We start from the raw sequence: 55,348 nt of genomic DNA on the forward strand, positions 1-55,348 counted from the left end.
CCGGGCCGGCCCCGGCCCGGGGCCCCGGCCCGCGCCCCCGCCGACCCGGGCGGGCGGGGGGCCCGGGCCCCCCCCCCCCCCCCCGGGGGGGCCCGGGGGGGGGGGGGGCCCCGCGCCCCCCCCGCCCCCCCTTCCCGGTCGTCCCCTCCCGTGCCCTCCCCGCGGAATCGCCTCCCCCCTGTACCCGCTCCTGTACCCGCTCGGTGACGGACCCGTCGGGGCGGGCACGGCAAGGGGGCCTCGCGCACACCCCGCTCGCGAGCGGGGTTCGAGAACGGCCGTGTGCGGCCGACCACGGGGGACAAGGGGAAGTCGACGCCCCGCTGCCCGTCCCCACGCTGTACGCGGACGACGGCCGGCTCGTCACCCACTGGACCACCGCCCCGGGGCTCGCCCTGGACTCCGTCATGCCGAAGCGACGGTCCTCCGGGGTGCGGCCGGCACCGCCACGGCGCACGCTGGGAACGAGACGCGGCCGGTTCCGGAGCGACGGCGGGCCCTCGGACGACCGTGTCCGGTCCCCCGCCCTCCGGCGCCGGCCCCTTCCAGCACCCGAACCGGAGACAGACCATGAAAGACCTCACCTTCGAGCAGAAGCGCTCCGTGTCGCGCGCCGAAGCCGCGGAACAGCTCATGCGACTCGCGACGGCCCTGCGGGACGGCGGGGAGGTCGAGTGGAACGTCGGCCACGGCACGCTGAGCCTGCGCGTCCCCGACGAGCTCCACAGCGAGATCGAGGTCGAGATCGGGGACGGCAGGATCGAGCTGGAGATCGAACTGGAGTGGTCGACCGCACGCCTCCGACCGGCACCGCCGAAACCCCCGGCGGGAGCGGAGGAGAAGGAGGAGAGCGAGAGGAAGCCGAGGAAGGCGGGGCAGCGCAAGAGCGCCCCCGCCAAGCCCAAGCGCACCGGCACCGGCACGAGCACCGGCACCCGCAGGGCCACCTCCGCGAAGCGTTCCGCCGCGGCGCCCTGACCCGGCACGCGGGTGCGCGCACGATCCTGCGGTGATGCAATGGGAGGCGACGCGCCGCCCGGCCGGAGGGGCGGGGGCCGTCGCACGTCCGGGGTGGGCAGTCACCTGACGAGGAGTCGCCATGAACGCCGATGACACGTCCGCCGCCATCTCCGCCGACGCGTCCGAGATGGGACCCGTCGACTACCTGGTCCTGGAGTTCCCCGGCAACCGGATGACCGGGGAGGGCCTGTCCCCTCTGCTCGACCTGGTCGACCGGCACGTCATCCGCGTCCTCGACCTGTCCTTCGTACGCAAGGACACGGACGGTTCCGTCACCGCGCTGGAGATCGCCGACCTCGACGGCGACGGAGCGCTCGACCTCGCCGTCTTCGACGGCGCGTCCTCCGGGCTGCTGGACGAGGACGACCTGCGGGAGGCCGCGACCGTCCTCGAACCGGGCAGCTCGGCGGGCGTCATCGTGTACGAGAACCTCTGGGCCGCGCCACTGGCCGCGGCGCTGCGCCGCGGCGGTGCCCGCATGGTCGCCGGCGGCAGGATCCCCGCCGAGGACCTCCTGGCGTCCCTGGACGCCGCCGAGGCCGAAGCGGGTCCCCTCTCCTGAGGGTCCTCCCCATCCGAGGGTCCTCCCCGCCCGACGACAAGGACTTCCGCCATGCCCGGACTTCTGCGCGGCGTCGCCCGCACCGCGGTCATCTCCGGTACGGCCACCGCCGTGTCCAACCGCGTCTCCCGCCGCCAGGCCGGCCGCTGGGCACAACAGGACGAGCAGCGGTACGCGCCGCCCCCGCAGGCGTACGAGACGGCACAGCCGCACGAGACGACGCAGCCCTACCGGGCGGCGCAGCCTCCGGCCGCGGTGCCGATGGAGGCCAAGATCTCCCAGCTCGAACAGCTCGGCCGGCTCAGGGACCAAGGGGTCCTCACCGCGGAGGAGTTCGAAGCGCAGAAGGGCCGCATCCTCGCGTCCTGAACCGCACGCCCCGCCCGGGGACACGAACCGTGCGGGATCCCCAGTAGACCCGGAGGAGGCCGGATGCCGGGCCATGCCGACGGCTCCGCCCGCCACGGCGCGCGGGAACGGCGCCGGCGCGCCACGCCGTTCCGGCACCCTTCGCACGTCGTGCGCAGGGACCTGTCCCAGTTGCTGTGCGCGGTCGCCGGCCTGGGCCTCGGACTGCTGGCGCCCCTGATTACGGCGGGCCCCCAGGTGGACGCGGGCCGGATGGTCGGCATGCTGTTCACCCTGGGCTTCGGTGTCATCAGCCTGGTGAGCATCATCTACTCGGTGCTCTTCCTGGTCGTGCAGTTCTCCGCGAGCACGTTCACCCCGCGCCTCGGCCTGTTCCGCCACGAACCGGTCGTGTGGCGGACGTTCGCCTTCACCATCGGCCTCTTCGTCTTCTGCATCACCTCGGGCCTCGCCATCGGCTCCCGGAAGAGCGTCTCCGTCCTCGTCCCGTGCGCGGCCGTACTCCTCACCCTGGTCGCGCTCGCCCTGATGCGCACCCTGCAGATGAGGGCGTTCGACTCGATCCAGCTCGGCCCCTCGCTCACCGCGATCGCCGCCCGCGCCCACCGCCTGCACGACGTCCTGTACGTCCGCCCGTACGCACCGGCCGGAGCGGACGCCGGACCGCCGCCCCCGGAAGCCGGTGCCGACGCGGGCGCCGAGGTGCGCTGGGCGGGGCCGCCGGCCGTGCTGCAGCGCGTCGACGTGTCCGCCCTCCTGGGCACCGCCCGGGAGCACGACCTCTCGGTCGCCCTCCGCGTCGCCCCCGGTGCCACCTTGCTGGAGGGCACGGTGGTCGCCCGGGTGACCGGGGGCGACACGAGGGCGGGGGTTCTCCTCGGAGCCCTGTCGACGGGGGTGGAGCGCACCTTCGACCAGGACCCCGAGCTGCCGTTCCGGCTCCTCGCCGACATCGCCCTGCGCGCGCTGTCACCGGCGGTGAACGATCCGGCCACGGCGGTGGAGGCCCTGGACCGCCTGGAGGACCTGCTGGTCCGCCTCGCGGGCCGGGACCTGTCCGTCGGCAGGTTCCACGACTCCGCCGGACGGCTGCGGGTGAGCGTTCCGGTCCCGGACTGGGACCGCTACGTCCGGACCGCCGTCGACGACGTGCTCTTCGCCGCCACCGGCTCCCCGATGGCGCTGCGCAGGACGCGCGACCTCCTGCGCGCGCTGGCGGAGCGGGCCCCGGAGGAACGGCGCGCCGTCGTGCTCGACCGCCTCCGGTGGGTCGAGCGGACCGGCGGCGAGGCGTACCCGCTGGTCTGGGCGGACGGCGCCGGGGCGGGACCGGACGGGCCCTCGGGGGCGGGCACGCGTGGCACTCCCGGGTGAGGGGGCCGAGAATGGGAGGGCCGGCCGGGATCTTCCCGGCGCCGCTCCCGGAGCACGGCAGGGACCCAGGTGATGACGCATGTGTCGATGGCTCGCGTACTCGGGCACGCCCGTACTGCTCGACACCATCCTGTACAAGCCCGCGCACTCCCTGATCGACCAGAGCCTGCACTCCAAGCTCGGCGTGGAGACCACCAACGGCGACGGGTTCGGCGTCGGCTGGTACACGGACGGCGTCGACTCCCCGGCGCTCTTCCGGGAGATCGGCCCCGCCTGGAGCAACCGCAACCTGCGGGAGCTGGCGGACCACGTCCGCTCGCCGCTGTTCTTCGCCCACATCCGGGCGTCGACCGGGACGGCGGTGCAGCAGTCGAACTGCCACCCCTTCCGGCACGGCCGCTGGATGTTCATGCACAACGGCGCCATCGCGGAGTTCCACCTCGTGCGCCGCGCACTCACCCTGCTCGTCGACCCGGAGCTGTACGCGGGCATCGAGGGGACAACGGACTCCGAGGTGATGTTCCACCTGGCCCTCACCTTCGGCCTCGACCGGGACCCGCCCGCCGCCGTCGCCCGGATGGCGGGGGTGGTGGAGCGCGTCGGCCGCGAGCACGGCGTGGAGTTCCCCCTCCAGATGACGCTCGCCATCACCGACGGCGAACGCCTCTGGGCCTTCCGCTACTCCAGCGAGCGGGCCTCCCGGTCCCTGTTCTACAGCAGCCGGGTGGACGCGCTGCGCCGGCTGCATCCCGACATGGCGTTCCTGCGGGAGGCCTCGGAGGAGACCCGCCTCGTCGTCTCCGAGCCCCTCGGCGACCTGCCCGGCGCCTGGAACGAGGTGCCGGAGGGCAGCTACGGCGTCGTCCAGCCGGGCGGCGACCAACTGCACCCCTTCGCCCCCGCGGCGGTCTGACCCGGCCGTCCCGACCGGCCCGCCTCCGTCACGGACGGGGCGGACCCCGCCGGTTCAGCGGACGAGGCTCCTGGTCGGCACGGATGGTCTTGGTCGTGACCCCGTCCACCAGGAGCTTCGTCGTTCACCTCGCGCAGGGTTCCCCGACCGGGCGATCGTCCGCTCCATGGACCTCATGGGCCCGTCCCTGCGCGAGGGAAGAAAGGACGAAGCCGGTGTAACCGTCGCGCGCCACCGCGTCGCACTCCTCCCGGTACCGGTCGAGCCCGCCCGTGTAGGCGAGGAACACGCGTGGTTTGCCCGGGACGTTCGCTCCGGTGTACCAGGAGTCCACCGCCGGGTAGAGCGTACGGGCGGCGATCTCCGCCACGCGTGTCCCCCAGTCGGCCTCGGCGGACGGGGTGACGTCGATCTCGGTGAGGTCGTTCCCGAGCAGGTGGTCGATGCAGCCGGCGATCCACTCGACCTGCTGTTCGAGGGAGACCGTGATGTTGGTGAGCACGGAGGGGCTGAGCGGTCCGAGGACGGTGAAGAGGTTGGGAAAGCCGGCCGAGACGAGCCCGAGGTGGTTTCGGGGGCCTTCGGCCCACCGCTCCCGGAGCGTCACGCCTCCCTTGCCCACGATGTCGATGGCGAGCTGGGAGCCGGTGAGGGCGTCGAAGCCGGTGGCGAGGACGATCGCGTCGAGGTCGTGCTCCCCGTCGGAGGTCCGGATGCCCCGGGGGGTGATGCGCTCGATCGGGGTCGCGCGCAGGTCCACGAGCGACACGTGCGGCAGGTTGTACGCCTCGTAGTAACCGGTCCCCAGGCAGGGGCGCTTGGTCGCGAACGGGAACGTACGCGGGGAGAGCAGTTCCGCCGTCGCGGGGTCGGTCACGAGGGACCGGATCTTGGAACGCACGAACTCCGCGACGGTCTCGTTGGCCTTCTCGTCGGTGAGGACGTCGGTGTAGGTGCGCAGCAGTCCGTTGAGGAAGCCCTCGTCCCAGGCCGCCTCGTAGGCGGCGGTACGCTCCGTCTCGCCGACCTCCAGCGCCGAGCGGGTCGGGGGCGTGAAGACGGTCCCGCCCCGTGAGCGCCGTTGGGCCTGCCGGAACTCGGGGTAACGGGCTTTGAGCGCCGAGCGTTCCGTGGCCCGCAGCGGACGGTTGCGGGCCGGCAGGACGTAGGCCGGGGTCCGCTGGAAGACGGTCAGGGAGGCGGCCTCGGCGGCGATGACGGGAACGGCCTGGACGCCCGAGCATCCGGTGCCGATCACGGCGACCCGCTTCCCGGCGAAGGAGACGTCCTCGTGCGGCCACCGCGCGGTGTGGTGGACGGCGCCGGTGAAGCTGTCGGCACCGGGTAGGGCGGGGTCCTTGGGAACCGACATGCAGCCGGTCGTCAGGATCACGAAGCGGGCGGTGACGACCCGTCCGGTGTCCGTGCACAGCCGCCAGCGGTGATCGTGCCCGTCGTACACGGCTCGTGTGACGCGCGTGCGCAGGACGACGTCCTCGCGCAGGTCGAACCGGTCGGCGACGTGGTGGACGTACCGCAGGATCTCCGGCTGGGCGGCGTACCGCTCGCTCCACTCCCACTCCTGGTCGAGTTCCGGGGAGAAGGAGTAGGAGTACGACATGCTCTCGATGTCGCAGCGGGCCCCGGGGTAGCGGTTCCAGTACCACGTTCCGCCGATGTCGTCGCCGGCCTCGAAGGCCACCGTCGTCAGGCCGAGTTCCCGCAGCCGGTGGAGCTGGTAGAGGCCGGAGAGCCCGGCCCCCACGACCACGGCGTCGACCTGGTCGTCGGCGGGCGGGTGGCCGACGGATCTCGTCGGGGCGCTTGTCGGAGAACTCGTCGGACGGCTCATCTGCGGGCTCCTGTTCTGCCGGATCACGGACGGAGGACGGTGGGGAGCGGGGGGTGTCGTGGTGGATGCCGGGTCGTCCTCCCGCGTACGTGGCCGCCCGGCCGCCCGTCAGGTGGGGCGGCTGCCGCTCATCGCCACGGCCGGGATGACCGCGAGGGCGAGGGCTCCGGCCGCCGTCGCCAGGAGCGGGTATCCGACGCCGCCCATCACCAGTCCCGAGGCCATGCCGCCGGTCGCGCCCGCCACGGACGTCCCCACGTCCGCGAGGCCCTGCACCGCGGCCCGGTTCTCGGGGGGCGCGGCGTCCGTGAGCAGGGCGGTGCCGCCGAGCAGGGCCAGGTTCCAGCCGACTCCGAGCAGGACCAGCGCGCAGGCCAGAAGCGGGGTGGAGGCCGGTGGGGAGAGGCCCGCGAGCAGACCCGAGCCCAGCAGGACGGCTCCGGCCGCGGTGGCGACCCGCCGCCCGCCGATCCGGTCCGCGAGCAGGCCGCTCAGGGGTGACGGCAGGAACATCGCGCCCACGTGCAGGGCGATGACCAGACCCACTGCCCGCGTCGTGTGGCCGTGGTCCGCCATGTGGACGGGCGTCATGGTCATCACGGCGATCATCACGAGCTGCGCGGTGATCATCACGGTGGCGCCGGTGATGACGCCGGGGGCGGGACGCCCCGTACGGTGGGCGCCGGCACGAGTGGGTCCTGGTTCCCGGGGCGGGGCCGGGGGCAGCGGGTCCGGGCGCAGCCAGACCACCAGTACGAGCGCGGCGGCCACGTACGCGACCGCCGCCAGCAGGAAGGGCCCCGTCAGCCGCGGCAGGCCCCAGGTGTCGGCGAGGTCTCCGGTGGGACCGATCAGATTCGGACCCACGACCGCTCCCAGGGTCATGGCGAACAGGACGGTTCCGGCGGCCCGGCCGCGTCGTTCGGGCGGGGCGAGGTCGGCGCCCGTGTAGCGCGCCAGAAGTCCGGTGACCGTACCCGCCCCGTACACGAAGAGGGCGGCCAGGAGCAGGACCGGCCAGCGCGCCGCGGCTCCGGCGACCACGCCCGCGCTGCCCAGTGCGGCGATCCCGTTGCCGAGCGCCAGCCCGGGACGGCGCCCGAAGCGCTGGCTGACGCGCCCGAGGAGCGCTGCCCCGAAGGCCGCGCCGACGGTGTACAGCGCGGCCGGGAGTCCGGCCAGGCCGGTCGAGCCGAGCAGGTCCCGGGCGAGCAGCGCGCCGACCGTGATGCCGGCCGCCATGCCCGCGCCGCCGAGCGTCTGCGCGATGCCGAGCACCGTCAGGGCGCGGCGCTGTTCCCGGGAGAAACCCGCCGCCGTGGCCAGGGAGGCCGTTCGGGTCACGTGTGGTCCCGTACGGGGACCGCCGGCCCGTCGGGCGTCTCCGCCCCGTCGGCCAGGCCTGCCATCTCCGCCAGTGACATGTGCAGTTCGTCGTGGAGGAACCGCACGATCGTCCAGTGCGGCAGGGCGTCGGCGTCGAAGGGGCCGAACTCGGCCGTGTAGAGGGGGATCCAGCGCAGGGCCTCCTCGGCGGCGGTCTCCCGTCCGGGTGCTTCCTGGTAGGCGTCGTAGGAGATGCTCCGGTGGTGGATGAAGTGGCCGCCAGGCAGGCGCCGTTCGCACAGGTCGCGGTACTCGCGCGTCTGCAGGATGAGGTAGTGCCATATCTCGTCGACGTCCTGCTCGACGGGGAGGAAGAGGCCGCCGAGCCGGTCGGGGTGGCGGGAGACGAGGTAGAGGTAGCGCAGGCACTCGCGGACCCGGTGTCGCACGACCGTCGCGGACGGGGCCTCCGGCTCGGCCGTGAAGTGACGCACCACCTCCTCGTGCAGGGTCGGGCCGAGCAGTTCTTCGGCGGTGGGCGCCCCGTCGGCGGCGTGGTCCGAGGGGGCATGGGCGGCGGGCGTGGACATGGGGCTCCTTCGGGGGTCGCCGTCGGGCGCGCCGGGCCGCCGCGTGCGCGGGGACGGCCCGTACGAGCGGCCTCGCGCGCACGGGGGACGACGGGCGGTGGGCTTGGTCAGGAAGGGTCGTGCGCGGCCAGCCAGGCGTACTTGCCGGAGCGGCCGACGGGGAGGGCGGTGCGGTGCTCCACCTGACAGGCCCGCCCGGTCAGGGCGCCGACGGAGGCGGCCAGTTCGGCCGTCTCGCCGGCTGTGAGCGGCGCTTCGTCGAAGGTCGTGTACGCCAGGCGGCACCGGTCTTCGCCGATCAGGTGCAGCCGGTGCAGGAAGACACGGGCGCAGACCTCGGCGATGCGGGCGTCCAGGTCGGCCTGGGAGACGGGCCCCCCGGGCGTGTGCAGCAGCTCCTTCTCCCGCCCGCAGAAGGAGACGATCCTCTCCGGATCGGCACTCCCGTCGCGTGTGCGGACGCAGTCGCCGGACCGGTAGCGGACCAGTGGCATGTAGGGGTTCCGGACGCTGGTGACGATGAGGCTGTGGATGCCGCTGCCCGGTTCCACGGGGATCAGCTCCACGCTCATGTCCCGTAGATAGGGCCGGTAGCGGCCTTCCGCGTCGCTGTAGAAGAGGTAGCCGAGTTCGGTGCTGCCGAAGAGGTCGACCACCGGGCAGTCGAAATGGGCGCGCAGGTGGGCGCGGACGTTCGACGGCGTGTACTCGTAGGCGTGGACGATGCCCGCGGGACGGGGAAAGTCGCTCCACAGGCCCCACGCGGAGACTTTGCGGACCAGGTGCGCCAGGTGGTAGCCGGAACAGTCCAGCAGATAGGCGCCGTCGGGGTGGGCGGTGGCCGCCCCACGGATCTCGGCGAGCATGCGCTCGACCTCGTCGCGGTCCCAGTCGGACGGGTCGAGGCGGCGGTTCAGGTACAAGGTGCGGTCGTCGAGCCAGCGTTCACCGGGGGTGGTGCCGGGCTTGCGGGCGTTCACCCGGGCCACGTGCTCGGTGGCGAGGACGGTGGTCAGCGAGACCCGTCGGGCGCCTTCGTGCCACGAGGCACCGAGATCCGGGTGCTCGCTCCACAAGCGGTAGTACGAGCGGAGCAGGAAGTAGGGCGGCCGGATGAGCTGCATGCGGGCGTGGTTGGTGCCGGTGGAGAGCACGAACTCGGCCTCTCCCGCCTCCAGCGCGCGGGCCAGCTCGGGAGTCATCCAGTTGTCGGGGAAACCGCGGGCTATCTCCGGCTTCTCCAGGATCGGGAAGTGGCCGCGCTCGACGGAGGCGCGGTAGATCGGGATGTCGCGCACCTTGTCCAGGACATCGGCGCTCGGCAGGCGCTTCACGGGGGCTCTCCGGGGCGGATCGTCGGCGGGCGGAGCGGGCGAGAGCTGTCGACGCGGCGACGGCCGCGCCGACAGCGTGGGTCATCGGTGGGTCAGGAGATGCAACCGCTCTTGGGGGCGGCGCTGATGCAGCCGCTCTTGGTGGTGGTGCTGATACACCCGTCCTTGGCGGCTCGGGCGGAGTTGGCGGCGACCCACTTGCGCCACACGGACTCCTCCGCCATGCGCTTGATGAGCTGATCCATGGTGAGACCTCCTGGAAATGAAGGAAGGGGCTGAATGTCCGTCAGGAGACGGTTTCGGGACGGCCGTCCATCGCCATCGAACGTAAAGAGATGGTCAATGAAACGTCAAGGGTCGGCTTGTCGAATGACCTGAACCGCACGCCTCGCGCGACATCGAGCCGAGCGCGGCCCGCGAACGCGACAGGGGTCGCGCACGCGTGGACGACTCTCACACGTGCGGCGGTGGTGGCACCGGCGAAGCGGCCGGTGAGGGCGTGGCCGACGAGACGGGGCGGTCGACGGGGCAACTCCGGCCCGCGGACGCGGATCCGGCCAAACAGCCCCCACTTTCCGGGCTCTTTCCCGGATGACGCGCGTAGTTGACCCCCCGCGCGACTTTACTTACCTATGGTGTTCTTGACCAAAAGTTGAAGATCTCTTGGTTTGGCCCACGGACGTGAACCTGTCGGAAGGGAAGAGCGTGCCGCGAGCCACGGCTTCCCTCACGCACGCTCACGCCTCCGGCCATCCCGCCAACGGCAACCGGGCCGGGACCACCCCTCCCCGGGCCGCGCTCCAGATGTTCCGCTGCCGACCCAGTGGGACGCCCCCCACATCTCTGTCACGCACACCCGACGCGCCGTCGCGGCGCGCCAGGAGGAATCACCACACCATGCAGCCCCTCATCGACAACGCGCGTACTTTCGGCCGGCGCCCCGAGGAGTTCGCGGGCCTCGCCGCGGGCCAGTCCCCCGAGGTCCTGTTCGTCACCTGCTCCGACTCCCGGGTCGTACCGGCCCTGATCACGGGCGCCCGGCCCGGCGAGCTGTTCGAGCTGCGCACCGCCGGCAACATCGTTCCCCCGTACGCCTCCGCCACCCCCACCGGTGAGGCGGCGACGATCGAGTACGCCGTGGAAGTCCTCGGCGTCAAGGACATCGTGGTGTGCGGCCACTCCCACTGCGGCGCGGTCGGTGCCGTGGTGCGCGGTGACGACCTGAACTCGGTTCCCGCCGTACGGGACTGGCTCGCGCACGCCGCGAAAGAACCCGAGTGCTCCGACCCCGCCGACCCGACGGTCGCCGAGGCCGTGCAGAACCACGTCCTGACGCAGCTCCTGCGGCTGCGTTCCTACCCCTGCGTCGAGCAGCGCCTGCGGGCCGGTGAACTCCGCCTGCACGGCTGGTACTACGAGGTCCACACCGGACTCGTACGCGAACACCACGCGGACACCGACACGTTCGAGACCCTCTGAGGGACAGGTGATCACCGTGCTGTCGAAGTTCCCTCACTTACGTCAGGACTTCCTCGCCTCCGTCGTCGTCTTCCTCGTCGCGGTGCCCCTGTGCGTGGGGGTGGCGGTCGCCTCCGGCGTCCCGGCCGAACTGGGGCTCGTCACCGGCATCGTCGGCGGCCTCGTCACCGGCCTCATGCGCGGCAGCAGTCTCCAGGTGTCAGGACCGGCCGCCGGCCTGACCGTGATCGTCTTCGAGGCGGTCAGCGAGTTCGGGGTGGGCACGCTCGGCGTGATCGTGCTGATCGCCGGCCTGCTCCAGCTCGCCATGGGGTTCTTCCGGATCGGCCGCTGGTTCAGGGCGATATCCGTCTCCGTCGTCGAGGGCATGCTCTGCGGCATCGGCCTGGTGATCATCGCCGGGCAGATCTACGCCGCGGCGGGTCTGAAGGCTCCGGAGACCGGCGTGGGAAAGATCACGGGCCTGCCCCGCGCGTTCGCCGACGCGTTCGGGAGCACCGAGGCCCTGGCTTCCCTCGCGATCGGCGCGGGCACCATCGCCGTCATCGTGCTGTGGAGGAGACTGCCGGAGCGGGTGCAGTCCGTTCCCGGGGCCCTCGCCGCGGTGGTGCTGGCGACGGCCGCCGCTCTCGGCCTCGGACTGCCGGTCGCCACCGTCGAGGTGGAGGGCCTGCTCGGTGTCGTCCAGCCGCCCGGCGCCGAGGCCTTCGGCGAACTGGCCAGTCCCGCCATCTGGGGCACGATCATCGCGTTCGCGCTGATCGCCTCGGCGGAGAGCCTGTTCAGCGCGGCGGCCGTGGACCGGCTGCACGACGGTCCGCGCACCGAGTACGACAAGGAGATGGTCGCCCAGGGCACGGGCAACACGGTCTGCGGCCTGCTCGGCGCCCTGCCCATGACCGCGGTCATCGTCCGCAGCTCGGCCAACGTCAACGCCGGTGCGAAGACCAAGGCGTCGCGTGTCCTGCACGGCGTGTGGCTGCTGCTGTTCGCCGCCGCGCTCCCGTTCGCCCTGGCACTGATCCCCCTGCCCGCGCTCGCCGGCATCCTCGTGCACGCGGGCTGGAAACTGATCCCGTTCCGCCAGGTCGCCGCGTTGTGGCGGGAGCACAGGGGCGAGGCGGCGATCCTGGTGGTCACGGCCGTCGCCATCGTCGTGGTGAACATGTTCGAGGGCGTCCTGATCGGTCTGGCCCTGGCGGTCGCGAAGACCGCCTGGGAGGCCTCGCACGTCGGACTGGAAGTCGTCGACAAGGGCATGGGCCCCATCCGGGCGCACCTGGCGGGCAATGCCACGTTCCTCCGCCTGCCGAAGATCCTCGACACGCTGGAGTCCCTCCCGCAGGACCGTCCGGTCGAACTCGACCTGTCAGGACTGCACCACCTCGACCACGCCTGCCGCACAGCGCTGGAGAGCTGGGCCGAACGGCACAGTGCGACCGGCATCGAACCGGTGAAGCTCACCACCGCGGCCTGAACCGGCGAACGACGGATCGGTCCCCGGCCGTCGGAGGTCGCCGGGCTGTCGGCAGCCCCGGCGTCCGGCGGTCGGGAGACGATCGGGCGCACCGCGCGTGAGGACACCGGGCTCCGGTGCCCACAGGTGCAGAAGCCCGAGCCGGAGCCGGGCGCCGGATCACCCTTTCGGACGCCCGGCCCCGGAACGTGTCCGGGGCCGGTACGCCCCGCGCGGCCGGTGAGAGGTCCGCGATCGACTGCGGGAAGCGGGTTGCGGGACGCCGGCCGGAGCGTGACGGCCCGTCAGGCCCGAACGAGCGCGGCGGCGCCGAAGGAGACGTCGAACCGGTCGCACCAGACGCTGACGCCGGGGTACTCCGTCCAGTCGACGTCCGCGGGCAGGGGGTAGTTCTGATCGCCCTTGTTGCCCTTGAGCCCGGCCAGGTCGACGTACCGTCCCTCGTCGAAGACCCTCCAGCCGGCCGTGCCCTCCTTGACCGGAGCGTCACTCATCAGGACGCGCAGGTCGGGGCCGTTGCTGGTGTCGAGTCCCTCCAGGCGCAAGGTGTGGGTGCCGTCGGCGAGGCGGACGATCTTCGCCGTGCCGGTGGTCGTGTGCTCGTGACTGATGAAGGTGCCCTGCGCGACCGTGACCGGTGCGGCGGCCGAGGCGGAAGGGCCGGGATTCGCCGTCGGCGTCGTGGCCGGGTCGCTCGTGGCCGGGACGCTCGCGGCGGGCAACGTCTCGTGGACCGTCTCGTCCACCCACAGGGCCCACGGCTCGAACCACACCAGCCCTGCCACCGCGAGCACCGCGACGGCGGTCGCGAGACCCGCCCACCGCTTCCCCTTCCGGCTCTTCTCCACCGGCGCTCCTCTTCTCGTTCTCGACTTCACCGTCTGATCGTCGTTCTCGGACACGGTCTCCTCACGGCAGCTCGAACGGAAGGTCCATTCCGTCGAGTGCGGTCGCGCAGGCGCATCCCCTCTCGTTCTCCATGCCGCGGACGGTACGGAGGACGAGGTCCTTCAGTCGCCGGACGTTCGCCGAGAACGCCTCGAACACCTCGTGCTGCGAGACGCCTTCCCCGTGCTCCACCCCGGCGTCGTAGTCGGTCACCAGGGCGACGGAGGTGTAGCAGAGCGCGAGTTCCCGTGCGAGCACCGCCTCGGGGTGCCCCGTCATGTTGACCAGCGACCACCCCGCGGAGGCGAACCACCGCGACTCCGCCCGGGTCGAGAAGCGGGGACCCTCCACGACGACCATCGTCCCGCCGTCGTGGACCTCCTCCCCGCTCTCGCTCCCCGCCTTGAGGACGGCGGTCCGTCCGCGCTCGCAGTACGGGTCCGCGAAGGAGACGTGCACCGCGCCGTGGTCGTAGTACGTCTGCGCGCGCCCCGTCGTGCGGTCGACCAACTGGTCGGGGACGACCAGGGCGCCGGGGCCGAGGTCGTCGCGCAGGGATCCGACGGCGCAGGGCGCGAGGACCTGCCGGACGCCCAATGAGCGGAGGGCCCACAGGTTGGCACGGTGGTTGATGCGGTGGGCGGGGAGGGCGTGCGTGGCTCCGTGCCGCGGGAGGAAGGCCACCCCGCGCTCGTCCACGGTGCCGATGGTCACGGCGTCGGAGGGCCGGCCGTACGGGGTGTCCACCTCGACGCGGTGCGCCGGGTCCAGCAGTTCGTAGAAGCCGCTTCCGCCGATGATCGCGATGTCGGCCGTCGGGTTCCCGCCGGGTCGTTCATGCATGGTGTCGTGTCTCCGTGATGGGGGCGGCCGGTTCGTCACGCGGCCGAGGTCGTGGTCGTGCCGGATCAAGTCCCGGGCGGTCCGGGCGTCGTCGTGCCCACCGGCCCGCGCAGACCGCGGCCGTCGCGATGCCGTAGGCCGTGGTGGCCGCCCCGTACCCCGCCAGAGGAACCGCGAGGTAGGCGGTGGCACCGGCGAGGGCCACGCCCAGCCACTCCCAGCGGCCGTCGAGGGCGACGAGCGCGACCAGGAGGAGGGCGTACCAGGAGTAGCCGGGGGTCAGCAGGAGGAAGGCGGTGCCGGTGGTCACCAGGGCGCCGCGCCAGGGGCGTTCGGGGTCTCCGCGCCACCAGACCGCGAGCGCCACGACCGTCATGACCAGGGCTACGGCGGGCACCGCCCACGCGTCGGGCAGGACGAGCCGGAGCAGGGCGTACCGGCCGCCCGCGCCCGCGTCGTCGTACCCCTCCTCCCGGGCGTAGCCGCCCAGGTACCCGAGGACGGATCCCCGGGAGAGCAGGACGTACGGCAGGTACAGCGCCCCGACGGTGACGGTCACCGGCACCAGGGCGGCCAGGATCGTGCGCGGCCGTCTTGCGCCCGACAGCGCTCCCGGCACCAGCAGGGCCGGCAGCATCTTCGTGGCGACCGCCAGGCCGAGCAGCACTCCCCCGGTGACGCGGCGGCGCGCCACGACGGCCAGGGCGGCGACGGAGAGGAGGACCGCGAGGACGTCCACGTGGGCGTTGTTGACGGCTTCGACGGGGACGGCCGGGCACCAGGCCCACAGGGCGGCCCCGCGGGGATCGCCCCGGCGGCGGGTCATCACGACCAGCAGGCCCGTGACGGCCAGCGCGAGCAGGGCGGCGGCGGTCTGGAGGGCCTTGTGGCGGACGCCGTCCGGTGACAGGGCGTGGACCAGCAGGAACCAGACCTCGGCGGTCGGGGGGTAGACGGTGTGGACCGCGGGCCGGTTGATGCGGGTGCACCGGCCGTCGCCGAGCGGGGCGAGGTCGGTCTCGTTCCGCGCGCAGGTCGCGGCGTCGGGGAAGAGCCACCCGTCGCGCAGCCCGGCGAGTGCCGGGTCGTCCGGCGCGTGGTCGTACGGGGAGACTCCGGACGCCTGTACCCGCCCGTCCCACGCGTACCGGTAGGAGTCGGTGCTCGTGGCCGGTGCCGCCGTCAGGCCGGTGGCGGTGACCGCGATCGCCCCGGCGACGAGGAGGGGGACGACCGAGCGGCCGGGGACCCGGCGCAGGACGGCGACCGCCGCCGCGAACAGCGCCCACGCCCCCGCGTAACCGGCGAGGAGACCGGCGCCGCGCGCGTTCCCGTGCAGGAGGACGACGAGGAGGGCGGTCAGGGCCGCGAGCAGCAGGGCGGCGACGGCGGCGGGACGGTGGCGGATCACCCACGCAGCCTGACAGCGCGCGGGGCCGGTGGGGAGTCGACCCGGCGGGACGTTCGAGTTCCGTAAGGTGTCGAATCGTCCGTACGGCTCCTCGTGGATGTGTCATGGACCGCATGACCTTCCGCGTGCCCAGACCTCCGAGCCGGGCGCCGTCCGCGCTGCGGCCGCCGTCCTTCAACGGCCGGCTGCACGACGCCAGGACGGCGACGGCCGTCGGCCGGTGGCTCGGCGCCGCCTTCGGCGTCTGCCTGCTGACCGGTCTCGTCAGCCACTACCTCCAGCATCCGCCGGGATGGCTCGCCGACCGCCTTCCCGCCCGGCCGGTGTGGGGCTACCGGCTCACCCAGGGTCTGCACGTGGCCAGTGGCATCGCCGCGCTCGTGCTGCTCCCGGTGAAGCTCTGGGCGGTGTACCCGCGTCTGTTCACGTGGCCGCCGGTCCGGTCCGTACGGCATGCTCTGGAGCGCCTGTCGATCGCCGTCCTGGTGGCGACCGCCGTCTTCCAGGTGGTGACGGGGCTGCTCAACATCGTCGAGTGGTACCCGTGGTCGTTCTCCTTCGTGCCGGTGCACTTCGCCGTCGCCTGGGTCGTGACCGGCTCGATCCTGCTGCACGTCGCCGTCAAGGCGCCCGGGATCGGGGCCCATTGGGGCAGACGCTCCGAGGGGACGCGGGCGTTGCCGGCCGGGGACGTCACCGACCGGCGTTCGCTGCTCCTCGCCGTGGGCGGGGCGGTCGGTGTGGTGACGCTGACGACGGTCGGCCAGTCCGTCACTCCCCTGAAGGCGTTCGACCTGCTCGCGCCCCGCAGTCCCGACCACGGGCCCCAGGGGCTGCCGGTCAACCGGACCGCCGCAGCGGCGGGCGTCGCGGCCGACGGCCTGGGACGGTGGCGTCTGGAAGTGGTCGGCCCCCTGCCGTACGCCCTCGGCCTCGACGAGCTGCGGGCGATGCCTTCCGCGCGGGCCCGGCTGCCGATCGCCTGCGTCGAGGGCTGGAGCGTCGACGCGGAGTGGGAGGGGGTACGGGTGCGGGACCTGCTGGAGAGGGCCGGCGGGCGGCCGGGCCGGAACGCCCTGCGGGTGACCTCCCTGGAGGCGCGGGGCGCCTACCGGGTGATGGAGATGGGCGCGGAGTACGCGGACGATCCGCTCACCCTCCTCGCCCTCGCGCTCAACGGGCAGCGCCTCTCCCTCGACCACGGCTTCCCCGCCCGGATCATCGCGCCCAACCGGCCCGGGGTCCTGCAGACCAAGTGGGTGCACCGCCTGGAGGTGCTGTGAACCCGTATCGGGTGCTGCGTTACGCGGTCGGCGGTCTCGGCGTCGGCCTGATCGTCCTGGGGGCCCGGCTGGTGGCCGCCGAACCGGCTTCCGGCGACGTACTGGTGTGGCTGGCCGGAGCCCTCGTCGTCCACGACGGTCTCCTCGCCCCACTGGTCCTGGCCGTCGGCCTGCTGATCGCCGGACGGTCCGAACGGGGGTTGTGGCGCGGGGCGCTGGTGATCGCCGGCAGCGTGGTCCTGGTGACGCTGCCGCTCCTCCTGCGGCCCGGTCCGCCGCCCAACCCGTCGGCGCTGCCGCTCCCCTACGGGCGCAACCTTGTGATCGTGCTGGCGGCCGTGGCCGTGGGAGCGGTACTGCTGCGCCTCGTGCGCCTGTGGCGGCAGCGGTCTCAGCGGCGGACCGGTACGGACGGCTGAGGAACGAGGGACAGGAAGGCGCGCCCCGCGGCCGTCCAGCTCTCGGTCACGACCCAACCGGCCCTCTCCGCCCGGGCGGAGAGGGCCCGAACGCCCACCCGGGCCCAGGGGAACGGCTCTCCCCGGCCGCCGCGGCCGTCGTCGACCCGCACCTCGCAGCGCTCGTCGACGTCGACCGGCGCGCACTCGGCGAGGACACGGCCGGTGCGGGAGACGATCCGGCGCAGCCGCCGCAGCAGACGGACCGGATCGCCTCCGATCCCGATGTTCCCGTCGATGAGCAGGGCCGTGTCCCAGCGGCCCTCCTCGGGCAGCGGTTCGAAGACCGACCTGCACAGGGCCGTGCCGCCGACCTTCTCCGTACGGGACACCGCCTCCGGGCTGACGTCGATGCCCAGGGCCCGGCGTCCGTCGGCGGCGAGGGCGGCGACGAGCCGCCCGGGACCGCAGCCGATGTCGAGGACCCGGTGGCCACAGCGTTCCAGGACGGACCGGTCCGCGGCGTCCGGCGCCTCGCACCAGCGCTCGACCTCCAGGGGCAGCAGCCAGCCGTCGTCCCGCCGCAGGAACAGCGGTCCCCGTCCGGTGCGCAGGGCGTCGGTGTACGGATCGGAGCGCCAGGCCGTCGTGGTCACGAGACCGCCCCCGCCGTCGAAGCGGTCAGGCGGGCGTGCCGGGCCGCGAAGCGGGTGCCCGGCGCCCCGGCCGCGACGTGCCGGGCGTCCCGCGCGGTGTCCACGTCGCGCAGGACGGGCAGGAGGCCGACGCTCAGTCCGGCCGCCCGCAGCCGTGCGTACTGCACGGCTCCGGTGTCGGGGCGGGACATCGGGACGCCGAGCAGGAGGGCGGGATCGGGAGCGGCGAGGCCGAGGGCCCAGAAGCCCCCGTCGGCGGCGGGGCCGAACCAGGCGTCGTGGGCGTCCCGGCACAGGGCGGGGGCGAGGAGCTCCGGGGTGAGCTGCGGGGTGTCCATGCCGATGAGGAGCGCCGGACCGTCGCAGGCGGCGAACGCGGCGGCGAGCCGGACGTCGAGTCCGCCCGCCGTCTGGGGGACGACGTGGAAGCCGGGCGGCAGCCACGGTCCCGGCGCGCCGTCGAGCACGAGGACGTGCCGGTCCGCCGGGACGCGCGCCGCGGTGGCGAGCGTGTCCGCGAGGGCCGCCTCGGCGAGGGAGGCCGCCTGCTCCGGAGTGAACGGAGGCGTGAGCCGCGTCTTCACTCGGCCGGGCAGCGGCTGCTTCGCGATGACCAGGAGGGTGGTCACGGGCGGACACCTCCGACGGCGACGGGCGCGTCGAGCACGCGCCTCATGTCGTTCACGGCCTGCCAGGTGCCCTTCCAGGTGCCGGTGACCTTCGAGCGGCCCGCCCGGGGCAGGTAGGGCACGTCCACCTCGCGCACGCGCCAGCCCGCGTCGGCGGCCCGCACCACCATCTCCAGCGGGTAGCCGCTGCGCCGGTCCGAGAGGTCCAGCTCCAGGAGGGCTTCGCGACGGGCCGTGCGCATCGGTCCGAGGTCGCGCAGCCGCAGTCCGGTGCGGCGTTTCAGCAACCAGGACAGGGCGGTGTTCCCCGCCCTGGCGTGGGCGGGCCAGGCGCCGCGCGCGGTGGGGCGGCGGCGGCCGAGGAGCAGGTCGGCGGAGCCGTCGGCCACGGAGCGGACGAGGCCGGGCAGCAGGGCGGGATCGAGGGAGGCGTCGCAGTCGCAGAAGCACACGAACTCGGCTTCGGCGGCGAGCAGCCCGGCCTGGCAGGCGGCGCCGAACCCGCGCTGGGACTCGTGCACGACGGTGGCCCCGAGGTCGGCGGCCAGCGCGGCCGAGCCGTCGGTGGAGCCGTTGTCGACGACGACGGCCCGCCACCCGGCGGGAATCCGGGACAGGACCCAGGGGAGGGCCTCGGCTTCGTCGAGGCAGGGCAGGACGACATCTGCGGTCATGGGTGTCACAGGTCTCACCGTAGGAACCGCGGACGGCCTCCAGGCCCTTTCACTCCTTACGAAACGCGGACGTCGGTCCGTGTACCCCCGGGTGGGCGTGGCCGTCGGCGGTGCGCGGGTGCGAGGGTGGGCGCCATGAGCGAGCACGACGCCCCGACCGCACCCGCCCGGATCCTGGTGGTGGACGACGACCCCACCGTGGCCGAGGTGGTCGGCAGTTACCTGGAGCGGGCGGGGTGCTCCGTCGAGCACGCCGCCGACGGCCCCGACGCGCTGCTGCGGGCGGAGCGGCGGTGGCCCGACCTGGTCGTGCTCGACCTGATGCTGCCCGGCCTGGACGGCCTGGAGGTGTGCCGGCGGCTGCGGGCCCACCGGCCCGTGCCGGTGATCATGCTGACGGCCCGCGGCGACGAGGACGACCGGATCACCGGCCTGGAGGTGGGCGCGGACGACTACGTCACCAAGCCGTTCAGCCCGCGCGAACTGGTGCTGCGGGTCGAGTCCGTGCTGCGGCGGACGCGTAGGGCCGCCTCCCCGGCGGAGACGGGCCCCGTGCTCCGCGCCGGGGACATCACCGTGGATCCCGCGACCCGCCGCGCCACCCGGGCGGGGCGGGAGCTCTCCCTCACCCTGAGGGAGTTCGACCTGCTCGCGTACTTCCTGGGCCGCCCGCGCGCGGTGCACAGCAGGGAGGAGCTGATGCGGGAGGTGTGGGGCTGGGACTTCGGCGACCTGTCCACCGTCACGGTCCACGTGCGCCGTCTCCGCGCCAAGATCGAGGACGATCCTGCCCGGCCCCGGTTCGTCCGGACCGTGTGGGGCGTCGGTTACAGCTTCGAACCGGAGCAGGAGGGGGAGGCGGCGTGAAGGACGTCCTGCTCATCGCCCTCTTCGCGTTCGCGGGGGCCGGCTGCGCCGGGCTCGCGGGCGCGGCGCTCCTCCGGCTCGTGCGCCACCGCTCGGTCGCGGTCTCCCTGACCGTGGTCGCCGCCGTCACGGTGACGGCGATGCTCGCCGGCACGCTGGCCGTCGCCCGAGCGATGTTCCTGTCCGCCCACGACCTGTGGGTCGTGACCGTCGTCGCCGCCATGGCCGCCCTCGTCTCACTGGCCGTCGCGCTCCTCCTCGGGCGGTGGGTGGTGGCCCGCAGCCACGCCCTGACGAAGGCGGCGCGGGACTTCGGCGACGGAGGGAGCTTCTCCGCCCCCGGCGGTGCCGCCACCGCCGAACTCGCCGCCCTCACCGTCGAACTGGCCGCGACGAGCGCCAAGCTGGACGAGTCCCGTCGGCGCGAGCGCGCCCTGGAGGCGTCCCGGCGGGAGCTGGTCGCCTGGATCTCCCACGATCTGCGCACCCCGCTCGCCGGCCTGCGGGCCATGGCCGAGGCGCTGGAGGACGGCGTGGCGGCCGATCCCGCCCGCTACCACCGGCAGATCCGCACCGAGGTCGAACGCCTCACCGCCATGGTCGCCGACCTCTTCGAGCTCTCCCGCATCCACGCGGGCGCGCTCGCCCTCGCCCCGAGCCGCCTGTCCGTCCACGACCTGGTCGGCGACGCGCTCGGCGGCGCCGACCCGCTCGCCCGCGAGCACGGCGTGCGCCTGTCGGGAGAGGCGGTCCAGGCGGTGCCCGTCGAGGTGGACGGCAAGGAGATGACCCGTGTCCTGGCCAACCTCCTCGTCAACGCCATCCGCCACACCCCGCCCGACGGCACGGTGGCGGTGGCCGCCGAGCGGCGCGCGGACACCGTCGTCCTGTCCGTCACCGACGGCTGCGGGGGCATCCGGGACGAGGACCTGCCCCGGGTCTTCGACACCGGCTGGCGGGGTACCGAGGCGCGCACCCCGCCCGCCGGCGCGGGCCTGGGGCTGGCGATCGTGCGGGGCATCGTCGAGGCCCACGCGGGCAGCGCGGAGGTGCGCAACGTCCCCGGAGGGTGCCGTTTCGAGGTCACCCTCCCGGCCGCCGCGGGCTGAGCGCCCCGTTCAGCCCACGGCGGCGGAGGCCCGCTGTCCGGCGCGGGCGAACTCCGTCATCCCCTCGGCGAAGCCGACCTCCGGCCGCCAGCCGAGGTCGTGCCGCAGCCGGGCCGAGTCGGCCGTGACGTGCCGGACGTCCCCGAGCCGGAACTCCCCCGTCACCACCGGTTCCGGGCCGCCGTGGGCGCGGGCCAGGGCGGCGGCCATCTCCCCCACCGTGTGCGGCTCCCCGCTGCCGGCGTTGTACGGGGTGAGCGCCCCCGTCGGCAGGTCGTCGGCGGCTTCCAGCGCCAGTACGTCGGCGGCCGCGACGTCCCGCACGTGGACGAAGTCCCGGCGCTGTCCGCCGTCCTCGAAGACACGGGGTGCCTCGCCGCGCGCGAGGGCCGAGCGGAACAGGGACGCCACTCCCGCGTAGGGGGTGTCCCGGGGCATGCCCGGCCCGTACACGTTGTGGTAGCGCAACGAGACCGCCGTCCCGTCCACCGAGCGGGCCCAGGACGCCGCCAGGTGCTCCTGGGCCAGCTTCGTCGCCGCGTACACGTTCCGGGGGTCGGCCGGCGCGTCCTCCCGGACGAGTCCCGGGGCGAGTTCGGCACCGCACGCGGGGCACCGGGGCTCGAAGCGTCCCGCCGCCAGGTCCTCGGCGCGCCGGGGCCCCGGCCGTACGGGACCGTGGTGGGGGCAGTCGTACCGCCCCTCCCCGTACACGACCATGGAACCGGCGAGGACGAGGTGGCGCACGCCGCTCTCCGCCATCGCCGCGAGCAGGACCGCGGTCCCCAGGTCGTTGCAGCCGACGTAGTCCGGCGCGTCGGCGAAGTCCTTGCCCAGGCCGACCATGGCGGCCTGGTGGCAGACCGCCCGCACCCCGTCAAGGGCGGACCGCACCGCCCGCGGGTCCCTCACGTCGGCGTGCAGGAACTCCACGGGCGAGGGGTCCGGGGCGGCGGGGTGCGCGCCGGGCAGCAGCGCGTCCAGGACGACGGGCTCGTGGCCCGCCGAGAGCAGTGCGGTGACGATGTGCGAGCCGATGAACCCGGCTCCTCCGGTGACGAGTACGCGCATGCGACGACGTTAGGGGGCGATCGCCGTGCGGCGGGAGCTTCCGCGCCGTGCCGTAAGGGTTCCGTCATGGGGGCGGCCCTCCTCGCCGCTCCACCACCCCGTGTCCTGTCGTTCCTTCTGTACGTCGTCACGGTGCTGGTCGGCGTCGCCGCCGGGCCCGGAGCGGTGACGTCGCGGCACGCGGCCGGTGACGACCGGACCGGTCCGGTGCTCAGTGACCGGCGGCGAGTTCGCCGGTGAGCCTGCCGTGGAGGTCGGCGCTGGGGGTGTTGAGTCCGGTGATCTCGACGGTCTTGCCGCGCCGGGCGTACTTGGTCTCGATCGCGTCGAGGGCGGCGACGGAGGAGGCGTCCCAGATGTGGGCGGCGGACAGGTCGACGACGACCTTCTCCGGGTCGCCGGCGTAGTCGAACCGGCCGACGAGGTCGTTGGAGGAGGCGAAGAAGAGCTCCCCCGTCACGGTGTAGAGGACTCCGGTGCCGTCCGGATCGGTGCTCCTGGTGACGTCGGCGAGATGGGCGACGCGCTTGGCGAAGACGACCATGGCGGTGATCGAGCCGACGACGACGCCGACGGCGAGGTTGTGGGTCGTCACGACGGCCGCGACGGTGACGGCCATGACGGCGATCTCACCGGCGGGCATGCGCTTGAGGGTCTTGGGGGCGATCGAGTGCCAGTCGAACGTCGCGAAGGAGACCATGACCATGACGGCGACGAGGGCGGCCATCGGGATGTCGGAGACGACCGGTCCGAAGGCGACGCACAGCACCATGAGGAACGCGCCGGCCAGGAAGGTCGACAGGCGGGTGCGGGCGCCGGAGACCTTCACGTTGATCATCGTCTGGCCGATCATGGCGCAGCCGCCCATGCCGCCGAAGAAGCCGGTGACGATGTTGGCGATGCCCTGGCCGACGGACTCGCGCGTCTTGGAGGAGTGGGTGTCGGTGATCTCGTCGACCAGCTTCGCGGTCATGAGCGACTCCATCAGGCCGACCAGCGCCATCGCGAGCGCGTACGGCGCGATCGTCGCCAGGGTGTCGAGGGTGAACGGCACGTCCGGCAGGCCCGGCACGGGCAGGGAGGACGGCAGGTCCCCCTTGTCACCCACGGTCGGTACCGCGATCCCGGCGGCGACCGTGACGACGGTCAGGACGACGATGGAGACCAGTGGGGCGGGGACCACCTTGGTGACCTTCGGGAAGAACACCAGCAGCGCCAGTCCGGCGACGATCAACGGGTAGACGGCCCAGGGCACGTCCCGCATCTCGGGGAGCTGTGCCATGAAGATCAGGATCGCCAGCGAGTTGACGAAGCCGACCATCACCGAGCGGGGGACGAACCGCATCAGCTTCGCCACCCCGAGCGCGCCCAGGACGATCTGGAAGACGCCGGCGAGAATGACGGCGGCGATCAGGTGGCCCAGACCGTGCTCCCGGTTCAGCGGAGCGATCACCAGCGCGACCGCTCCGGTCGCGGCGGAGATCATCGCCCGTCGGCCGCCGACGATCGAGATCGTCACGGCCATGGTGAAGGAGGCGAACAGACCGAGCGCCGGGTCGACGCCGGCGATGATCGAGAACGAGATGGCCTCGGGGATCAGCGCGAGCGCGACGACCAGGCCGGCCAGCACCTCGGTGCGCCAGACCTTCGGGTCGGAGATCCAGTCGGGCTTCAAGCCGCGCGTGCGCGCGGCCGGGGACACTGCGGTGGTGGCGGAGGACAAGGGGAAGGGAACCTGTCGTACTCGGGCACGCCCCGTCTCACGGGCGGCGGGGACGTGCGGGAAGACGCGGAGGGGCCGGGTCGGCACCTCGCGGACGGCCCCGTCGGCACGAGCCGGAGGACCTGACGGAACGGAGCGGGCGGACACGAAGGCGCCGGGGCTCACGTCCGGGGACGAAGCGTCACGGCGGACAGGCGGCGCCGGGCGTCATGGGCTCGCGCACGCGTCTCTCCCGCAAGGACAAGAATCGGATCTTCGCCGGGTGGCGGCGACGGCCCCGGCACCACGGCGAGGGGCAGCGATGCACCGCTCCCGCCACGGGCAACTCTACCCTGACGTTAGAGTAGGCATCGCGGGCCCGGCGGGGCGACGCTCATGACGCGAGGGGCTGGAGCAGGGACGTGGACGGCAAGCACATGCAGATCGGCGAGGTCGCCGCGCGCACCGAGCTGTCCCTGCGCACCATCCGCCATTACGAGGAGACCGGTCTCGTCACCCCCTCGGCCCGCTCCCGGGGCGGCTTCCGCCTCTACACCGAGACCGACGTCGCCCGCCTCCTGGTCATCCGCCGCATGAAGCCCCTCGGCTTCGCCCTGGACCAGATGCGCGAGCTGCTGGACACCACCGACCGGCTCGACAGCGGCGACGAGTTCGGCCCGGACGAGTACGAGGTGCTCCTGGGGCGTGTACGCGCGTACGAGCGGGCCGCGGCGGAGCAGGTGGAGAGGCTGCGGGTCCGGCTCGCCCGCGCCGAGGACTTCGCCGCCACGCTCCGCGCGCGACTGCCCGAGCGGGAGCCGACCCGTCCCTGACCGTGCCCGGCGTCCGGCCGGTCTGGACGCGGTCGCCGACTTCGGGGAACGACCACGGCCGCCGGATGCGGCGCCCGAGGACACGGCCTCCACCGCAGCGCGCTCACGGCACGGAGGGGACGGACCCGGAGGCCGTGGAGGGGACGGCCCGCGCGGAGGGTCAGGCGGTCAGCGATGTCCCCCGGGGCGCGGCCGACGCCCGGCCCGACGCGCGCCGGGGCGCCGGACGCCAGGTGGCGACCAGCGCGGCGGCCAGCAGCAGTTCGGCGATGTCACCGCCGTAGTACATGATCTCCGCGCCGCCCCGCACCTGGCTGATCGGCGCGTGGACATCGATCCAGAATCCGCCGTACATCATCTGGGCGATCACCGCGTGCGCGGCGATCGCGACACCGAGGTAGACCAGCCGTGCGCGCACACCGGGCCGGGCGGGGGCCGGGTCGGGGCCGGCGATGGCGTGGGCGAACAGGCACCCGGACAGCAGGAAGTGCGCGTGCAGCAGCCGGTGCGCCGCCGGATCTCCCGTGGTCGTGTGGTAGAGGGGAGTGAAGTAGAGGACGGCGAGGCTGCCCGTCGACAGCGCCAGCGCGACCGCCGGGTGGGCGAGCAGGCGGGCGGGCTGTGGAGCAGGGAGGTCATCTGCCGCCCCCGGGCTACGGGCAGGGTGCGCAGCAGGAGCGTGACCGGGGCGGCCAGGACCAGCGCGAGCGGCGCGTACATGCCGATCAGCATGTGCTGGACCATGTGCCCGCGGAAGTCCTCGTGAGCGAAGGACGCAACGGGAGGCAGCAACGCCACACCCAGCAGGAAGACCCCGCCCAGGAAGCACCCGGTCCGCCACCGGCTCCAGCCCAGGACCGGATGACGACGGTGAGCCCGGCGAACCAGCAGCAGATAGGCACCGGCGGCAGCCGGCAGGACGAGCGCGGGCAGCAGCCACTCCAGGAGGCTGCTGCCCGCGTCGTGCCCGTACTCGTGCACGTGGTGGCCCATCAGGCCCGCCCGCCTTCACGCACGGCGGGGGCGTGGGGGTCGAGGGGCCGGCCGCCGCGCTGCAGCAGGTAGCCGCCGGCGACGAGCAGGGCGCCCAGGACGAGGAAGCCGATGTCCCACCAGACCTGGCCGTCCCCGGCGTAGACGTGGTGGATGCCGAGGACATGGTGGTCCAGGACGCCCTCGACGAGGTTGAACAGCCCCCAGCCGACCAGCATCCACCCCCACAGCACCCGGGAGGTCCACACCCGCAGTCGGTGGTGAGTGACCCGCGCGTACAGGACGGCCAGGCCGAGGAGGACCGCCAGCCAGCACACGGTGTGAAAGACGCCGTCCCAGAGGGTGTTCATTTCCAGGCCTGAGACGGTGTGGGGGTTGTAGTACTTCACCCCGATGTGGTCTTCGTTGGTGCTGGAGAGCATGTGGTGCCACTGCAGGAGCTGGTGGAGCAGGATGCCGTCGACGAAGCCGCCCATCCCCACTCCGAGCACGATGCCCGGCAGCCGGATGCTCGCCGGGTGCACGACACCGACCCGCGCCTCGTCCGCCGTGGTGGCCATCGCTCGTCTCCGCTCCTGGTCGTGGAACTCTGCCGCGGGTGCCTCGACCACAGGTTCCCCTCCGCGCCGCGCTCATGCGCGTGCATGCCTCCGGTCGGCCCAATCCCACGCCTGCGGCTCCGGCATCACGCCGGCTCCTCGGCGTCCGGGACACGCGGGGGGCAGAAGGCGAGGTCTCCGGCGTCCGTGACCGGCACCGAGGTGACCTGCGCCGGCGATCGCTGGTTGATCGCCGCTGAAGGACGGTCCACGTCCATGTGCGCCACCGCAGGTCGATCAGACGGGTCGGACCGCTTCCCAGAGGCCGGCATCCGGAATGCGGGCGGCCTCGGCGATGTTCCCCGGCATCAGGTGCCGGTAAGCCGACCGCGCCCGGCCGCTCGTCGGTCCCTGCGGCCAGGAAGACCCACGGCCCACGCGACCTGCGCGACCACCCGACCGCCGCCGGCGGTCGGTCACGAACACGGTCACCGTCGACCCGCTGCCCTCCGCCCGCGAGCGCGCCCTCCTCTTCGGCGCCGACCACGCGCTCGACCCCATGGCCGGAGATCTCGCCGAGGCGGTGCACGGGCCGACCCGACCATGGGTTTCCCGGGTCAGCGCACTCGTCCACGCGGCTTCAGCGGGACGGTGGGCAGTGCCGGGGCTGCGAGACGGGCGCCGTCGTAGCCGTGCACCTCGCCGAACCGCGAGCCCTGCTCCCAGTCGTTTCGCGCCTGTGCGACCTCCTCACCGGAGCGGCCGACGAAGTTCCACCACATGACGATCTCCTCGGCGAAGGGCTCGCCGCCGAGGAGCATCAGGCCCGCGTCCGAGAGGGCATGGAGGGGGAGTTCGGTGCGGCCGCAGCCGAGGTAGAGCATCGAACCGGGCAGGACGGGCACGCCGTCGACGCGGGCCTCGCCGGACATGGCGAGGACGGCGTACTCGAAGTCGGGTTCCAGCGGGAGGTTCGCCTCGGTACCGGCCGTGAGGGCGAGGTCGGCGCCGACGATCGGGGTGTACGCGGTGCCCGGCGAGGCGGCCCCGTCGAGGGAGCCCAGGATCACCGTGGCCGTGAGGCCGGGGGCGGTGGCGCGGGGCAGGTCGGCGTGGTGCTCGAAGCGGGGCTCCACGTGCCGGTGGGCGTCGGGGAGGGCGACCCACAACTGGGCGCCGTGCAGGAGGCGGGCGTGCGGCCGGGGGCTCTCCTCGGAGTGGGAGATCGCCCGGCCGGAGGTCATCAGGCCCAGCTCGCGCGGGCGGATGGTCTGAAGGCTGCCGGTGGAGTCGCGGTGCAGCACCTCGCCCTCGTGGAGCCAACTGACGGTCTGGAGCCCCATGTGGGGGTGGGGCGGGACCTGCATGCCGGGCTCGTCGGCGATGTCGTCGGGGCCGTAGTGGTCGACGAAGACCCAGGCGCCGACCATCCGGCGGCCCAGGTTCGGGAGCAGCCGGCGGACCCCGGTCGATTCGCCGAGCCGGACGTGGCGGGGGCTGAGGAGTTCCCGTACCGGCTCGGCGACGACGAAGCCGCGTCCGCCGCAGACGGTCGGCGTGGCCTGGCGTTCGAGATTGCTCATGGCGCCCAACCTATGCGCGTCCGGGGGCCGCGGGGCGTGACGCTCCGGCGGGGGCGCGAGAAGCCGGGGAGGCACCGGGAAGGCGTAGTGGAATGTTCAACCATTTCGGGTTGTTGATCCGGTCGACCGTCCTCACCGGGCGGACCCGGAGCTCCGGAAAGGAAGAGCGAGTGAGCGAGACGTACTACGAGTTCGGCACGGCCGGGGAGCGCTGGGACCGGGCGCGGCTGTTCTTCGACGCGAAGGAGTACGGGACCGCCGTCCGCATCCTGCGCGGCCTCGTCGCCGAGCACCCGGAGCAGACGGCCCAGCGGCTCCTCCTCGCGCGGGCGTACTACCACTCCGCCCAGCTCTCCCGGGCCGAGACCGAGCTGCGCGCGATCCTGGAGCGCGACCCGGTCGAGCACTACGCCCGGCTGATGCTCGGCCGCGCGCTGGAGCGGCAGGGGCGCCCGGAGGAGGCCGCGCCGCACCTGCGGATGGCCGCCGCGATGACGGGCGACACCGCGTCCTGACGCGTTCTTGATACCCCCGCACGGTATATTCGGCGGCCGGGAGGTCCTGACCGTGCGGACACATCGGGCGGAACGCCGTCGACGAGCGGGAGGTGCCGCGGCGCACCTCCTGCTCGTCGTCGTGCTCGCGCTCGGCGTGTTCCTGATGCACACCGTGGGCCACCCCGAGGGCTCCGGCGGCGGCGCGCACGCGGCCGCCGCCACCGCCTCCCCCGCGCACGGCGGCGGGAGTTCCGACGCCGGTCACCATCCCGGCCCGGCGACGGACATGAGCACCCTGTGCGTGGCCGTCCTCGGCGTCTGGCTGCTGGCGCGGCTCGTCCTGGCCGCGCTGGGACGCGGCCCCGAGCGGCTCGTCCCCTTCCTGGCACGCCTCGCGCACGCGCGGGCGCCGCACGCCCCGCCCCGCCGTCCTCCCGACCTCACCCGGCTGTCCGTCCTGCGGACATAGGCCGGCCGTCCTCCCTCACGGGTGCTCCATGCCGCCCGTGAGCCCCTTCGGCCTGCCCTTTTCCGCCCGTACGGGACCGCACGAGCCCGTACGAACAGCACACGAGGTACCACTTCCATGCACATGCGTGTCCTCACCCACCGCGCCACCCGGACGGCCGCCCTCGTCGGCGCCGTCGCCGCCACCGGGCTCCTGCTCACCGCCTGCGGCGCGGACGGCACCGCCCCGCCGGCGTCCTCCTCCCCGTCCGCCACCGCCGCCGCGCCCGGGTCCGCCGCCTCGCAGGCGCCCGCTCCGGGGCCCTTCAACGACGCGGACGTCCTGTTCGCGCAGAGGATGATCCCCCACCACGAGCAGGCCCTGGAGATGGCGGAGCTCGCCGACGGGCGGGCCGAGAACGCCGGCGTCAAGAAGCTGGCCGCCGCGATCGAGCGCGCCCAGGATCCGGAGATCCGGACGATGCGGGCCTGGCTCGCCGGCTGGGGCCGACCCGGGCCCGCCGGCCACGGAAGCGGTCACGGGGGCGGTGACGCCTCCGGTCACGGCATGGCCGGGATGATGTCCGAGCAGGACATGAAGGACCTGGCCGGGGCCAAGGGCGAGGAGTTCGACCGCGCCTTCGCCGAGCTGATGATCGCCCACCACGAAGGCGCGGTCGCCATGGCGGAGGACGAGCGGCGGAACGGCGTCAACCCCACGGCGAGGAAGCTCGCCGACGACGTCGTACGGACCCAGTCCGCCGAGGTCGCCGAGCTGCGGAGGATCCTCGGCCGGCTCTGACCCCGGCCTTCCGCCGCCCCCGGACCGGTCCCGCCGGTCCGGGGGCGGTCCGCACCGGGGTACCGGGGCTGCGGGCCGCCCGCCCGGCGCCCCGGTCACTCCCCCGCGCGGCGCTCCACGACCACCTCGCCGCCGACCACGACCGTCTCCGCGACGGTGCCCGGGATGTCCTCGGGGGCGATGCGGAGGATGTCGCGGGAGAGGACGACGAAGTCGGCCAGCTTGCCCACGGTCAGGGAACCGCGCTCGTGCTCCAGGAAGTTGGCGTACGCCGAGCCCATCGTGTAGCCCTCGACGGCGGTGGCGACGTCGATCGTCTCGCCGGCCGTCCAGGCCTCGCCGCCGCCGGGCGGGCGGCGGGTGACGGCGGCGTGGATGCCGACCATGGGGTCCATCTCGGCGACGTTCCAGTCGCTGGAGAGGGCGAGGACCGCGCCGGCCTCGTGCAGGCTGCGCAGCGGCCAGGCCTTGTGCCAGCGGTCGGGGCCGACGTTCTCGGCCCAGTCCTGGCCGGGGCCCGCGATGTCGGGGGCGGCGTGCCGGGGCTGCATGCAGGCGACGACGCCGAGCGCGGCGAAGCGCGGGGTGTCGTCGGGGTCGAGGCACTCGACGTGGACGACCTGGTGGCGCGCGTCGCGCGGTCCGTTGACGGCGCGGGCTCGTTCGACGGCGTCGAGGACCGTGCGGATGCCCCGGTCGCCGGTGGCGTGCACGAAGCACTGGAAGCCGCGCGCGTCGAGGCGGGTGAGCAGCTCGGCGAACTCCTCCGGCGGGTAGAAGGTGTCGCCGCGGTGGTGGGAGCAGCCCGCGTACGGCTCCAGGAGGGCGGCGGTGCGGGGCTCGACGACGTCGTCGATGTACAGCTTGAGCGGGCCGACCCGCAGCCGGTCGTCGTCGTGCTCGTCGGCCGCCGCCGCGAAGGCGTCGAGGTCCGCCTCGGTGGTGCCGCGCGGGTGGAAGAGGGCGGCGACGATCCGGGAGCGCAGCCGGCCCTCGTCGCGGGCGCGCTCGAAGAGGGCGAGGTCGTCGAGGGAGTTCTGCGGTTCGACGACGGTGGTGATGCCGAAGCCGATGGCGTCGTCGAGGCTCTTGGCGAGCCGTCCGTACTGGCGGTCGGGCGAGGCCCAGGGGAGGCCGAGGTCGCGCAGGGCGCGGTGGCCGGCGCGGGAGAGGCCCTTGATCGCGAAGTCCTTGACGAAACCGGTGGGTTCGCCGGTCGCCGGGTCGGTGACGGCCCGCCCGAAGGGCAGGTCGGTGTGGTCGCGGTCGACGCCGAGCCGCTTGAGCGCGGCGGTGTTCAGCCAGGCGGTGTGGACGTCGTAGCTGAGGACGAGGGCGGGGGTGTCGCCGGTGGCCGGGTCGAGGTCGGCGGCGGTGGGCATGCGTCCGCCGGGCACGGCCGAGTAGTCGAAGGCCTCGGCCTCGATCCACTCGGCGTCCGGGTGGGCCGCGTGCCAGGTGCGGATCCGCTCGTGGATCGCGTCGAGGGTGCGGGCGCCGGCGAGTTGGACGCAGGCGTCGTCGGAGCCGAGGCGGACGTGGTTGTGGGCGTCGACGAAGCCGGGCAGGACGAGCCGTCCGCCGGCGTCGAGGACCCGGGTGCCGGGGCCGGTCCAGGCGGCGGCCCCGTCGTCGGAGCCGATCCAGACGATGCGCCCGGCGCGGACGGCGAGGGCCCGGGCCTCGGGGAGGTCGGGGTCGACGGTGTGGATCCGGGCGCCGGTGAGGACGAGGTCGGCGGGGGCGGTCGCCTGCGCGGGGGCGGACGCGGGGGCGGTGCTGTTCATGCGGGGTGGCTCCATGACGTGCGGGAGGGGTGGGGTGCGGTTCTCAGGGGGTTCGCGGAGAGGACTTCGGGGGTGCTCAGGGGCGGTGCGGGGCGACGCGCCCCCGGGTGAGGAGCACGTACACCAGGGCGGAGACGGCCGCGCCGAGCAGGGTGAGGTCCGCGCCGCCGAGCGGGGCGACGAGGGGTCCCGTCCACAGCTCGGAGTCGCAGGTGAGCGCGGAGAAGACGAGGCCGGCGAGGAGGGCGGCGAGACCGGCCGGGTGCCAGCCGGAGCGGTACCAGTAGGGGCCGCCGGCGTCCGCGTGCAGCCCGGCGGAGTCGTAGGTGCAGCGGCGCAGCACCATGTCGGCGAGGAAGACCCCGCCCCAGGGGGCGAAGACGATGATCAGGAGGGAGAGGAAGGAGAGGAGCGAGGTGGTGAAGTCGGTGAGGAAGAGGGCGCCGAGGGATCCCGCGGCGGTGACGGCGGCGCTGATGACGATGGCGCGGGCCCGGCTCCAGGGGATGCCGAGGACCTGGAGGTTCAGGCTCGACGAGTAGAGCGTGATGATCGAGTTGGTGACGGAGCCGCCGAGGACCAGGGCGAGGAAGAGCGGCCGGAACCAGCCGGGGAGCAGGCTCTCGGCGCCCGCGACGGCGTCGGTCATGTCGGCCTGGGTCGCGGCGGCGACTCCGGCGATCCCCAGGGCGACGGAGGAGAGGAAGCCGCCGAGGGCGGCACTGCGGGTGACGGCCTTGAGGGAGGTCGTGCGGGGCAGGTAGCGGGTGTAGTCGGCGGGCATCGGGAGGTACGAGAAGGGGCCCGCGAGCATGACGACGAAGGCGAGGCTCCAGCCCGCGGCGCCGGGCGCGGCGGCGGGGGCGGAGGTGTCGGCGCCGGGCAGGACGAGGACCACCAGGACGGCGAAGCCGACGGCGAGGACGTACGCCATCCAGCGTTCGGCGAACTGGACGGTGGCGTGACCCCAGAGGGCGACGGCGAAGGTCAGCGCGAGGGTGACGGCGAGGGCCGCGGCGCGGGAGGCGTGCCCGCCGCTCCAGCCGAGGTCGGCGAGGAAGGCTTCGAGGGCGAGGGTGCCCACCACCGTGTTCACGACGGTGTAGCCGATGCTGACGATCCAGTTGAGGAGGCCGGCGGGCCAGTTGCCGCGGCGGCCGAAGGCGGCGCGGGAGATGACGAGCGTGGCGGTGCCGGTGCGCACGCCGCCGAGGCCGGCCGCGCCGATGGCGAGGAAGGAGAGGCCGCCGAGCACGACGACGGCGGTGGCCTGCCAGAAGGAGAGCCCGAAGGCGACGGCGAGGGCGCCGTTGATGACGTAGGTGAAGGTCAGGTTCGAGCCGAACCAGAGCCAGAAGACGTCCTTGGCGCTGCCGTGCCGTTCGGCGTCGGGTATGGGGTCGATCCCGTGTTCCTCGACCTGGAACACCTCGTCGCGGCCCGTGGTCCCCGTGGCCACGGTCGCCGTCTCGTGTCCGAGCACACCGCACTCCTGTCTTGAATGCCGTTCTAAGTTTTAGAACGGCATTCAAGATGTGCGAAAGGTTCCGGCCACGTCAAGACCCCGACCGATTCCCGTTAGGGTCGGTTCCGTACACGACGGGCACGGCAAGACGGCCGAACGGCAAGACGGCGGGACGGGGACAGGCGGCGGTGGCAGGCACGGCACGACGGCGGGACGGGCACGTCACCCAGGAGCGGATGCTGGAGGAGGCCATGGCGGCGATCGCCGAGGACGGCCTCGCCTCCCTCACGATGTCGGCGCTCGCGGAGCGGCTCGGCACGAGCGGCGGCCACATCCTGTACTACTTCGGCAGCAAGGACCTGCTGCTGCTCGCCGCCCTGCGGTGGAGCGAGGCGGCGCTCGCCGAGGAGCGCCGCGCGCTGCTCGGGCGGCGGGTCGCGGCCGAGCGCAAGCTGGACCTCTTCCTGCGGCTCTACCTGCCGCGCGGGCCCCGCGACCCGCGCTGGACGCTGTGGATCGAGCTCTGGGCCCGCGCGGCCGGGAACGACGCGCTGCGCGAGGCGCAGGTCGAGCTGGACCGGGGCTGGCAGGAGGACCTGGAGGCCCTGCTCGCGGCGGGCGTGGCGCGGGGGCGCTTCGCCCCGCTGGACACCGCCGCCCGCGCCTCCGAACTCCTCGCCCTGCTCGACGGGTTGAGCACCCGGGTGGTCCTGGGCCAGGAGGCGGCGGGCGCCCTGGAGGTGGCCCGCTCGGCGGCGCTCGCCCTGGTCCCCCGGCAGGCTCCCGGCGAGCGGTGACGGGGCCGGCGGCGGGGCCGGTGACGGGTCTCCGGCCCCGGTGGCCCCGGACGGGCCCTCAGCCCCGGTAGGCCTCCAGGAGGCGCAGCCACGCCTCGCTCAGGGTCGGGTACGAGGGGACGGCGTGCCACAGGCGGGCGATCGGGACCTCGCCGACGACCGCGACCGTCGCCGAGTGGAGGAGCTCGCCGATCCCCGGGCCGACGAAGGAGGCGCCGACGACGACCTCCCGCTCCAGGTCCACGACCATCCGCGCGTGGCCGCGGTAGCCCGGCGCGTAGAGGCCGGCCCCGGCGACCTGGCGCAGGTCGAGGTCGACGGCCCGGACCCGCAGCCCGGCCCGCTCGGCCTCCGCGAGCGACAGGCCGACGGCGGCCGCCTCGGGGTCGGTGAAGACCACCTGCGGCACGGCGGCGTGGTCGGCCGTGGCCGCGTGCGCGCCCCAGTCCCCGGCGTCCGGGAGCGTCTCGCCCTCGGCGCGGGCGGCGATGGCCGCGCCCGCGATCCGGGCCTGGTACTTGCCCTGGTGGGTCAGGAGCGCGCGGTGGTTGACGTCCCCGACGGCGTAGAGCCAGTCGGTGCCGGTGACCCGGAGGCTGTCGTCGACCTCCAGCCAGGAGCCGGGCTCCAGGCCGACCGTCTCCAGGCCGACGTCCTCGGTGCGCGGGGCCCGGCCGGTCGCGAAGAGCACCTCGTCGCCCTCGACGTGGTCGCCGCCCTCCAGGACCACGGTGACCGGGCCGGTGCCCCCGTCCCGCACCACCGCGGTGACCGTCGCGTCGCGGATGTCCGCGCCGCGTTCCCGGAGGGCCTCGGCCACGTGCTCGCCGACGAAGGGCTCCATGCGGGGCAGCAGGCCCCCGCCCCGTACGAGCATCGTGACCTTCGAGCCGAGGGCCTGCCAGGCGGTGGCCATCTCCGCGCCCACCACTCCCCCGCCCACCACGACGAGCCGCTCGGGCACGTGCTGGGCGGAGGTCGCCTCGCGGCTGGTCCAGGGCCGTGCGCCGGGCAGACCGGGCAGCTCGGGCAGGACGGCGCGGCTGCCGGTGCAGATCGCGACCGCGTGCCGGGCGGCGAGCAGGTGGCGCCCGCCCTCGGGGCTCACGACCTCGACCCGGCGCGGTCCGGCGAGGCGGCCGTGGCCGCGCAGGACCCGGACGCCGATGGAGTCGAGCCAGTCGAGCTGGCCGTCGTCCTTCCAGTCGCCGACGACCTCGTTCCGGTGGGCGAGGACCGCCGCCGCGTCCAGGGGGCCGCCGGCCGCCTCGCGCAGCCCGGGGAGCGCACGGGCGTCGGAGCGGGCGATCCCGGGGCGGAGCAGCGCCTTGCTGGGCATGCAGGCCCAGTACGAGCACTCGCCGCCGATCAGTTCGCTCTCGACGATCGCGGCGGTCAGGCCGGCCGCCCGCACCCGGTCGGCGACGTTCTCGCCGACCGGTCCCGCACCCAGTACCACCACGTCGTAGACCTGCTCGTCTTCCACCACATGTGTCATGATCCCAGTCTGCGGGCAGGGGCCTGGAATAGTGCGGCTCGATACGCCGTTGTGCCCGGCGAGTCCCCCGGGGACCGTGAGGACACCACCAGGAGACCCCCGAAAGGCAGGAAGCATGAGCACCGTAGAGCTCACCAAGGACAACTTCGACGAGATCGTGAGCGACAACGAGTTCGTTCTGATCGATTTCTGGGCTTCGTGGTGCGGTCCCTGCCGTCAGTTCGGCCCGGTCTTCGAGGCGGCGTCCGAGCGCCACCAGGACCTCGTCTTCGCCAAGGTGGACACCGAGGCGCAGCAGGAGCTGGCGGCGGCGTTCGAGATCCAGTCGATCCCGACCCTGATGATCGTGCGCGACAAGGTGGCCGTGTTCGCGCAGCCGGGCGCGCTGCCGGAGGTCGCCCTGGAGGACCTCATCGGCCAGGCGCGGAAGCTGGACATGGACGAGGTCCGCAAGTCCGTCGCGGACGCGCAGGCGCAGGGGAACGCGCAGCAGTAGGGGCCGCAGGGACGCGAGAGGGGTACGGGAGGTCCTCCCGTACCCCTCTCCGGCGTGTCCGCGCGGGCTCAGCGCTCCAGGACCAGGGCGAGGCCCTGGCCGACGCCGATGCAGAGCGCGGCGAGGCCCGTGCCCGAGCCGGCCGCCGCGAGCTGGTGCGCCACGGCCCCGGCCAGGCGGGCGCCGGAGGCGCCGAGGGGGTGGCCGATCGCGACGGCCCCGCCGCGCGGGTTGACGATCTCCGGGTCGAGTTCCGGCCATTCGGCGAGGCAGCCGAGCGCCTGCGCCGCGAAGGCCTCGTTGAGCTCGAAGGTCCGCAGGTCGGCGAAGGAGCGCCCCGCCTTGTCCAGGGCCCGGCGGACCGCCCCGACCGGGCCGAGGCCGAAGAGCTGCGGCTCGATGCCGGTGACGGCGGAGGCGCGGATGCGGGCGAGCGGCTCGCGGCCGGTCTCGCGCAGTCCCTCCTCGTCGACGAGGAGCAGGGCGGCCGCGCCGTCGTTGAGCGGGGAGGAGTTGCCCGCCGTGACGGTGCCGCCCTCGGCGCGGAAGGAGGGCCTGAGCCGGGCGAGGGCCTCCGTGGAGGTGTTGTCCCGGATCGACTCGTCGCGGGTCAGGTCCGCGTCCGGGTACGGCACGACCTCGTCGTCGTAGAGGCCCTTGGCCCAGGCCTCGGCGGCCTTGCGGTGGCTGGCGAGGGCGAAGGCGTCCTGCCGCTCGCGGGTGATGCCGTGCTTGTCGGCGATCAGCTCGGCGCCCTCGCCGAGGGAGGCCGTCCACTCGGCGGGCATCCGGGGGTTCGTCATGCGCCAGCCGAGCGTCGTGGAGTGGAGCTGCTGGTGGCCGGCGGGGAAGGCCCGCTCGGGCTTCTGGAGGACCCAGGGCGCGCGGGACATCGACTCGACGCCGCCGGCGATCGCCACGGAGGCGTCCCCGAGGGCGACGGCGCGGGCCGCCTGGATCACGGCCTCCAGGCCGGAGCCGCAGAGGCGGTTGACGGTGACGCCGGGGACGGTGACGGGCAGCCCGGCGAGCAGGACGGCCATGCGCGCCACGTCGCGGTTGTCCTCGCCCGCGCCGTTGGCGTCGCCGAAGTAGACGTCGTCGACGCGGGCCGGGTCGAGCGCGGGCGAGCGGTCGACGAGCGCCCGCACGACATGGGCCGCGAGGTCGTCGGGGCGCACGGAGGAGAGGGCTCCCCCGAACTTCCCGATCGGGGTGCGGACGGCGTCGACGATGTAGACGTCGCGGATGCTCATCGGTTCTCTCCCACGTGACCTTCGGAACGACTCTGTTCGTCTGTTCGCCCGGTGGGACGGTTCTCGTCCCACCGGGCGCGCAGAGTCTCTGCCCGCGGGACCGCCCTGTCAACGGGCCGTTCCGGGACGTACGGGGGCGGTCCGGGGCACTTCGGGGGGAGGGAGACGGGTTCAGGGAGCGGGGCGGACCAGGGGCGTGAGGGCGTAGTCGAGTTCCCGGCCGTCGACGAGGAGCGCCTCGACCGTGCCCGTCTCGGGGTCGATGTCGGCCCTGAGGCCGTGCCCCTCGTAGATCGGGTAGCCGGACGCGCCCTGGTGTCCGGTGGCCTCCACGACGGCCGTGCGGACGGCGCTGTCCGCGACGGAGGCGCCGTGGCGGTCCTGGACGTGCTCGGGCACCAGCAGGATCTCGAATCGCTTCGGAACTGTGTTCATGCACCGACGCTAAGCGTTCGGCCGGGCTCGCGCCGGGCGACCCGCGAGGACGGCGGTTCCGCTGCGGGGCCGGTGCCGCCGCTCCTCCGCGTGGTCGTACTGTGTGGTCGGTACCGGGCGCGCCGGCGGGGCCCGCCGGGCGCGAGGAGAGACGGAGGGGCGACGCCGTGCGTCTGCACACCACCACGTGGGGGTCCGGGGACCGGACGGCCCTGCTCGTCCACGGCATCATGGCCGACCACCGCACCTGGCGCCGGGTCGGGCCCGCGCTCGCGGAGCGCGGTTACCGGGTGGTCGCGGTGGACCTGCGGGGGCACGGGGCGAGCGGGCGGGGCGCGGGCCCGGAGGAGTACCGGCCGGAGGACTACGCCGACGACCTCGTGGAGACCGTGCCGGACGGCGTCGACCTGGCCGTCGGCCACTCGCTCGGGGCGCTCGTGCTCGCCCGGGCGGTGGAGCGGCTCGGTCCGGCCCGCGCGGTGTACTGCGACCCGGCCTGGCACCTGAGGCCGGGCCCCACCGGCTTCCGCCCCGAACTCTTCGTGCGGGGCAAGGGGTTGACCCGGGAGATGATCCGGGGGCTCAACCCCGCCTGGGCGGAGGAGGACGTCGACGACGAGAGGGCGGCGGTACGGGTGTGGGACGAGCGGACGGCGTACGGCCTGACGCCGTTCGTGGGCGCCGACCTGTGGCCGGCCCGGCCCGTCGTCCCCTCGCTCGTGGCCCTCGCCGACCCGAGCCTGCTCGTCCCGCCCGGGAGCGCCCGGATGCTGGCGGAGCGCGGCTTCGAGGTCCGTACGGTGGCGAAGACCGGGCACACCGTCCACCGGGACGACTTCGACGGGTTCATGACCGCCCTGGACGGCTGGATCTGACGTACCGTTCAGTCATGGACGACGCGTCGACGGAGGCCTCGATGGTGGGACTGCTCGGCCGGGTGACCGGCACCGTCGGGCCCGGCCTCGTCGGCGAGGTGATCGTCCGGATCCGGGGCGGCGCCGAGCACTTCCTCGCCCATCCGGCCGTGCCGAAGGAGCGGATCGAGATCGGAACGGTCGTGACCGTCATGGAACATCTCCCTCCGCGTACCGTCTACGTCACAGCCGTGTACGACGGTTGACCGGGGCGTTGAGCCGCGCCCGTCGCGGGCGCACACTCCCCTCACCGGGTCCGCTCGGCCCCGGTGAAGGGGGACCTTGTCCATGGGCATCGGAATCATCGCGGCCGTCGCCGTCGGCGCCGTCGCCGTTCTGATCGCTGTCTTCAAGATGATGTGGCGCGTCGCCGAACCCAACGAGGCGCTGATCATCTCCGGTTCCAACCACAAGAACGAGGGCCTCGGCGAGGGCATGGGGTTCCGCATCGTCACCGGGCGCGGCACGCTCGTGCTGCCCGGGGTGCAGGCGGTGCGCAAGCTCTCGCTCGACCTCAACGAGACGCAACTGTCCGTCGAGTGCGTCACCCACCAGGGCATTCCGCTCAAGGTGCGCGGGGTGGTGATCTTCAAGGTCGGCGACGACTTCGTGTCGATCGCCAACGCCGCCCGCCGCTTCCTCGACCAGCAGAAGCTGATGAGCGAGCGGGTGCACATCGTCTTCGCCGGTCATCTCCGCGCCATCGTCGGCGGGTTGACCGTGGAGGACATGATCCGTGACCGGGAGAAGCTGACCGGGCAGGCGCGGTCGGCCTGTGGCACGGAGATGGAGAAGCTCGGGCTGATCGTCGACTCGCTCCAGATCCACGAGATCGAGGACCCGACCGGGTACATCAAGAACCTGGCCGCGCCGCACGCCGCCGCCGTCCAGCGGGACGCGCGGATCGCGCAGGCGGAGGCGAACCGGCGGGCGACCGAGGCGGAGCAGCAGGCCGCGGCGCGCATGTCGGAGGCGACCCGGGACAGCGAGATCCTCCAGGCGGGCTACCAGGCCGAGCGGGACCAGGCCTCGGCCCGGGCCCGGCAGGCCGGTCCGCTGGCCGAGGCGGCCTCGCGCCAGGAGGTCGTCGTGCAGGAGACGCGCGTCGCCGAGCTGGAGGGCCACCGCAAGGAGCAGCAGCTCCAGGCGGAGGTGCGCAAGCCGGCCGACGCGACGGCGTACGAGACCCGGACGCTGGCGGAGGCCGAGCGCGACGCCCGGATCTCGGCCGCCGAGGCCGAGGCGAAGGAGACCGAGCTGGCGAGCGCGGCCAAGGCCGCGGCGACCCGGCTCACGGGCGAGGCGGAGGCGGCGGCCCAGCACGCGAAGGGGCTCGCGGTCGCCGAGGCCACGCGCGCGAAGGGTCTGGCGGAGGCGGAGGCGATCAAGGCGCGGGCGGCGGCGCTCGCGGAGAACCAGGAGGCCGTGGTCGCCCAGCAGTTGGCCGAGAAGTGGCCGGAGATCGTCTCCGCGGGCGCGTCCGCCTTCGGGAACGTGGACCAGATGGTGCTCCTGAACGGCGCCGACGGCATGGCGGACGTGTTCGCCAAGGCCCTGACCATGGGCGGCACCGGCCTCGGCCTGGCCCGGCAACTGCTGGCCACGATGAGCCCGGCGGCGCGGGAGGAGCTGGGCGGGGCGGTGCCGCCGGCGCCCCGGACGGCGGAGACGGTACGGGAGCGGGTGGAGGTCACGGTCCGCGACGGGGAGGAGTAGGACGCGGGTGCGGTCCGGGCCCGCGTCTCCATGGGCGGGACGGGCCCGGCACTCCGGTGCGGGGCCGGCTCCGTGCCGGGGCCAGCTCCGTGCCGGGCCCGGAACTCCAGGTGCGGGGCCGGCTCCGTGCCGGTCGGGTACGCGCCGGACCGGAGATCCCGGGCGTACGGATCGGGCCCGGCGCCCTGGTGGCGTCGGGCCCTTCGGTCCCGTCGCGGCCGGGACGTCGGCCGTGGTCTTCGGCCGTGGCCGGGACCGGTCCGGTCGTGGCCGGACCGCCACGGCCGGACTCGTGTCAGTTGTGGCCGAACCTGCGTTCCTTGCGGTGGCCGTGCTCCACCGCCGAGATCGGCGTCTCCCTCGCGGTGATCCGGGAGGCCTTCTCCTTCGCGGCCGCGTCGGTGCGGTGTTCGTGGCCGCCGGTGCGGGCCCCCTTGTTCACACGGGTCTGTTTCTTGCCCACGATCGTGCCTCCCGTGACGGGTTTCGGACATCGGTCCGCATCCCTTCAGCGTGGCACGCGGGCACCGGGCCCGCACATCAGGCCGCAGGGCCGAGGACCCGGCCGAAGGCGGCGAGCGTCGGCGTGCCGGAGGCGCGGTCCAGGACCGCGAAGACGACCTCCTCGAAGTGGCCGGCGAACCGGCCGTCGCCGGTCAGCAGCGCCTTGAACGCGCCGGCGACCTGCTCCGGGTCGTTCCGGAAGACCCCGCAGCCCCAGGCGCCGAGGACGAGCCGCCGGTATCCGGCCGCGGCGGCCGTCTCCAGGACCCGTTCGGCGCGGGAGGCGAGGGCCGCGGGCAGCAGCCCGGCGCGTTCGGGGGCGGCGCGGCGGACGGCGCCCGCGTTGGGGGCGGGCGAGGTGAGGAAGCCGACGGTGAAGGGCTCGGCGAGCAGGTCGCCCCGGTCGTCGCGGAAGACCGGCACCCGGGGCGAGTGGACGACCCGGTCGGAGTAGAGGAGGTCCCGGTCGGCGCGGTGGTGGTCGTAGTACTCGGGGACGCGCAGCAGGGTGGCGTACAGGGCGGAGGACCGGCAGAGCGCCTCCTCCTGGGCCTGGGCGCCGTTGAGGTAGCCGCCGCCGGGGTTGCGGGCGGAGGCGAAGTTCAGGACGGCCACCGGGCGGGCGGGGTCGGCCGAGGTCATCCGGCGGGCGGCGGCCAGGCTGCTCTCGCCGGTGACCTCCAGGACGGGCGTGCGGTCGGTGTCGGGGGTGACGGCGACGGGGCCGGGGCCGTGGAGCCGGGTTCCGGCCAGGGCGGCGGCCAGGTCGTCGGCGACGGAGACGGTCCGGCCGTCCCGGGTGCGGTAGTGGCCCGCGGCGACGATCTCCTCGGTCCGCCGCGCGATCTCGCGCAGTCGTGTGCTCATGGGCGTCAGAATGATCGTTTCCTCCCTTTCGGGGCAACGGATTTTCGCCGGTCCGTGACCAGGGTGAATGTTTCCGTGACGACGGGGAAATCCGGACGGACGGAGGCACGGGGAGCGCGTACGGCCCGTCCGGGGCGCTCTTGCACGCCGCCCGGTGGTGGCTTTAGGTGGAACCAGTGATGCTCCGGGGGCGCCGTCCCCGGAGCCTGTTTCCGGCGCGTCCGGGACCGCGCCCACGGGACGGACCGTCCCGGGACCGGTCCCCCGGAGGACCAGGAGGTGCACGGATGTCGCCGAGCGGCATACCGCGTGGCGGCCCCCCTCTCACCGAGGCGGAGGCGGAGGAACTGCTGCGATGTATCTGCTTCAAGACCGGCCCGCCCCGCACCGTGGGGGTGGAGCTGGAATGGCTGGTCCACGAGCTGCGCGACCCCCGGCTGCCCGTGCGGCCGCAGCGGCTCGCGGCGGCCCTCGACACCGTACGGGCCCTGCCCCTGGTGTCGGTCCTGACGTTCGAACCCGGCGGTCAGCTCGAGCTCAGCTCGCGACCCGCCGGATCCCTCATGGAGTGCCTGGACTCGCTCGCCGCCGACCTGCGGGCGGTGCGGGGCGCGCTCGGGCCGCTCGGCCTCGCGCTCAGCGGTTACGGGGTGGACCCCTGGCAGGCGGCGCGCGACCGGGTGCTCCACGAGCCGCGGTACGACGCGATGGAGGCCGCGCTCGACCGGACGGGACCGGCCGGGCGGGCGATGATGTGCGAGTCGGCGTCGGTGCAGATCTGCCTCGACGCCGGGGTCGACGGGCCGGGTCCGCTGAACTACCGGCGGCGGTGGCGGCTCGCCCACCTCCTGGGCGCGGTGCTCGTGGCCGCCTTCGCGAACTCCCCGGTGCACGGCGGGCGCCGCACCGGCTGGCGTTCGACCCGGCAGGCCCTGTGGACGGATCTCGACCCCCTGCGGACGCTCGCGCCGCGGAGGGCGCCCGCGCCCGCGCCGGACGGCGACCCGCGGATCGAGTGGGCGGCGCACGTCCTGGACACCCCGGTGCTGTGCGTGCGGACCGACGAGGGGCCGTGGGCGGTGCCGGAGGGACTGACCTTCCGGGAGTGGCTGCGCACGGGGCGGCCCCGTCCGGCCGACGTCGACGACCTGCGCTACCACATGACGACCCTCTTCCCGCCGGTGCGGCCGCGCGGCCACCTGGAGCTGCGGATGGTCGACGCGCAGCCGGGACGGGACGGCTGGATGGTGCCGGCGGCCGTGACGACGGCGGTGTTCGACGACCCGGAGGCGGCGGAGACCGTGTACCGGGCGGTGAAGCCGCTCGCGGAACGGGCCGGCGACGATCCCCCGCCGCGCAATCCGCTGTGGGTGGCGGCGGCCCGTGACGGTCTGGCCGATCCCGATCTGCACGCCGCCGCGCGGACGGTGTTCTCCGCCGCCCTGGAGGCGCTGCCCCGGATCGGGGCGAGCGAGGAGGTGCGGCGGGCGGTCGCCGCCTTCCGGGAGCGGTACGTAGTCCCCGGGAGCTCCCCGGCCGACACCCCCGAGGCGGTGACGTCATGACCGGAGACACGACCGGAACGGCCGGGGACACGACCGGAGCGGCCGGGGCGGAGGCCGGTGCCGAGGCGCTGCGCGAGCGGGCCCTGGACGCGCTCGTCGCGGCGCGGGACCGCACCCTGCGCCTCACCTCCTGCGTGGAGGACGACGACCTCACCGCCCAGCACTCCCCCCTGATGTCGCCGCTCGTCTGGGACCTGGCGCACATCGGCAACCAGGAGGAGCAGTGGCTGTGGCGGGACGCCGCGGGGCGCGACGCGCTGCGGCCCGAGATCGACTCCCTCTACGACGCCTTCGAGCACCCGCGCGCCGAGCGTCCGTCGCTGCCGCTGCTCTCGCCGGTCGAGGCGCGCGCCTACGCGGCGGACGTACGGCTCCGGGTCCTCGACGTGCTGGAGCGGGCGCCCCTGGAGGGGCGGCCGCTGCTGGACGCGGGCTTCGTCTTCGGCATGGTCGCCCAGCACGAACAGCAGCACGACGAGACGATGCTGATCACCCACCAGTTGCGGAAGGGCCCGCCCGTCCTGACCGCTCCCCCGCCGCCGGTCCACCGCTCCGGCCTGCTGCCGCCCGAGGTCCTGGTCCCCGGCGGCCCGTTCACCATGGGGACCTCGGACGAACCGTGGGCCCTCGACAACGAGCGCCCGGCGCACCGGCGGGACGTGCCCGCCTTCCACATCGACACCGTGCCGGTCACCAACGGCGCCTACCAGGCCTTCCTCGCGGACGGCGGTTACACGGACCGGCGCTGGTGGCACCCCGAGGGGTGGGCGCAGATCCGGGAGCACGGCATCGGGGCACCGCTGTTCTGGCGCCGGGACGGCGGGCAGTGGCTGCGCCGCCGGTTCGGGGCGACCGAGCCCGTACCGGAGGAGGAGCCGGTCCTGCACGTGAGCTGGTACGAGGCGGACGCCTACGCGCGCTGGGCGGGGCGCCGGCTCCCGACGGAGGCCGAGTGGGAGAAGGCGGCCCGGTTCGACCCGGCCACCGGCCGCTCCCGCCGCTACCCGTGGGGCGACGCGGACCCGGGCCCCGAGCACGCGAACCTGGGGCAGCGGCACCTGGGCCCGGCGGCGGCCGGGAGCTACCCGGAGGGCGCCTCGCCGCTGGGCGTGCGGCAGTTGATCGGGGACGTGTGGGAGTGGACGGCGAGCGACTTCCTGCCGTACCCGGGCTTCACGGCCTTCCCGTACAAGGAGTACTCGGAGGTGTTCTTCGGGTCCGGGCACAAGGTGCTGCGGGGCGGTTCGTTCGCGGTGGACCCGGTCGCCTGCCGGGGCACCTTCCGCAACTGGGACCTGCCGGTGCGGCGCCAGATCTTCTCCGGCTTCCGCACCGCCCGCTCCGCGGAGCTCGACTGATGTGCCGCCACCTCGCCTACGTGGGCGGGCCGGTGGCGCTCGGCGAGCTGGTCGTGCAGCCGGAGCACGGACTGCTGCGCCAGTCCTGGGAACCCCGTACGCAGGCCAGCGGGGTGGTGAACGCCGACGGGTTCGGGGTGGGCTGGTACGCCGAGGGGGACCCGGTGCCCGCGCGCTACCGGCGCGCCGGGCCGATCTGGGGCGACCTCCCCTTCGCGGACCTCGCCCGGGTGGTGCGCTCCGGGGCGCTGCTCGCGGCGGTCCGGAGCGCCACGCTGCCCGGGGCCGACGGGGAGGCCGCAGCGGCGCCGTTCGCCTCCGGGCCCTGGCTGTTCAGCCACAACGGCGCGGTCACGGGCTGGCCCGACACCCTGTCCCCGCTCGCCGCGACGCTGTCCGCCGGGGAGCTGCTGCGCCTGGAGGCCCGGACCGACTCGGCCCTGGTGTGGGCGCTCGTCCTGCACCGGCTGCGGGCCGGGGACGCGCCGGGCGACGCGCTCGCCGCCACCGTGCGGGAGGTCGCGCAGGCGGCCCCCGGCTCCCGGCTGAACCTGCTGCTCACCGACGGCGACCGGATCGCCGCGACCGCCTGGGGGGACAGCCTCTGGTACCTGACGGGCCCCGGCCGGACGGTCGTGGCCTCCGAACCGTACGACGCCGATCCCCGCTGGCGGGAGGTGCCCGAGCGCACGCTCGTGACCGCCGACCGCGCCGACGTCGCCCTCACCCCGCTCAAGGAGCCGCCCGCGTGAGCCCGTACCAACTGACCCGCACCCTCGCCCCGGACGCCGCCGGCGCCGATCTGCGCGCCGACGTCGTCCACGGTCTGACCCGCTCCCCCAAGGAGCTGCCGCCCAAGTGGTTCTACGACGCCCGGGGCAGCGAGCTGTTCGAGGAGATCACCCGGCTGCCCGAGTACTACCCGACGCGGGCGGAGCGGGAGATCCTGGCCGCGCGGGCGCCGGAGATCGCCGCGGAGACGGGGGCGAGGACCCTGGTGGAGCTGGGCTCCGGGTCCTCCGAGAAGACCCGGTTCCTGATCGACGCGCTGCTGCCGGGTCTGGACGCCTACGTGCCCGTGGACGTGAGCGAGTCGGCGCTGACCGGGGCGGCGGAGTCGCTGCTCGCGGAGCGGCCGGAGCTGCGGGTGCACGCCCTGGTCGCGGACTTCACCCGGGGCCTCGCGCTGCCCGGCACTCCGGGGCCGCGTCTGGTGGCCTTCCTCGGCGGCACCATCGGCAACCTGCTGCCCGGCGAACGGCGCATCTTCCTGCGCTCGGTCCGCTCGATGCTCGCGCCGGGCGACTTCCTGCTGCTCGGCACGGACCTGGTGAAGGACGAGGCGACGCTGGTGGCCGCCTACGACGACGCGGCCGGGGTGACCGGGGAGTTCAACAAGAACGTGCTGGCCGTGATCGACCGCGAGCTGGGCGCGGACGCCGATCCGGAGGACTTCGAGCACGTGGCGGTCTGGGACGCCGAACGGGAGTGGATCGAGATGCGGCTGCGCGCCCGCCGCGCGCTCACCGTGAAGATCCCGGAGCTGGACCTCGTGGTGCCGTTCGCGGCGGGCGAGGAGCTGCGCACGGAGGTGTCGGCGAAGTTCCGTCAGGAGGGCGTGCGGGAGGAGCTGGCGGCGGCGGGCCTCGGCCTGGCCCGCTGGTGGACGGACAGCGGGGACAGGTTCGCGCTGTCGCTGGCGACGGCGCGCTGAGGGACGGTCCGCGGAAAGGCCGTCCGGCGGGCCACGGCCCGCTGGGCGGCGGCCGCCAGGGCGCGCCGGTCCGGGTGGCGGCCGCTCGGCAGGGGGTCGGCGAGGCGGACCTCCGCGGTGAGGCGCCGGGTGGTGACGACCCGCCACAGGGAGGCGCCGAGCGGGTCGTCCCCGACGTACGCGGCGGCGTCGGCGGGCCGGTAGTCGATCCGTACGGGCTGCACGGCGCAGTCGGCGTCCAGGGCGGCCTGGAAGGCGGCGGGCCGGAACCTTCCCCGTTCCCGGCCGCACCAGGTGGAGCCCTCGGGGAAGACGGCCACCCGGCCGCCGCCCGCGAGGACGCCGGCCATCGCGCGCACGGTGCCGGGCAGGGCCCTGATCCGGTCCCGGTCGATGAAGAGGGTGCCGCCGAGCGCGGCGAGGACGCCGAGGACCGGCCAGTGGCGGACCTCTGCCTTGGCGACCATGCGGGCGGGCAGCACGGCCGCGAGGAGGGGGACGTCCAGCCAGGAGACGTGGTTGGCGACGACGAGGAGCGGGCCGGTGGCGACGGGGCTCCCGCCGTACCGGACGCGGACGCCGAAGGCGCGGACCACCGTCCGCGTCCAGAGGCGGACGAGGGCGAGCCGGACGGCGGGCGGGAGGAGCGCGGCGGCCGGGGCGAGCAGGAGGCCGAGGAGGACGGCGCCGGTGCCGGCGGTCAGCCGGGCCACGGCTCGCGGGAGGCCGGCGTCGGGGCGGAGGCCCGGGGCACGGCCGGGGCCGGGGCCCGGACCGGAGCCGGGGTCGTCCGGGTGGGCGGTGCAGCGGTCCGGGGTGCAGGGCGCCGTGGGGAGCCACGGCGGGAGGGCCGTGGTCCCGTTCACCGCGCCGGGACGAGCGACAGGAAGTGGTTGAGGTAGCGCGGGTTGGTGCGGCGCAGCGAGAGCAGGACGTAGAGGTCGGCGGTGCCGAAGTCGGGGTCGTGCGCGGGGGCGCCGCAGACCCAGGCGCCGAGCCGGAGGTAGCCGCGCAGCAGCGGGGGCAGTTCGGTGCGGCCCTCGGGGCGGGCGACGCCCTCGGCGTTCCACAGGCGGTGCGGGGTGACCCAGTGCTCCTCCGGGGCGAGGTGCTTGGCCCGGACGGTGTCCCAGGTGGCGGCGGCGAGGGCGCCGCCGTCGGCGAGCGGGACCGAGCAGCACCCGGCGAGCCAGTTGTGGCCGGTCTCGGCCATGTAGCGGGCGAGGCCGGCCCAGACGAGGGCGATGACGGCGCCGTTGCGGTGGGCGGGGTGGACGCAGGAGCGGCCGACCTCCACCAGGTCGTGCCGGACGGGGGCGAGCCGGGTGAGGTCGAACTCGCCCTCGGAGTAGAGGCGTCCGGCGACGGCGGCCCGCTCGGGCGGCAGGAGCCGGTAGGTGCCGACGACCTCGCCGGTGGTCTCCTCCCGTACGAGGAGGTGGTCGCAGTACGCGTCGAAGGCATCGCTGTCGAGGCCGGGCTCGGGCCCGTCGAGCCGGGCCCCCAGCTCGCCGGCGAAGACCTGGTGGCGCAGTCGCTGGGCGGCGCGCACGTCCTCCTGGTGGCGGGCGAGGCCGACGACGTACCGGGGCGTGGGCTGCTCGTCCCGGGTCCGGGCCCGGGGCTGTGCGGGGACGGCGAGCGTGTGCGTCGGTGCGGACATGGCGGGCTCCTCCGGCGGACGGAAGGGAAGGGGCGGGGCCGGGACCGCTCGCGCGGTGGCCCGGCTCCTTACTTCTTCCGTGACCGGCTGGATTCGACGTGACCGTCCGGGGGCTCGCGGGTGTGCGAACGCTGAATGCTATTCGGCGAGGGTCTCGGTGATCGCCTCCGACGCCTTGCGGGCCGCCTTCAGCGGGTCCTCGCCCTGGAGGACGGCCGTCATGTAGGGCTTGATGGGGTTGTCCGCCTCGACGTTCGCCCACTGCGGGGAGTTCGGGGTGGCCCGGCCGCGCGCGGCGCCCCGGGCCATGGCGGAGGTGGCCTCCTGGCCGGCGACGACGGAGGCGAGGCCCTTCTTGTTGGGCACGTAGCCCATGGCGCGGGCGAGTTCGGTCTGCCACTTCTCGCCGGCCAGCGCCTTGACGACGTCGAGGGCGGCGGCGCGCCGGGGGGCGTTCTCCGGGATGATGAGGTCGGAGCCGCCGGTGAAGACGGCGCAGGGCTGGCCGGCCTTCTTGCCGGGTATCGGGAAGTAGCCGAGCTTGTCCTTGAGTGCCGGGTCGGCCTTGAGGACCGCGGCGACGGCGCTGGGCGCGGCGATGAGCTGGGCCACGTCGCCCTTGGCGAAGACGTCGGCCTGCGGCGGGTTCTGCTCGTCGGCGTTCTTGGGGCCGGAGCCGAGGGACTGGAGCTCCTTGTAGAAGGCCATGCCGCGCTGGGCCGCCGGGCTGTCGAGGGCGCCCGTCCACTCGCCGCCCTTGTCGACGGCGAGTTCGCCGCCCTCGTCCCAGATGAAGCCGGCGAGGGTGTACCAGTCCTGGCCGGCGAGGTAGATGCCCTGGGAACCGTTCTTGTTGAGCTTCTCGGTGTCGGCGAGCCACTGGTCGCGGGTGGCCGGCGGCTTGTCGATCCCGGCGTCCCGGAACAGGTCCTTGTTGTAGATGACGATCCGGTTGGCGGCGTACCAGGGGATGCCGTACTGGGCGCCGGAGATGTTGCCGGGCTCGGCGAGACCGGGCAGCCAGTCCTCGCTGCCGAGGTCGCGGACCGCCTCCAGGGTGAGGTCGAAGACCTTCTCGGTGTCGGCGTACTGGGCGACCTGGGTGTTGCCGACCTCGATGACGTCGGGTCCGCCGGGGCCCTCGATCGCCTCGGTGACCTTCTTGCCGATGCCGGTCCACTCCTGGATGGTGAACCGGAGTTCGATCCCGTCGTGCTCCTCCTCGTACGCCTTCTTGAAGCGTTCGACGAAGTCCTCGCTGGCGCTGTCCCGCATCAGCCAGATGTTGACGGTCTTCGTGCCCTCGTCGCCCGGCAGCATCCCGCAGCCCGAGAGGGCGAGCGCGGTGGCGGCTGCCAGGGGACAGACGAGACGTCGGTTCTTCACGTGGGTCACCTTCTGCGGTTCAGCACAGGGTCGTGCATAGGGGGCTGACCCGGCATGGGGGGACCGAACGGGACGTTCGCGCGGGTATGTGGCCTGGATTCTGGTCTGGACCAACGGGATGGTCAAGTCCTTGACCGTCCCGTTCCGCCCCCCGGAGAGACGGTCTGTGCCCTTACCGCCGGTAATTCCCGGTGGGCCGTGGGGAGGTCGTCGTGTCGCGCCCCGGCGCGGCCTGGGGCACGGTGGAGGGAACGCACCGAGAGGAGTCCGTCCCCCATGTCGAACCACACCTACCGCGTCACCGAGATCGTCGGCACCTCCACCGAGGGAGTCGACCAGGCCATCCGCAACGGCATCGAACGCGCCTCGCAGACCCTGAGGGGCCTCGACTGGTTCGAGGTGACGCAGGTGCGCGGCCACCTCGTCGACGGCACGATCGAGCACTACCAGGTCGGCCTGAAGGTCGGGTTCCGGCTGGAGGACGAGACCTGACGTACGGGAGCCGACGTACGGGGCCTGACGTACGGGACCGGCCTTCGGGGCACGGTCCCGCAGGCGGGTCCCGGAGGCCGGTCTCCGGGACCGGCTCCGCGCGGCGGGGTCAGGTCCGGCCCTCCTCCTCCTGCGCCTCCCGCAGCACCTCGGAGGGGGCCGCCCAGCGGGCCCGTACGACGGTGAAGCCGGCCGCCTCCGCCGCGTCGCAGACCTGCGGGTCGTCGTCGACCAGCATCCTGACCGGGCGGTCGGCGGCGAGCCGGCGCAGGATCTCCACCTTGGTCACCCGGGCCGGCCGGAAGTCGCGGTCGCGCCGCATGTGGACCGGCCCCGCGGGGAGCCCCTGCTCCGCCAGCCAGTCCACGGTCGCCCGGCGGCACCGCTCCGGCCGCCCGGTGAGGTAGACGACCTCGCACTCCCCGGCCGCCTCGCGGCACAGCGCGACGCCCTCCTCCAGCGGCGGGTCGTCGGGCGCCGCCGCGAAGAACGCGCTCCAGTCCTTGGGCCTCCGCTCCAGGAAGTGCTGGCGGTGGGCGGTCGCGGCGAGGGTGTTGTCGAGGTCGAAGACGGCGAGGGGCCTGTTGTCCTGGGTCACGGGCCCAGGGTAGGAGGCGCACGCGGGAGGCGATCTAGCGGATTCACGTGATGTGCCCGGCGCGGCCGGCCGGAAGGCTGGTGTCCCAGCACAGCCGCCGGAGGAAAGAACACATGTCGTCGCGCACGCCGACACCGACGCCGACACCGATGCCGGTGTCGAGACCGATGCCGATGCCGGTACCGACGCCCGTCGCGCCGGTCCCGGAGCCCGGGCCCCCCGGCCGCACCCGCTTCACCACCGACGGGGTGCCGTCCGCGCGGCGCCGGGCGTACTGGCGGGAGGCGTTGGCGACGACGTTCGGCTCCGTGGACATGACCGTGCCGGACGAGGTCCGGTTCGGCACGATCCGGACGGCACCGCTGGGGCGCGCCCAGGCCGTCACGGTGGAGGGCGAGCCCCAGACGGCGCGCCGCACGCGGAGCCTCATCGCGGGCAGCGACAACGAGGACTTCGTGGTCGTGAAGCTGCTGCACCGGGGCGGCGCGCGGGTCGAGCAGGACGCGCGGGACAACGCGGTGCGCCCCGGGCAGCTCTTCGTGTACGACATGGCGCGCCCCGTCCGGCTCACCCTCCCCGAGCCCTTCGAGACGAAGTCCCTGGTGCTGCCCCGGGCCGTGCTCGGCCTCGACGAGTCGGACCTGTCCCGGATCACGGCCTCGCCGCTCGGGTCCGAGACGCCGGTCGGCGGACTCCTCGCGCCCTTCCTGTCGCGGCTCGTGGACACCGCCGAGGTCTGTCCGGAGCCCGCCGGCGAACTGGTCGCCCGCAACGTGGTGGACCTCCTGACCGTCCTCGCCGACGAGCGGCGGGGCGTGGACGCCCAGGACTCGCCCAGCGGCGCCCGGGTGCTGATGGCGCGGATACGCGCCCACATCGACACCCGTCTGGCCGACCCCGACATGACTCCGGCGACCGTGGCCCGTGCCCACCACATCTCCGTGCGCTACCTGCACAAGCTCTTCGAGGGCGAGGGGGACGGCGTCACCGTCGGCCGCTGGATCCAGCGGCGCCGGCTCGAAGAATGCCGGCGGATGCTGGCCCGCCGGGACGGGGCCGGCATCACCGTCGCCGGCGTCGCCCACCGCTGGGGATTCAGCAGCGCCTCGCACTTCGGCCGGGTGTTCCGCGCGGCGTACGGCGTGTCCCCGGCCGACTGGCGGGACACCGCCGCACCGGCGTGGACGGTCCCGGTCCCTCGGACGGAGGAGGCGCGGGAGCCGCGCCGTCCGGCCGCATGACCGACCCGTGACTCCTTGTCGGATGTGCCCGGATGTGCGTTGAGCTGCGGTTCTTGCCATAGTGACCCCCTGGGAACGCTCCGACGCCGGTGACGGCGGCCTCGGACGGTCCGTGTGTGTACCAGGGGAGGGGCGAGGTGGCGGGGTCGGGCGGACCGCTGTCCCGGCGCGGTCTGCGCGGCCGGGAGGGCGAACTCGCGAAGCTGCGCGCGCTCGTCGCCTCCGTCGCCCACGGCGGCAGCGGTCGCCTCGCCTTCCTGCGCGGCGAGGCGGGCATCGGGAAGAGCACGCTGCTCGCGGAGACGGTCGCCCTGGCCGAGGAGTCCGGGTACTCCACCGGCGTCGGCAGGGCCGACGAGCTGCACCACCTCGTGCCGCTGTCCTCCCTGGCGGGCTGTCTCCGGGCCGGCGACCGGCCGCTGCTGTCCGGCGACGCCTTCGCCGACCTCGCCCGCCACCACGACCAGCGGATCCGGCTCGTGGAGCGGCTCGCCGAGGCGATCGAGACGAGGGCGGACGGGGCTCCCGTGCTGATCGCCCTCGACGACGTGCAGTGGGCCGATCCGTTGAGCCGGTTCGCCCTGCGGCAGTTGCCCGGCCGGCTGCGGGCCTCTCCGGTCCTGTGGCTGCTGACCGGGCGGACGGGGCCCGCGGGCGCGGGCGAGGAGGTCCTCGCCACCGCGCGGGACCGGCTGCCGGTGACGTCGCTCCCCCTGGGGCCGCTGTCCACCGCGGCCATAGGCCAGCTCGCCGGGGACGCGCTCGGCCCCGGCGTCGACGAACGGACCCGGGCCCTCCTGGACGACGCCGCGGGGAACCCCTTCCTCGCGGTGGAGCTGCTGCGCGGGTTGCGGGCGGCGGGGAGCGGGGGCGAGTTCGTCGAGCGGCGCGCGGAAGGCAGTGCCGCAGGGGCCAGTACCACAGAAAGCGGTGACGAAGCCGTCGGCCGGGCCACGGGGAGCGGGGGCGAAGTCGTCGGCCCGGCTGGCGGTGACGGAGGCGAAGTCTTCGACCGGGCCGCAGGGGGCGGTAACCGAACTGTCGAACGGCTCGCTGAGAGCGGAGGCGAAACCGGCGAACGGCCCGGGGGGCGTGCCGTCGGGCGAACCGGCGGCCAGGACGCCGTCCGGTCCCGCGTCGCCCCCGTGCCGCCCGGCCTCGTGGCCGGGGTGCGCGGCAGGCTCGGCTCCCTGGCCCCGGACACCCTGCGCTTCCTGCGGGTGGGCGCCGTGCTGGGGCGGCGCTTCGCCTTCGACGACGCGGCCGCGCTCTGCGCCCTCCCCCCGGCCGCGCTGATCGCGGCGCTCGACGAGGCCGTGCGGTCCGGGCTGCTCGACGACGACGGCGCGCTGCTGACCTTCCGGCACGACCTGCTGCGGCAGGCGGTGTACGCCGACGTCCCGCCGTCGGCGCGCAACGCGCTGCACCGGGCCGCCGCCCACCGGCTCGTCGCCTCCGGGCACCGGCCGATCGACGCGGTGTCGCACGTCCTGCGCGGCGCGCAGCCCGGCGACGAGGAGGCCGTCGTCCTCCTGCGCCGGGCGGCCGACGACGTCCTGTCGGTGACGCCGGGGCTCGCGGCCGACCTCATGGCGCGGGCCCTGGAACTCGTACGGCCGTCGGACGCCGCGCGGTTCGACGTGGGCGAGCAGGCCGTCGTCTGCCTCACCCGGGCGGGGCGGAACCGGGAGGCCCTGGCGACCGGTGACCGGCTCCTCGCCGAGCAGCCGCCGCTGGCGGTGTTCGGGCGCCTGCAGGCCGCCCTCGGCGGGGCGTTGTGGAACCTGGACCTGGCCGAGGAGCTGTGCCGCCGGGCCGAGGCCGCCCTGGCCGTCGGCGGGACGCCGTCCGCGGTGAGCGCCCGCCTGTCGGCGCTGCGCGCGCTCGCCCTGTCACGGGGCCGGGACCTGGACGCGGCCCGGTCCGCGGGCGAGGACGCGCTGGCGGCGGCGGTCGCGACGGGAGACCGCTCGGCCCACGTCCAGGCGCTGTCCGCGCTCGGCGAGATCGCGCTCAACGCGGGTGACGGGGCCGCCGCTTCGGAGCGCTTCACCGCGCTCAGCGCCGTCGACCGGGCCTTCCGGCCCGAGGAGGTCGTCGCCCACCAGCACGTGGACCGGTTCGACCGGGCCGGGGAACTCCTGGAGCGGGCCGCCGGGGACGGGGACTCGCACCGCCAGGCCATGCTCCTGTGGGCGCAGGCCCAGCAGCACCTGGGCCTCGGGCGGCTCGACGACGCGGAGGCGCACCTCGTGACGATGGAGCGCCTGGAGGACGACCTGCGGGCGCCGGTCCAGCAGGTGAACTCCCGGGTGACACGGGCCGGGATCGCGCTGCTGCGCGGCGACCGCGCGGGCGCCGGAAGGCATCTGGCGGAGGCGCGGGAGCGGACGGCGGTGAAGCCGAACCCCGGGAACCGGGCCGCGGTGTGCTTCCTCGAATCCGTCGTCGCCGCCCACGACGGGGACGTCCGGGACGCCGTGGAGGCGCTCCACCGGCTCGGGCGGATCGGTCCGTTCATGCGCTGGCGGCTGCTGCGCACCCGGGTCGGCACCGCGGTCGGCATCGCCCTGCGGGCCGGGGACCGCGGGCTGGCGGACGACCTGGCCGGGCAGGCGGCCGCGCACGCCGCGCGCAATCCGGGGGTGCCGACGGCGGCGGGCGTGGCGGCGCTGGCCGCCGGGCTCGCCACCGGCGACCTCGCCCTCCTCGACCGGTCCGTGTCCCTGCTCGCGGCCGGCCCCCGCCCGCTGGTCCTGGCGTCCGCCCGGGCCGGACTCGGGCGGGCGCTGCTGTCGGCCGGGCGGGCGGCGGAGGCCCCGGCGGTCCTGTCGGCCGCCCAGGAGGCCTTCGCCGCCTCGGGCGCGTTCGCGGCCGCGGCCGACGCGCGGCTCCTCCTGGACGGCGCCGGTGCGGGCGGCACGCGAAGCGCGGGTGCTGGTGCGGGGCGCCCCTCCCCCGTACGCGCACGGCCCGTCCAGGGCTGGGAGGCGCTCACCGCCTCGGAGCGGAAGGTGGCCCGGCTGATCGCCGCGGGGCACACCAACCGGTCGGCCGCAGACGCCCTCGTCGTCTCCCCGCACACCGTCAACACCCACCTCACGGCCGTCTTCCGCAAACTGTCCGTCACGTCGCGCGTGCAACTGACCCACGTGGTCCTGGCCAGGGGCGACGCGGAGCGGGAGGCCCCGGCGGGCCGTCTACGCTGACCGGACACGTTTTCGAGCGCAGCGGCATCCACAGGAGCAACGCATCCGCAGGAGCAGCGCACCCGCAGGAAGGGCACCACCGTGAAAGCACCAGCAGGACCGGCGAAGCGACCCCCCGCCGCCCTCGCGGCGGCCGTCGCCCTGGTCCTGGCCGCCACCGCGTGCGGCACCGGCTCCGGCCCGGGGGGTCGGGCCGACGGCCGTACGGAACGGGTGACGTCCCTCACCGCGCTCGACTACTACACGGACACCACCGAGCACGCCCACTGGGGCGAACTGCTCACCGGTTGCGGCGAGAAGGCCGGGGTGACGGTCGAGCACCGCAGTGTCCCCGCGCCCTCGCTCGTGCCCACGGCCCTGCGGCAGGCCTCCGCCGGGACCCTGCCCGACCTGCTGATGCTCGACAACCCCGACCTCCAGCAGTTCGCCCGGTCCGGCGTGCTCGCGCCGCTGCGCGCGTACGGCGTCCGCACCGACGGCTTCGGCGCGGGCATCCTGTCGGCCGGCACGTACCGGGGCGAGGTGTACGGCCTGGCCCCCACCGTCAACACCCTGGCGCTCTTCTACGACAAGCGCGCGCTCGCCGAGGCCGGCGTGCCGGTCCCCCGCACCTGGGACGAGCTGCGGAAGGCGGCCCGGGCGACCACCCGCCCCGGCCGGTACGGCCTGGCGGTCGACGCCGACGCGTCCTTCGAGGCCACCTTCCAGTTCCTGCCCTTCCTGTGGTCCAACGGCGGCGACGAGCGCCGCCTCGACGATCCGCGGGCCGTCGAGGCCCTCGGCCTGTGGACCGGTCTCGTGCGCGACGGGTCCGTGTCCCGGTCCGTGCTCACCTGGAACCAGGCGGACGTCCACGAGCAGTTCCT

General features: G+C 74.3%; 55 protein-coding genes and 1 pseudogene (1 of these 56 running past the window's edge). 28 read left to right on the plus strand and 28 right to left on the minus strand.

The window, feature by feature from the left end; translation table 11 throughout:
* Positions 1-570: 570 nt before the first annotated feature.
* The 5 genes from ACFYNX_RS13320 (at position 571) to ACFYNX_RS13340 (ending at position 4,238) form a co-directional block, all read left to right on the plus strand.
* Positions 571-978, plus strand: a complete 408-nt coding sequence (locus ACFYNX_RS13320) for an amphi-Trp domain-containing protein (RefSeq protein ID WP_388661050.1) — start codon at positions 571-573, stop codon at positions 976-978.
* Positions 979-1,099: 121 nt separating this feature from the next.
* A complete protein-coding gene (locus ACFYNX_RS13325) occupies positions 1,100-1,582 on the plus strand; it encodes a DUF6325 family protein (protein ID WP_388661053.1) in 483 nt (160 codons plus the stop codon).
* 51 nt (positions 1,583-1,633) lie between these two features.
* Positions 1,634-1,951, plus strand: coding sequence for an SHOCT domain-containing protein (locus ACFYNX_RS13330; protein ID WP_388661056.1), 318 nt, complete (start codon positions 1,634-1,636; stop codon positions 1,949-1,951).
* Positions 1,952-2,014: 63 nt separating this feature from the next.
* Complete coding sequence (locus ACFYNX_RS13335) at positions 2,015-3,325, plus strand: DUF2254 family protein (RefSeq protein WP_388661059.1); 1,311 nt, start codon at positions 2,015-2,017, stop codon at positions 3,323-3,325.
* 79 nt (positions 3,326-3,404) lie between these two features.
* Complete coding sequence (locus ACFYNX_RS13340; RefSeq protein ID WP_365543834.1) at positions 3,405-4,238, plus strand: class II glutamine amidotransferase; 834 nt, start codon at positions 3,405-3,407, stop codon at positions 4,236-4,238.
* A gap of 124 nt (positions 4,239-4,362) precedes the next feature.
* On the opposite strand, the gene ACFYNX_RS13345 is transcribed toward ACFYNX_RS13340, so the two are convergent.
* The 5 genes from ACFYNX_RS13345 to ACFYNX_RS13365 form a co-directional block, all read right to left on the minus strand.
* Positions 4,363-6,090: a flavin-containing monooxygenase gene (locus ACFYNX_RS13345; protein WP_388661062.1), complete on the minus strand. Its 1,728-nt coding sequence runs from the start codon at positions 6,088-6,090 to the stop codon at positions 4,363-4,365.
* A gap of 108 nt (positions 6,091-6,198) precedes the next feature.
* The gene (locus ACFYNX_RS13350) at positions 6,199-7,434 is read right to left on the minus strand and encodes an MFS transporter (RefSeq protein ID WP_388661065.1); all 1,236 of its coding nucleotides are present in this window, start codon (positions 7,432-7,434) and stop codon (positions 6,199-6,201) included.
* Positions 7,431-8,006, minus strand: a complete 576-nt coding sequence (locus tag ACFYNX_RS13355) for a hypothetical protein (protein WP_388661068.1) — start codon at positions 8,004-8,006, stop codon at positions 7,431-7,433. Before ACFYNX_RS13355 ends, ACFYNX_RS13350 begins: the two co-directional genes overlap by 4 nt.
* Positions 8,007-8,113: 107 nt before the next feature.
* Positions 8,114-9,340 (minus strand): hypothetical protein, encoded by a 1,227-nt coding sequence (locus tag ACFYNX_RS13360; RefSeq protein WP_388661071.1) that lies wholly within the window; start codon positions 9,338-9,340, stop codon positions 8,114-8,116.
* Between the two features lie 92 nt (positions 9,341-9,432).
* A complete protein-coding gene (locus tag ACFYNX_RS13365) occupies positions 9,433-9,585 on the minus strand; it encodes a hypothetical protein (protein WP_365543847.1) in 153 nt (50 codons plus the stop codon).
* A 652-nt stretch (positions 9,586-10,237) separates the two neighbouring features.
* Between ACFYNX_RS13365 and ACFYNX_RS13370 the strand changes: the two genes are divergently transcribed.
* Together ACFYNX_RS13370 and ACFYNX_RS13375 are read left to right on the plus strand one after the other, a co-directional pair.
* Entirely contained in the window at positions 10,238-10,819 is a 582-nt protein-coding gene (locus ACFYNX_RS13370) for a carbonic anhydrase (RefSeq protein WP_388661074.1), read from the plus strand.
* A gap of 19 nt (positions 10,820-10,838) precedes the next feature.
* On the plus strand, positions 10,839-12,296 hold the full coding sequence (locus ACFYNX_RS13375; protein WP_388661548.1) for a SulP family inorganic anion transporter: 1,458 nt from the start codon (positions 10,839-10,841) through the stop codon (positions 12,294-12,296).
* A gap of 284 nt (positions 12,297-12,580) precedes the next feature.
* Here the strand turns inward: ACFYNX_RS13375 and ACFYNX_RS13380 are convergent, their stop codons facing one another.
* The 3 genes from ACFYNX_RS13380 to ACFYNX_RS13390 all read right to left on the minus strand — a co-directional run bounded on the left by ACFYNX_RS13380 (position 12,581) and on the right by ACFYNX_RS13390 (position 15,438).
* Positions 12,581-13,144, minus strand: coding sequence for a DM13 domain-containing protein (locus ACFYNX_RS13380; protein ID WP_388661077.1), 564 nt, complete (start codon positions 13,142-13,144; stop codon positions 12,581-12,583).
* 61 nt (positions 13,145-13,205) lie between these two features.
* A complete protein-coding gene (locus ACFYNX_RS13385; protein WP_388661080.1) occupies positions 13,206-14,027 on the minus strand; it encodes an S-methyl-5'-thioadenosine phosphorylase in 822 nt (273 codons plus the stop codon).
* Positions 14,020-15,438, minus strand: a complete 1,419-nt coding sequence (locus tag ACFYNX_RS13390; protein ID WP_388661082.1) for a glycosyltransferase 87 family protein — start codon at positions 15,436-15,438, stop codon at positions 14,020-14,022. Before ACFYNX_RS13390 ends, ACFYNX_RS13385 begins: the two co-directional genes overlap by 8 nt.
* Before the next feature lie 113 nt (positions 15,439-15,551).
* Here ACFYNX_RS13390 and ACFYNX_RS13395 point away from each other — a divergent pair, with 113 nt between their 5' ends.
* Both ACFYNX_RS13395 and ACFYNX_RS13400 read left to right on the plus strand, forming a co-directional pair.
* Positions 15,552-16,721, plus strand: coding sequence for a molybdopterin-dependent oxidoreductase (locus tag ACFYNX_RS13395; RefSeq protein WP_388661550.1), 1,170 nt, complete (start codon positions 15,552-15,554; stop codon positions 16,719-16,721).
* Complete coding sequence (locus ACFYNX_RS13400) at positions 16,718-17,140, plus strand: hypothetical protein (protein WP_388661084.1); 423 nt, start codon at positions 16,718-16,720, stop codon at positions 17,138-17,140. The genes ACFYNX_RS13395 and ACFYNX_RS13400 overlap by 4 nt, the downstream gene beginning before the upstream one ends.
* On the opposite strand, the gene ACFYNX_RS13405 is transcribed toward ACFYNX_RS13400, so the two are convergent.
* Genes ACFYNX_RS13405 through ACFYNX_RS13415 form a run of 3 tightly spaced genes read right to left on the minus strand, consistent with a single transcriptional unit; the run spans position 17,113 to position 19,078 of the window.
* The gene (locus tag ACFYNX_RS13405) at positions 17,113-17,775 is read right to left on the minus strand and encodes a class I SAM-dependent methyltransferase (protein ID WP_388661086.1); all 663 of its coding nucleotides are present in this window, start codon (positions 17,773-17,775) and stop codon (positions 17,113-17,115) included. The two genes, ACFYNX_RS13400 and ACFYNX_RS13405, sit on opposite strands and share 28 nt — an antisense overlap.
* Positions 17,772-18,404 (minus strand): DUF2064 domain-containing protein, encoded by a 633-nt coding sequence (locus tag ACFYNX_RS13410; RefSeq protein ID WP_388661089.1) that lies wholly within the window; start codon positions 18,402-18,404, stop codon positions 17,772-17,774. The genes ACFYNX_RS13405 and ACFYNX_RS13410 overlap by 4 nt, the downstream gene beginning before the upstream one ends.
* A complete protein-coding gene (locus ACFYNX_RS13415) occupies positions 18,401-19,078 on the minus strand; it encodes a glycosyltransferase family 2 protein (protein ID WP_388661092.1) in 678 nt (225 codons plus the stop codon). The genes ACFYNX_RS13410 and ACFYNX_RS13415 overlap by 4 nt, the downstream gene beginning before the upstream one ends.
* 135 nt (positions 19,079-19,213) lie before the next feature.
* On the opposite strand from ACFYNX_RS13415, the gene ACFYNX_RS13420 reads away from it, so the two are divergent.
* Positions 19,214-19,945 (plus strand): response regulator transcription factor, encoded by a 732-nt coding sequence (locus tag ACFYNX_RS13420; RefSeq protein ID WP_388661095.1) that lies wholly within the window; start codon positions 19,214-19,216, stop codon positions 19,943-19,945.
* Positions 19,942-21,054: a sensor histidine kinase gene (locus ACFYNX_RS13425; RefSeq protein WP_388661098.1), complete on the plus strand. Its 1,113-nt coding sequence runs from the start codon at positions 19,942-19,944 to the stop codon at positions 21,052-21,054. Before ACFYNX_RS13420 ends, ACFYNX_RS13425 begins: the two co-directional genes overlap by 4 nt.
* A 9-nt stretch (positions 21,055-21,063) precedes the next feature.
* Here the strand turns inward: ACFYNX_RS13425 and ACFYNX_RS13430 are convergent, their stop codons facing one another.
* Positions 21,064-22,125, minus strand: a complete 1,062-nt coding sequence (locus ACFYNX_RS13430; protein ID WP_388661101.1) for an NAD-dependent epimerase/dehydratase family protein — start codon at positions 22,123-22,125, stop codon at positions 21,064-21,066.
* 211 nt (positions 22,126-22,336) lie between these two features.
* Positions 22,337-23,827 (minus strand): SulP family inorganic anion transporter, encoded by a 1,491-nt coding sequence (locus tag ACFYNX_RS13435; protein ID WP_388661552.1) that lies wholly within the window; start codon positions 23,825-23,827, stop codon positions 22,337-22,339.
* 422 nt (positions 23,828-24,249) lie between these two features.
* Between ACFYNX_RS13435 and ACFYNX_RS13440 the strand changes: the two genes are divergently transcribed.
* Complete coding sequence (locus ACFYNX_RS13440; protein WP_388661104.1) at positions 24,250-24,660, plus strand: MerR family transcriptional regulator; 411 nt, start codon at positions 24,250-24,252, stop codon at positions 24,658-24,660.
* A gap of 160 nt (positions 24,661-24,820) precedes the next feature.
* On the opposite strand, the pseudogene ACFYNX_RS13445 reads toward ACFYNX_RS13440, so the two are convergent.
* From ACFYNX_RS13445 to ACFYNX_RS13455, 3 genes and pseudogenes are all read right to left on the minus strand, one after another.
* A pseudogene (locus ACFYNX_RS13445) lies at positions 24,821-25,653 on the minus strand (cytochrome c oxidase assembly protein).
* Complete coding sequence (locus ACFYNX_RS13450) at positions 25,653-26,213, minus strand: DUF2243 domain-containing protein (protein WP_365543889.1); 561 nt, start codon at positions 26,211-26,213, stop codon at positions 25,653-25,655. The pseudogene ACFYNX_RS13445 and the gene ACFYNX_RS13450 overlap by 1 nt, the downstream one beginning before the upstream one ends.
* Before the next feature lie 596 nt (positions 26,214-26,809).
* Positions 26,810-27,775, minus strand: a complete 966-nt coding sequence (locus ACFYNX_RS13455) for a pirin family protein (RefSeq protein ID WP_388661107.1) — start codon at positions 27,773-27,775, stop codon at positions 26,810-26,812.
* 170 nt (positions 27,776-27,945) lie between these two features.
* Here ACFYNX_RS13455 and ACFYNX_RS13460 point away from each other — a divergent pair, with 170 nt between their 5' ends.
* From ACFYNX_RS13460 to ACFYNX_RS13470, 3 genes are all read left to right on the plus strand, one after another.
* Complete coding sequence (locus tag ACFYNX_RS13460) at positions 27,946-28,290, plus strand: tetratricopeptide repeat protein (protein WP_388661110.1); 345 nt, start codon at positions 27,946-27,948, stop codon at positions 28,288-28,290.
* Positions 28,291-28,342: 52 nt separating this feature from the next.
* A complete protein-coding gene (locus ACFYNX_RS13465) occupies positions 28,343-28,741 on the plus strand; it encodes a DUF6153 family protein (RefSeq protein ID WP_388661112.1) in 399 nt (132 codons plus the stop codon).
* Between the two features lie 117 nt (positions 28,742-28,858).
* Positions 28,859-29,521 carry a DUF305 domain-containing protein gene (locus tag ACFYNX_RS13470; protein WP_388661115.1) on the plus strand — a complete coding sequence of 221 codons (663 nt, stop codon included), beginning with the start codon at positions 28,859-28,861 and terminating at the stop codon, positions 29,519-29,521.
* Between the two features lie 95 nt (positions 29,522-29,616).
* Here ACFYNX_RS13470 and ACFYNX_RS13475 read toward each other — a convergent pair whose 3' ends face one another.
* Positions 29,617-31,308 (minus strand): amidohydrolase, encoded by a 1,692-nt coding sequence (locus ACFYNX_RS13475; RefSeq protein WP_388661118.1) that lies wholly within the window; start codon positions 31,306-31,308, stop codon positions 29,617-29,619.
* 76 nt (positions 31,309-31,384) lie between these two features.
* Positions 31,385-32,791, minus strand: a complete 1,407-nt coding sequence (locus ACFYNX_RS13480) for a purine-cytosine permease family protein (RefSeq protein WP_388661122.1) — start codon at positions 32,789-32,791, stop codon at positions 31,385-31,387.
* Between the two features lie 170 nt (positions 32,792-32,961).
* Here ACFYNX_RS13480 and ACFYNX_RS13485 point away from each other — a divergent pair, with 170 nt between their 5' ends.
* Positions 32,962-33,570: a TetR/AcrR family transcriptional regulator gene (locus tag ACFYNX_RS13485; RefSeq protein ID WP_365543906.1), complete on the plus strand. Its 609-nt coding sequence runs from the start codon at positions 32,962-32,964 to the stop codon at positions 33,568-33,570.
* A 58-nt stretch (positions 33,571-33,628) separates the two neighbouring features.
* Here ACFYNX_RS13485 and ACFYNX_RS13490 read toward each other — a convergent pair whose 3' ends face one another.
* Positions 33,629-35,068, minus strand: a complete 1,440-nt coding sequence (locus ACFYNX_RS13490; protein ID WP_388661125.1) for a dihydrolipoyl dehydrogenase family protein — start codon at positions 35,066-35,068, stop codon at positions 33,629-33,631.
* Between the two features lie 115 nt (positions 35,069-35,183).
* Between ACFYNX_RS13490 and trxA the strand changes: the two genes are divergently transcribed.
* Complete coding sequence (trxA, locus tag ACFYNX_RS13495; protein WP_365543911.1) at positions 35,184-35,564, plus strand: thioredoxin; 381 nt, start codon at positions 35,184-35,186, stop codon at positions 35,562-35,564.
* Between the two features lie 68 nt (positions 35,565-35,632).
* On the opposite strand, the gene ACFYNX_RS13500 is transcribed toward trxA, so the two are convergent.
* Positions 35,633-36,820 carry a thiolase family protein gene (locus tag ACFYNX_RS13500; protein ID WP_388661128.1) on the minus strand — a complete coding sequence of 396 codons (1,188 nt, stop codon included), beginning with the start codon at positions 36,818-36,820 and terminating at the stop codon, positions 35,633-35,635.
* A 171-nt stretch (positions 36,821-36,991) separates the two neighbouring features.
* Positions 36,992-37,255, minus strand: coding sequence for a hypothetical protein (locus ACFYNX_RS13505; protein ID WP_125667384.1), 264 nt, complete (start codon positions 37,253-37,255; stop codon positions 36,992-36,994).
* A gap of 167 nt (positions 37,256-37,422) precedes the next feature.
* Here ACFYNX_RS13505 and ACFYNX_RS13510 point away from each other — a divergent pair, with 167 nt between their 5' ends.
* From ACFYNX_RS13510 to ACFYNX_RS13520, 3 genes are all read left to right on the plus strand, one after another.
* Complete coding sequence (locus ACFYNX_RS13510) at positions 37,423-38,130, plus strand: alpha/beta fold hydrolase (protein WP_388661132.1); 708 nt, start codon at positions 37,423-37,425, stop codon at positions 38,128-38,130.
* A 14-nt stretch (positions 38,131-38,144) separates the two neighbouring features.
* Positions 38,145-38,375, plus strand: coding sequence for a hypothetical protein (locus tag ACFYNX_RS13515; protein ID WP_365543919.1), 231 nt, complete (start codon positions 38,145-38,147; stop codon positions 38,373-38,375).
* A gap of 82 nt (positions 38,376-38,457) precedes the next feature.
* Complete coding sequence (locus tag ACFYNX_RS13520) at positions 38,458-39,885, plus strand: SPFH domain-containing protein (protein ID WP_388661136.1); 1,428 nt, start codon at positions 38,458-38,460, stop codon at positions 39,883-39,885.
* Between the two features lie 295 nt (positions 39,886-40,180).
* On the opposite strand, the gene ACFYNX_RS13525 is transcribed toward ACFYNX_RS13520, so the two are convergent.
* Positions 40,181-40,348 carry a hypothetical protein gene (locus ACFYNX_RS13525; RefSeq protein ID WP_365543924.1) on the minus strand — a complete coding sequence of 56 codons (168 nt, stop codon included), beginning with the start codon at positions 40,346-40,348 and terminating at the stop codon, positions 40,181-40,183.
* Between the two features lie 77 nt (positions 40,349-40,425).
* Positions 40,426-41,256 carry a TIGR02452 family protein gene (locus tag ACFYNX_RS13530; protein ID WP_388661138.1) on the minus strand — a complete coding sequence of 277 codons (831 nt, stop codon included), beginning with the start codon at positions 41,254-41,256 and terminating at the stop codon, positions 40,426-40,428.
* 287 nt (positions 41,257-41,543) lie between these two features.
* On the opposite strand from ACFYNX_RS13530, the gene egtA reads away from it, so the two are divergent.
* Genes egtA through egtD form a run of 4 tightly spaced genes read left to right on the plus strand, consistent with a single transcriptional unit; the run spans position 41,544 to position 45,893 of the window.
* Positions 41,544-42,821 carry an ergothioneine biosynthesis glutamate--cysteine ligase EgtA gene (gene egtA / locus ACFYNX_RS13535; protein WP_365543930.1) on the plus strand — a complete coding sequence of 426 codons (1,278 nt, stop codon included), beginning with the start codon at positions 41,544-41,546 and terminating at the stop codon, positions 42,819-42,821.
* Entirely contained in the window at positions 42,818-44,179 is a 1,362-nt protein-coding gene (egtB, locus tag ACFYNX_RS13540; protein WP_388661140.1) for an ergothioneine biosynthesis protein EgtB, read from the plus strand. Before egtA ends, egtB begins: the two co-directional genes overlap by 4 nt.
* The gene (gene egtC, locus ACFYNX_RS13545; RefSeq protein WP_388661142.1) at positions 44,179-44,931 is read left to right on the plus strand and encodes an ergothioneine biosynthesis protein EgtC; all 753 of its coding nucleotides are present in this window, start codon (positions 44,179-44,181) and stop codon (positions 44,929-44,931) included. The genes egtB and egtC overlap by 1 nt, the downstream gene beginning before the upstream one ends.
* Positions 44,928-45,893, plus strand: a complete 966-nt coding sequence (egtD, locus tag ACFYNX_RS13550; RefSeq protein ID WP_388661144.1) for an L-histidine N(alpha)-methyltransferase — start codon at positions 44,928-44,930, stop codon at positions 45,891-45,893. The genes egtC and egtD overlap by 4 nt, the downstream gene beginning before the upstream one ends.
* Here the strand turns inward: egtD and ACFYNX_RS13555 are convergent.
* The 3 genes from ACFYNX_RS13555 to ACFYNX_RS13565 all read right to left on the minus strand — a co-directional run bounded on the left by ACFYNX_RS13555 (position 45,788) and on the right by ACFYNX_RS13565 (position 48,942).
* Positions 45,788-46,759 carry a lysophospholipid acyltransferase family protein gene (locus tag ACFYNX_RS13555; RefSeq protein ID WP_388661145.1) on the minus strand — a complete coding sequence of 324 codons (972 nt, stop codon included), beginning with the start codon at positions 46,757-46,759 and terminating at the stop codon, positions 45,788-45,790. The two genes, egtD and ACFYNX_RS13555, sit on opposite strands and share 106 nt — an antisense overlap.
* Positions 46,756-47,556 (minus strand): GNAT family N-acyltransferase, encoded by an 801-nt coding sequence (locus tag ACFYNX_RS13560; RefSeq protein WP_365543944.1) that lies wholly within the window; start codon positions 47,554-47,556, stop codon positions 46,756-46,758. Before ACFYNX_RS13560 ends, ACFYNX_RS13555 begins: the two co-directional genes overlap by 4 nt.
* 138 nt (positions 47,557-47,694) lie before the next feature.
* A complete protein-coding gene (locus ACFYNX_RS13565) occupies positions 47,695-48,942 on the minus strand; it encodes an extracellular solute-binding protein (RefSeq protein ID WP_388661148.1) in 1,248 nt (415 codons plus the stop codon).
* A 276-nt stretch (positions 48,943-49,218) separates the two neighbouring features.
* Here ACFYNX_RS13565 and ACFYNX_RS13570 point away from each other — a divergent pair, with 276 nt between their 5' ends.
* Entirely contained in the window at positions 49,219-49,434 is a 216-nt protein-coding gene (locus tag ACFYNX_RS13570; RefSeq protein WP_062759802.1) for a dodecin, read from the plus strand.
* A gap of 109 nt (positions 49,435-49,543) precedes the next feature.
* On the opposite strand, the gene ACFYNX_RS13575 is transcribed toward ACFYNX_RS13570, so the two are convergent.
* Both ACFYNX_RS13575 and ACFYNX_RS13580 read right to left on the minus strand, forming a co-directional pair.
* On the minus strand, positions 49,544-50,032 hold the full coding sequence (locus tag ACFYNX_RS13575; RefSeq protein ID WP_388661151.1) for a hypothetical protein: 489 nt from the start codon (positions 50,030-50,032) through the stop codon (positions 49,544-49,546).
* Positions 50,033-50,075: 43 nt separating this feature from the next.
* Positions 50,076-50,348 (minus strand): hypothetical protein, encoded by a 273-nt coding sequence (locus ACFYNX_RS13580; RefSeq protein ID WP_365543954.1) that lies wholly within the window; start codon positions 50,346-50,348, stop codon positions 50,076-50,078.
* On the opposite strand from ACFYNX_RS13580, the gene ACFYNX_RS13585 reads away from it, so the two are divergent.
* The 3 genes from ACFYNX_RS13585 to ACFYNX_RS13595 all read left to right on the plus strand — a co-directional run.
* The gene (locus tag ACFYNX_RS13585; RefSeq protein ID WP_388661554.1) at positions 50,347-51,273 is read left to right on the plus strand and encodes a helix-turn-helix domain-containing protein; all 927 of its coding nucleotides are present in this window, start codon (positions 50,347-50,349) and stop codon (positions 51,271-51,273) included. The two genes, ACFYNX_RS13580 and ACFYNX_RS13585, sit on opposite strands and share 2 nt — an antisense overlap.
* Before the next feature lie 116 nt (positions 51,274-51,389).
* Positions 51,390-54,482: a helix-turn-helix transcriptional regulator gene (locus ACFYNX_RS13590; protein WP_388661154.1), complete on the plus strand. Its 3,093-nt coding sequence runs from the start codon at positions 51,390-51,392 to the stop codon at positions 54,480-54,482.
* Between the two features lie 81 nt (positions 54,483-54,563).
* Positions 54,564-55,348, plus strand: partial view of an extracellular solute-binding protein gene (locus ACFYNX_RS13595; RefSeq protein ID WP_388661156.1) — the 5' portion only. Its footprint extends 478 nt past the window's final position; 785 of the gene's 1,263 nt are visible here — the first part of the coding sequence; it begins with the start codon at positions 54,564-54,566; its stop codon lies beyond the right edge, outside the window.

The organism is Streptomyces sp. NPDC007872, from assembly GCF_042868165.1.
Taxonomy (GTDB): domain Bacteria; phylum Actinomycetota; class Actinomycetes; order Streptomycetales; family Streptomycetaceae; genus Streptomyces.

Bases quoted from the DNA above. Each gene is read 5' to 3' on its own strand.
- ACFYNX_RS13320 (WP_388661050.1), top strand. From the start codon at position 571: ATGAAAGACCTCACCTTCGAGCAGAAGCGCTCCGTGTCGCGCGCCGAA.
- ACFYNX_RS13325 (WP_388661053.1), top strand. From the start codon at position 1,100: ATGAACGCCGATGACACGTCCGCCGCCATCTCCGCCGACGCGTCCGAG.
- ACFYNX_RS13330 (WP_388661056.1), top strand. From the start codon at position 1,634: ATGCCCGGACTTCTGCGCGGCGTCGCCCGCACCGCGGTCATCTCCGGT.
- ACFYNX_RS13335 (WP_388661059.1), top strand. From the start codon at position 2,015: ATGCCGGGCCATGCCGACGGCTCCGCCCGCCACGGCGCGCGGGAACGG.
- ACFYNX_RS13340 (WP_365543834.1), top strand. From the start codon at position 3,405: ATGTGTCGATGGCTCGCGTACTCGGGCACGCCCGTACTGCTCGACACC.
- ACFYNX_RS13345 (WP_388661062.1), bottom strand. From the start codon at position 6,090: ATGAGCCGTCCGACGAGTTCTCCGACAAGCGCCCCGACGAGATCCGTC.
- ACFYNX_RS13355 (WP_388661068.1), bottom strand. From the start codon at position 8,006: ATGTCCACGCCCGCCGCCCATGCCCCCTCGGACCACGCCGCCGACGGG.
- ACFYNX_RS13365 (WP_365543847.1), bottom strand. From the start codon at position 9,585: ATGGATCAGCTCATCAAGCGCATGGCGGAGGAGTCCGTGTGGCGCAAG.
- ACFYNX_RS13370 (WP_388661074.1), top strand. From the start codon at position 10,238: ATGCAGCCCCTCATCGACAACGCGCGTACTTTCGGCCGGCGCCCCGAG.
- ACFYNX_RS13385 (WP_388661080.1), bottom strand. From the start codon at position 14,027: ATGCATGAACGACCCGGCGGGAACCCGACGGCCGACATCGCGATCATC.
- ACFYNX_RS13395 (WP_388661550.1), top strand. From the start codon at position 15,552: ATGACCTTCCGCGTGCCCAGACCTCCGAGCCGGGCGCCGTCCGCGCTG.
- ACFYNX_RS13415 (WP_388661092.1), bottom strand. From the start codon at position 19,078: ATGACCGCAGATGTCGTCCTGCCCTGCCTCGACGAAGCCGAGGCCCTC.
- ACFYNX_RS13420 (WP_388661095.1), top strand. From the start codon at position 19,214: ATGAGCGAGCACGACGCCCCGACCGCACCCGCCCGGATCCTGGTGGTG.
- ACFYNX_RS13430 (WP_388661101.1), bottom strand. From the start codon at position 22,125: ATGCGCGTACTCGTCACCGGAGGAGCCGGGTTCATCGGCTCGCACATC.
- ACFYNX_RS13450 (WP_365543889.1), bottom strand. From the start codon at position 26,213: ATGGCCACCACGGCGGACGAGGCGCGGGTCGGTGTCGTGCACCCGGCG.
- ACFYNX_RS13455 (WP_388661107.1), bottom strand. From the start codon at position 27,775: ATGAGCAATCTCGAACGCCAGGCCACGCCGACCGTCTGCGGCGGACGC.
- ACFYNX_RS13470 (WP_388661115.1), top strand. From the start codon at position 28,859: ATGCACATGCGTGTCCTCACCCACCGCGCCACCCGGACGGCCGCCCTC.
- ACFYNX_RS13475 (WP_388661118.1), bottom strand. From the start codon at position 31,308: ATGAACAGCACCGCCCCCGCGTCCGCCCCCGCGCAGGCGACCGCCCCC.
- ACFYNX_RS13490 (WP_388661125.1), bottom strand. From the start codon at position 35,068: ATGACACATGTGGTGGAAGACGAGCAGGTCTACGACGTGGTGGTACTG.
- trxA (WP_365543911.1), top strand. From the start codon at position 35,184: ATGAGCACCGTAGAGCTCACCAAGGACAACTTCGACGAGATCGTGAGC.
- ACFYNX_RS13500 (WP_388661128.1), bottom strand. From the start codon at position 36,820: ATGAGCATCCGCGACGTCTACATCGTCGACGCCGTCCGCACCCCGATC.
- ACFYNX_RS13505 (WP_125667384.1), bottom strand. From the start codon at position 37,255: ATGAACACAGTTCCGAAGCGATTCGAGATCCTGCTGGTGCCCGAGCAC.
- ACFYNX_RS13515 (WP_365543919.1), top strand. From the start codon at position 38,145: ATGGACGACGCGTCGACGGAGGCCTCGATGGTGGGACTGCTCGGCCGG.
- ACFYNX_RS13520 (WP_388661136.1), top strand. From the start codon at position 38,458: ATGGGCATCGGAATCATCGCGGCCGTCGCCGTCGGCGCCGTCGCCGTT.
- ACFYNX_RS13530 (WP_388661138.1), bottom strand. From the start codon at position 41,256: ATGAGCACACGACTGCGCGAGATCGCGCGGCGGACCGAGGAGATCGTC.
- egtA (WP_365543930.1), top strand. From the start codon at position 41,544: ATGTCGCCGAGCGGCATACCGCGTGGCGGCCCCCCTCTCACCGAGGCG.
- egtB (WP_388661140.1), top strand. From the start codon at position 42,818: ATGACCGGAGACACGACCGGAACGGCCGGGGACACGACCGGAGCGGCC.
- egtC (WP_388661142.1), top strand. From the start codon at position 44,179: ATGTGCCGCCACCTCGCCTACGTGGGCGGGCCGGTGGCGCTCGGCGAG.
- ACFYNX_RS13560 (WP_365543944.1), bottom strand. From the start codon at position 47,556: ATGTCCGCACCGACGCACACGCTCGCCGTCCCCGCACAGCCCCGGGCC.
- ACFYNX_RS13570 (WP_062759802.1), top strand. From the start codon at position 49,219: ATGTCGAACCACACCTACCGCGTCACCGAGATCGTCGGCACCTCCACC.
- ACFYNX_RS13585 (WP_388661554.1), top strand. From the start codon at position 50,347: ATGACCGTGCCGGACGAGGTCCGGTTCGGCACGATCCGGACGGCACCG.
- ACFYNX_RS13580 (WP_365543954.1), bottom strand. From the start codon at position 50,348: ATGTCCACGGAGCCGAACGTCGTCGCCAACGCCTCCCGCCAGTACGCC.